Origin of the sequence: Streptomyces sp. NPDC006365 (assembly GCF_042870755.1) — a bacterium.
GTDB classification, from domain to species: Bacteria; Actinomycetota; Actinomycetes; order Streptomycetales; family Streptomycetaceae; genus Streptomyces; species Streptomyces xiangluensis.
In genome coordinates, this window is record NZ_JBIAHS010000014.1 from 168211 (window position 1) to 224124 (window position 55914).

Annotated in this window: 53 protein-coding genes (2 of these 53 cut by a window edge); 18 read left to right on the plus strand and 35 right to left on the minus strand. The window is 69.4% G+C overall.

Translation table 11 applies throughout. The annotated features are described in order from the left end of the window. From ACFYO0_RS31910 to ACFYO0_RS31940, 7 genes are all read right to left on the minus strand, one after another. Positions 1-1048, minus strand: partial view of a WD40 repeat domain-containing protein gene (locus ACFYO0_RS31910; protein WP_388683020.1) — the 5' portion only. 137 nt of this gene lie to the left of the window's left edge; only the first 1048 of its 1185 coding nucleotides appear in the window; the start codon lies at positions 1046-1048; its stop codon lies beyond the left edge, outside the window. Then, positions 1045-1602 carry a SigE family RNA polymerase sigma factor gene (locus tag ACFYO0_RS31915; RefSeq protein WP_388683023.1) on the minus strand — a complete coding sequence of 186 codons (558 nt, stop codon included), beginning with the start codon at positions 1600-1602 and terminating at the stop codon, positions 1045-1047. Before ACFYO0_RS31915 ends, ACFYO0_RS31910 begins: the two co-directional genes overlap by 4 nt. Before the next feature lie 151 nt (positions 1603-1753). Next, positions 1754-2743: a 2,3,4,5-tetrahydropyridine-2,6-dicarboxylate N-succinyltransferase gene (dapD, locus tag ACFYO0_RS31920; protein WP_388683025.1), complete on the minus strand. Its 990-nt coding sequence runs from the start codon at positions 2741-2743 to the stop codon at positions 1754-1756. 105 nt (positions 2744-2848) lie between these two features. Further along, positions 2849-3778 (minus strand): CU044_5270 family protein, encoded by a 930-nt coding sequence (locus ACFYO0_RS31925; RefSeq protein ID WP_388683027.1) that lies wholly within the window; start codon positions 3776-3778, stop codon positions 2849-2851. A gap of 2 nt (positions 3779-3780) precedes the next feature. Then, a complete protein-coding gene (locus tag ACFYO0_RS31930) occupies positions 3781-4374 on the minus strand; it encodes an RNA polymerase sigma factor (protein ID WP_388683030.1) in 594 nt (197 codons plus the stop codon). A 103-nt stretch (positions 4375-4477) separates the two neighbouring features. Continuing rightward, positions 4478-5014, minus strand: a complete 537-nt coding sequence (locus ACFYO0_RS31935; protein ID WP_388683031.1) for a TetR/AcrR family transcriptional regulator — start codon at positions 5012-5014, stop codon at positions 4478-4480. A 31-nt stretch (positions 5015-5045) separates the two neighbouring features. Next, the gene (locus ACFYO0_RS31940; RefSeq protein WP_388683034.1) at positions 5046-5366 is read right to left on the minus strand and encodes a DMT family transporter; all 321 of its coding nucleotides are present in this window, start codon (positions 5364-5366) and stop codon (positions 5046-5048) included. Positions 5367-5603: 237 nt separating this feature from the next. On the opposite strand from ACFYO0_RS31940, the gene ACFYO0_RS31945 reads away from it, so the two are divergent. Next, complete coding sequence (locus tag ACFYO0_RS31945; RefSeq protein WP_388683038.1) at positions 5604-7358, plus strand: hypothetical protein; 1755 nt, start codon at positions 5604-5606, stop codon at positions 7356-7358. A 302-nt stretch (positions 7359-7660) separates the two neighbouring features. Continuing rightward, a complete protein-coding gene (locus ACFYO0_RS31950; RefSeq protein ID WP_388683041.1) occupies positions 7661-8605 on the plus strand; it encodes an AbfB domain-containing protein in 945 nt (314 codons plus the stop codon). Between the two features lie 95 nt (positions 8606-8700). Here the strand turns inward: ACFYO0_RS31950 and ACFYO0_RS31955 are convergent, their stop codons facing one another. From ACFYO0_RS31955 to ACFYO0_RS31990, 8 genes are all read right to left on the minus strand, one after another. Then, positions 8701-9033, minus strand: coding sequence for a metal-sulfur cluster assembly factor (locus ACFYO0_RS31955; protein ID WP_033317897.1), 333 nt, complete (start codon positions 9031-9033; stop codon positions 8701-8703). After that, positions 9030-9497, minus strand: coding sequence for a Fe-S cluster assembly sulfur transfer protein SufU (gene sufU / locus ACFYO0_RS31960; RefSeq protein WP_165340002.1), 468 nt, complete (start codon positions 9495-9497; stop codon positions 9030-9032). The genes ACFYO0_RS31955 and sufU overlap by 4 nt, the downstream gene beginning before the upstream one ends. Positions 9498-9516: 19 nt before the next feature. Beyond that, the gene (locus ACFYO0_RS31965; protein WP_388683044.1) at positions 9517-10773 is read right to left on the minus strand and encodes a cysteine desulfurase; all 1257 of its coding nucleotides are present in this window, start codon (positions 10771-10773) and stop codon (positions 9517-9519) included. After that, the gene (sufC, locus tag ACFYO0_RS31970; protein ID WP_388683045.1) at positions 10770-11534 is read right to left on the minus strand and encodes a Fe-S cluster assembly ATPase SufC; all 765 of its coding nucleotides are present in this window, start codon (positions 11532-11534) and stop codon (positions 10770-10772) included. Before sufC ends, ACFYO0_RS31965 begins: the two co-directional genes overlap by 4 nt. A 7-nt stretch (positions 11535-11541) precedes the next feature. Then, positions 11542-11859, minus strand: a complete 318-nt coding sequence (locus tag ACFYO0_RS31975; protein WP_388683171.1) for a non-heme iron oxygenase ferredoxin subunit — start codon at positions 11857-11859, stop codon at positions 11542-11544. A gap of 5 nt (positions 11860-11864) precedes the next feature. Continuing rightward, a complete protein-coding gene (gene sufD / locus ACFYO0_RS31980) occupies positions 11865-13046 on the minus strand; it encodes a Fe-S cluster assembly protein SufD (RefSeq protein ID WP_388683048.1) in 1182 nt (393 codons plus the stop codon). A gap of 113 nt (positions 13047-13159) precedes the next feature. Next, complete coding sequence (sufB, locus tag ACFYO0_RS31985) at positions 13160-14581, minus strand: Fe-S cluster assembly protein SufB (RefSeq protein WP_388683050.1); 1422 nt, start codon at positions 14579-14581, stop codon at positions 13160-13162. Beyond that, positions 14578-15312, minus strand: coding sequence for a helix-turn-helix transcriptional regulator (locus ACFYO0_RS31990; protein ID WP_388683052.1), 735 nt, complete (start codon positions 15310-15312; stop codon positions 14578-14580). Before ACFYO0_RS31990 ends, sufB begins: the two co-directional genes overlap by 4 nt. A 229-nt stretch (positions 15313-15541) precedes the next feature. On the opposite strand from ACFYO0_RS31990, the gene ACFYO0_RS31995 reads away from it, so the two are divergent. From ACFYO0_RS31995 to ACFYO0_RS32015, 5 genes are read left to right on the plus strand one after another with little or no spacing between them, the layout of a single operon-like run. Then, entirely contained in the window at positions 15542-15958 is a 417-nt protein-coding gene (locus tag ACFYO0_RS31995) for a response regulator (protein ID WP_388683054.1), read from the plus strand. After that, positions 15958-16332, plus strand: a complete 375-nt coding sequence (locus ACFYO0_RS32000) for a response regulator transcription factor (RefSeq protein WP_388683057.1) — start codon at positions 15958-15960, stop codon at positions 16330-16332. The genes ACFYO0_RS31995 and ACFYO0_RS32000 overlap by 1 nt, the downstream gene beginning before the upstream one ends. Further along, positions 16329-17429: a HEAT repeat domain-containing protein gene (locus ACFYO0_RS32005; RefSeq protein ID WP_388683060.1), complete on the plus strand. Its 1101-nt coding sequence runs from the start codon at positions 16329-16331 to the stop codon at positions 17427-17429. The genes ACFYO0_RS32000 and ACFYO0_RS32005 overlap by 4 nt, the downstream gene beginning before the upstream one ends. After that, positions 17426-18919 (plus strand): glycosyltransferase, encoded by a 1494-nt coding sequence (locus ACFYO0_RS32010; protein ID WP_388683062.1) that lies wholly within the window; start codon positions 17426-17428, stop codon positions 18917-18919. The genes ACFYO0_RS32005 and ACFYO0_RS32010 overlap by 4 nt, the downstream gene beginning before the upstream one ends. A 47-nt stretch (positions 18920-18966) precedes the next feature. Continuing rightward, positions 18967-21015, plus strand: a complete 2049-nt coding sequence (locus ACFYO0_RS32015) for an ATP-binding protein (protein WP_388683064.1) — start codon at positions 18967-18969, stop codon at positions 21013-21015. Between the two features lie 24 nt (positions 21016-21039). On the opposite strand, the gene ACFYO0_RS32020 is transcribed toward ACFYO0_RS32015, so the two are convergent. Further along, on the minus strand, positions 21040-21957 hold the full coding sequence (locus tag ACFYO0_RS32020) for a glycoside hydrolase family 16 protein (RefSeq protein ID WP_388683066.1): 918 nt from the start codon (positions 21955-21957) through the stop codon (positions 21040-21042). A 241-nt stretch (positions 21958-22198) separates the two neighbouring features. On the opposite strand from ACFYO0_RS32020, the gene ACFYO0_RS32025 reads away from it, so the two are divergent. Genes ACFYO0_RS32025 through ACFYO0_RS32035 form a run of 3 tightly spaced genes read left to right on the plus strand, consistent with a single transcriptional unit; the run spans position 22199 to position 24953 of the window. After that, entirely contained in the window at positions 22199-23122 is a 924-nt protein-coding gene (locus tag ACFYO0_RS32025) for an ABC transporter ATP-binding protein (protein ID WP_388683069.1), read from the plus strand. 50 nt (positions 23123-23172) lie between these two features. Next, complete coding sequence (locus tag ACFYO0_RS32030; RefSeq protein ID WP_388683173.1) at positions 23173-23889, plus strand: ABC transporter permease; 717 nt, start codon at positions 23173-23175, stop codon at positions 23887-23889. Between the two features lie 53 nt (positions 23890-23942). After that, positions 23943-24953, plus strand: coding sequence for a heme A synthase (locus ACFYO0_RS32035; protein ID WP_388683071.1), 1011 nt, complete (start codon positions 23943-23945; stop codon positions 24951-24953). 52 nt (positions 24954-25005) lie between these two features. On the opposite strand, the gene ACFYO0_RS32040 is transcribed toward ACFYO0_RS32035, so the two are convergent. The 4 genes from ACFYO0_RS32040 to ACFYO0_RS32055 form a co-directional block, all read right to left on the minus strand. Beyond that, a complete protein-coding gene (locus ACFYO0_RS32040) occupies positions 25006-25758 on the minus strand; it encodes a nucleotidyltransferase domain-containing protein (protein WP_388683073.1) in 753 nt (250 codons plus the stop codon). A gap of 29 nt (positions 25759-25787) precedes the next feature. Beyond that, on the minus strand, positions 25788-26894 hold the full coding sequence (locus tag ACFYO0_RS32045; protein ID WP_388683075.1) for an amidohydrolase family protein: 1107 nt from the start codon (positions 26892-26894) through the stop codon (positions 25788-25790). A 104-nt stretch (positions 26895-26998) separates the two neighbouring features. Beyond that, positions 26999-27364 carry a hypothetical protein gene (locus ACFYO0_RS32050; protein ID WP_388683077.1) on the minus strand — a complete coding sequence of 122 codons (366 nt, stop codon included), beginning with the start codon at positions 27362-27364 and terminating at the stop codon, positions 26999-27001. 99 nt (positions 27365-27463) lie between these two features. Then, positions 27464-28417 (minus strand): heme o synthase, encoded by a 954-nt coding sequence (locus tag ACFYO0_RS32055; protein ID WP_388683078.1) that lies wholly within the window; start codon positions 28415-28417, stop codon positions 27464-27466. Between the two features lie 375 nt (positions 28418-28792). On the opposite strand from ACFYO0_RS32055, the gene tkt reads away from it, so the two are divergent. The 5 genes from tkt to pgl are packed head-to-tail and all read left to right on the plus strand — an operon-like array spanning position 28793 to position 35545. After that, complete coding sequence (tkt, locus tag ACFYO0_RS32060; RefSeq protein ID WP_388683080.1) at positions 28793-30880, plus strand: transketolase; 2088 nt, start codon at positions 28793-28795, stop codon at positions 30878-30880. Between the two features lie 34 nt (positions 30881-30914). After that, positions 30915-32033 (plus strand): transaldolase, encoded by a 1119-nt coding sequence (gene tal / locus ACFYO0_RS32065; protein ID WP_388683081.1) that lies wholly within the window; start codon positions 30915-30917, stop codon positions 32031-32033. Between the two features lie 4 nt (positions 32034-32037). Beyond that, entirely contained in the window at positions 32038-33576 is a 1539-nt protein-coding gene (zwf, locus tag ACFYO0_RS32070; protein ID WP_388683083.1) for a glucose-6-phosphate dehydrogenase, read from the plus strand. Continuing rightward, complete coding sequence (gene opcA / locus ACFYO0_RS32075; RefSeq protein ID WP_388683085.1) at positions 33573-34763, plus strand: glucose-6-phosphate dehydrogenase assembly protein OpcA; 1191 nt, start codon at positions 33573-33575, stop codon at positions 34761-34763. Before zwf ends, opcA begins: the two co-directional genes overlap by 4 nt. Beyond that, entirely contained in the window at positions 34760-35545 is a 786-nt protein-coding gene (pgl, locus tag ACFYO0_RS32080; protein ID WP_388683088.1) for a 6-phosphogluconolactonase, read from the plus strand. Before opcA ends, pgl begins: the two co-directional genes overlap by 4 nt. Before the next feature lie 119 nt (positions 35546-35664). On the opposite strand, the gene ACFYO0_RS32085 is transcribed toward pgl, so the two are convergent. The 5 genes from ACFYO0_RS32085 to ACFYO0_RS32105 form a co-directional block, all read right to left on the minus strand. Next, positions 35665-36582: a carbohydrate ABC transporter permease gene (locus ACFYO0_RS32085; RefSeq protein WP_388683090.1), complete on the minus strand. Its 918-nt coding sequence runs from the start codon at positions 36580-36582 to the stop codon at positions 35665-35667. Then, entirely contained in the window at positions 36579-37949 is a 1371-nt protein-coding gene (locus ACFYO0_RS32090) for an ABC transporter permease subunit (RefSeq protein ID WP_388683092.1), read from the minus strand. Before ACFYO0_RS32090 ends, ACFYO0_RS32085 begins: the two co-directional genes overlap by 4 nt. 5 nt (positions 37950-37954) lie before the next feature. Next, a complete protein-coding gene (locus ACFYO0_RS32095) occupies positions 37955-39280 on the minus strand; it encodes an ABC transporter substrate-binding protein (RefSeq protein WP_388683175.1) in 1326 nt (441 codons plus the stop codon). 69 nt (positions 39281-39349) lie between these two features. Next, positions 39350-41017, minus strand: coding sequence for a glycoside hydrolase family 13 protein (locus ACFYO0_RS32100; protein WP_388683094.1), 1668 nt, complete (start codon positions 41015-41017; stop codon positions 39350-39352). Between the two features lie 249 nt (positions 41018-41266). Then, the gene (locus tag ACFYO0_RS32105) at positions 41267-42538 is read right to left on the minus strand and encodes an ABC transporter substrate-binding protein (protein WP_388683095.1); all 1272 of its coding nucleotides are present in this window, start codon (positions 42536-42538) and stop codon (positions 41267-41269) included. A 127-nt stretch (positions 42539-42665) separates the two neighbouring features. Between ACFYO0_RS32105 and ACFYO0_RS32110 the strand changes: the two genes are divergently transcribed. The 3 genes from ACFYO0_RS32110 to ACFYO0_RS32120 all read left to right on the plus strand — a co-directional run bounded on the left by ACFYO0_RS32110 (position 42666) and on the right by ACFYO0_RS32120 (position 46324). Continuing rightward, complete coding sequence (locus ACFYO0_RS32110; RefSeq protein WP_388683097.1) at positions 42666-43181, plus strand: PadR family transcriptional regulator; 516 nt, start codon at positions 42666-42668, stop codon at positions 43179-43181. Continuing rightward, positions 43178-43948 (plus strand): ABC transporter ATP-binding protein, encoded by a 771-nt coding sequence (locus tag ACFYO0_RS32115; protein WP_388683099.1) that lies wholly within the window; start codon positions 43178-43180, stop codon positions 43946-43948. The genes ACFYO0_RS32110 and ACFYO0_RS32115 overlap by 4 nt, the downstream gene beginning before the upstream one ends. A gap of 81 nt (positions 43949-44029) precedes the next feature. Next, a complete protein-coding gene (locus ACFYO0_RS32120; RefSeq protein WP_388683102.1) occupies positions 44030-46324 on the plus strand; it encodes an ABC transporter permease in 2295 nt (764 codons plus the stop codon). A 25-nt stretch (positions 46325-46349) separates the two neighbouring features. Here the strand turns inward: ACFYO0_RS32120 and pgi are convergent, their stop codons facing one another. From pgi to uvrC, 10 genes are all read right to left on the minus strand, one after another. Continuing rightward, on the minus strand, positions 46350-48002 hold the full coding sequence (pgi, locus tag ACFYO0_RS32125; protein WP_388683104.1) for a glucose-6-phosphate isomerase: 1653 nt from the start codon (positions 48000-48002) through the stop codon (positions 46350-46352). Positions 48003-48141: 139 nt separating this feature from the next. Continuing rightward, complete coding sequence (locus ACFYO0_RS32130) at positions 48142-48477, minus strand: RNA polymerase-binding protein RbpA (RefSeq protein WP_388683107.1); 336 nt, start codon at positions 48475-48477, stop codon at positions 48142-48144. A gap of 214 nt (positions 48478-48691) precedes the next feature. Further along, positions 48692-48922 carry a preprotein translocase subunit SecG gene (secG, locus tag ACFYO0_RS32135; RefSeq protein WP_165342601.1) on the minus strand — a complete coding sequence of 77 codons (231 nt, stop codon included), beginning with the start codon at positions 48920-48922 and terminating at the stop codon, positions 48692-48694. Between the two features lie 134 nt (positions 48923-49056). Further along, entirely contained in the window at positions 49057-49812 is a 756-nt protein-coding gene (gene tpiA / locus ACFYO0_RS32140) for a triose-phosphate isomerase (RefSeq protein ID WP_388683178.1), read from the minus strand. Positions 49813-49854: 42 nt separating this feature from the next. Beyond that, a complete protein-coding gene (locus ACFYO0_RS32145; RefSeq protein WP_388683109.1) occupies positions 49855-51066 on the minus strand; it encodes a phosphoglycerate kinase in 1212 nt (403 codons plus the stop codon). 185 nt (positions 51067-51251) lie between these two features. Continuing rightward, positions 51252-52262, minus strand: a complete 1011-nt coding sequence (gene gap, locus ACFYO0_RS32150) for a type I glyceraldehyde-3-phosphate dehydrogenase (RefSeq protein WP_388683111.1) — start codon at positions 52260-52262, stop codon at positions 51252-51254. Positions 52263-52473: 211 nt separating this feature from the next. Beyond that, positions 52474-53463 carry a DNA-binding protein WhiA gene (gene whiA, locus ACFYO0_RS32155; protein WP_165342597.1) on the minus strand — a complete coding sequence of 330 codons (990 nt, stop codon included), beginning with the start codon at positions 53461-53463 and terminating at the stop codon, positions 52474-52476. Further along, positions 53454-54521 carry a uridine diphosphate-N-acetylglucosamine-binding protein YvcK gene (yvcK, locus tag ACFYO0_RS32160; RefSeq protein WP_388683113.1) on the minus strand — a complete coding sequence of 356 codons (1068 nt, stop codon included), beginning with the start codon at positions 54519-54521 and terminating at the stop codon, positions 53454-53456. The genes whiA and yvcK overlap by 10 nt, the downstream gene beginning before the upstream one ends. Further along, positions 54518-55588: an RNase adapter RapZ gene (rapZ, locus tag ACFYO0_RS32165; protein ID WP_388683116.1), complete on the minus strand. Its 1071-nt coding sequence runs from the start codon at positions 55586-55588 to the stop codon at positions 54518-54520. The genes yvcK and rapZ overlap by 4 nt, the downstream gene beginning before the upstream one ends. Continuing rightward, a protein-coding gene (uvrC, locus tag ACFYO0_RS32170) for an excinuclease ABC subunit UvrC (protein WP_388683119.1) crosses the window boundary here: on the minus strand, positions 55585-55914 show its final stretch. The gene runs 1725 nt beyond the window's last position; only the last 330 of its 2055 coding nucleotides appear in the window; its start codon lies beyond the right edge, outside the window — the gene reads right to left on this strand; the stop codon is at positions 55585-55587. Before uvrC ends, rapZ begins: the two co-directional genes overlap by 4 nt.

Here is a 55914-nt window from a genome sequence, read left to right on the forward strand (position 1 = left end):
CGCTGTACCAGACGATGAGCCGCTCGTCGCCGACCCAGGCGAGCGGGTCGTATCCCCGCACCTTGGCGATCCGCTCGCCGGTGTAGGCATCAAGGACGGCGCCGTTGGTCGCGGCCAGTTTGCCGTTCGGGGACACTCCCGCGTCGTTGAACCAGTGCGTGTACTTCTCGTTCGCGGGCTTGTCGACCTGGTTGCCCTCGAAGTCGTAGTACTGCATGTGGGGTGCCCTGGAGAGCCCGGAGTAGACGAGTTTGCCGTCGTGGCTGAAGGCGAAGTCCTGACGGGCGTTGCTTTCGTCGCCCTCCGGGACCTCGCTCCACGATCCCTTGCCGGAGGCCACGTCGATGACGTAGAAGCCGTTCCGCGGCTGGTCCTGCGACTGGTCGTAGTCATTGTTCTTGCCGTCGCCGTCGCTGTCGTAGTCCACCTTGTACCGCAGGTCGGGGTTCGTCTTGTACGTCGTCGCGACGAGCTTGCCCCCGTCTGGCGAGAAGGCGACGCCCGCGACGCCGCGGTCCACCGGGATCCAGCGCTCGACCTCGCCGGTGAGCAGGTTGAGCAGGCCGATCCGCTGGGTGGGCAGGTCCTTCTCCAGGACGGCCGCGGTTCGCATGCCGGGGGCGATGTCGATGAAGGACCACTGGGTGGCCTTCTCGTACTTGCCGGTCTTCTGGTCGAGGAGCCGGTACTCGCGGACGGCGACGGCACGGTCGTCCGTCTGCTTGACGTTCTTCCGGGTGTAGTACGCGGCCAGCGCGACGTCTCCTGCCGCGATCATGTCGCGTGGGGGCGACTGGTCGGGGTGGGCGATGACGTCGCTCTGGTTCATCTCGGTCGCGAGCCGCGCGCCGTCCTTGCCGGAATCCAGCATCGGCAGCGCCACCACGATGGCGACCACGGCGGTGGTGGCCGCGGCGACGGACGCGAGAGCACGGGTACGGCGGCGTCGCCGGGCGGTCAGAACGCGGTCGGCGAACCGCGGGGGGACGGGCACGGCCTCGGTGGCCTGCTCCCGCAGGGAGTCACGCACCAGTTCGTCGACGTTCACGGGCGTACCTCCACGGGCGAGAAGTCGCGGGACGGGTTCTGTTCGGCGTCGGCGAGTCCGAGTGCGGCCAGTTCGGGTGCGAGGGCGCGCAGCCGGGCGAGTGAGCGGTGCGTGGTGGAGCGCACGGTCCCGACGGAGCAGCCGAGGATCCGGGCCACGTCGCCCTCCGGCAGATCCTCGAAGTACCGCAGCACGAGCACGGTCCGCTGCCGCGGGGTCAGCCGTGCCAGCGCCCCGCGCATGACGATGCGCAGCTCGGCGGCGGAGGCGGCGTCACCACCGCCCGTCCCCTCGGGCGGCTCGGCGACCGTCAGCTCCCGTCTTCGCCACTTCAGCCGCCACCTGCTCACCTGCTGCCGGTACAGGATCCGCCGTACGTAGGCTTCCGGCTCGTCGATCCGCTGCCATCGGCCCGCGGCCTTGATCAGCGCGTTCTGCAGCAGATCTTCGGCGGCGTGCCGGTCTCCGCCGCTGAGCAGGACGGCGGTCTTCAGCAACGCCGACGACCGGTTCTCCACGAACTCCCGGAAGCGCTCCTGCCCTTGGGCATCCATCGTCACCGTCTCTTTCCCGGCGGGCCTCCCCCGCTCCCACCTCTACGGACGCGCCCGGCGGCATCCCGCTATGCCCCTGCCGAGAGAAATTCCACAGCAAGCCGAGCGCCCTCCCACGGTGACCGTGGGAGGGCGCTCGGCTGATGCGGAACTAGTTGTGGCTGTGAAGGATGTCGTTCAGCCCGCCCCACGCCGCGTTGTTCGGCCGCGCCTCCACCGTGCCGCTGACCGAGTTGCGGCGGAAGAGGATGTTCGAGGCGCCGGAGAGTTCGCGGGCCTTGACGATCTGGCCGTCGGGCATCGTGACGCGGGTGCCGGCGGTGACGTACAGGCCCGCCTCGACCACGCACTCGTCGCCGAGCGCGATCCCGACGCCCGCCTCGGCGCCGATCAGGCAGCGCTCGCCGATGGTGATGCGGACGTTGCCGCCGCCGGAGAGGGTGCCCATGGTGGAGGCGCCGCCGCCGATGTCCGAACCGTTGCCCACCACGACCCCGGCTGAGATACGGCCCTCGACCATCGACGTGCCGAGCGTGCCCGCGTTGAAGTTCACGAAGCCCTCGTGCATGACCGTGGTGCCCTCGGCGAGGTGGGCGCCGAGCCGGACCCGGTCGGCGTCGGCGATGCGTACGCCCTTCGGCGCCACGTAGTCCGTCATGCGCGGGAACTTGTCGACGGACGTCACGGCCAGGTGGAGGCCCTCGGCGCGGGCGTTCAGCCGGACCTTCTCGAGGTCGTCGACTGCGACCGGGCCGAGCGAGGTCCAGGCGACGTTGGCGAGGTGCGCGAACATGCCGTCCAGGCTCTGGCCGTGCGGCTGCACCAGGCGGCGCGAGAGCAGGTGGAGGCGCAGGTACACGTCGTGCGCGTCGATCGGCTTCTCGTCGAGCGAGGCGATGACCGTGCGGACCGCGACGACATCGACGCCCCGGCGGGTGTCCGGCCCGATCGCCGCGGTCGCGCCGCCGCCGAGCAACTCGGCGGCACGCTCGGCGGACAGCCGCTCCGTACCGGACGGACCGGGCTCGGCTACGAGCTCCGGCGCGGGGAACCAGGTGTCGAGAACGGTGCCGTCGGCGGCGACCGTGGCGAGGCCGGCGGCGACGGCGCCGGTGGTGCGAGAAGCAGTCGTGTCGGTCATGGGGGCAACCTAACCGGCGGGGAGCCATCCGGGCGAACCCGTGGACGGGGCGTCTCAGAGAACGGGCGCCCGGCCCGTGCCGTGGCAGCCGCGGCTGCCACGGGCTCAGCTACGCTGACCGGCCTCATCCACCACCGCCCTGGTCACGATCGAGGTGCCGAAGGCGGGCTTGTCGTGACCGTCGAGCTGGCGCAGGCCGACGATCCGGCGGGTCTCCGGGTCCAGCAGCCATTCGTCCGTCGGCCCGTCCTTGTAGGGGCTTTCGTAGCGCAGGGCGATCACCCTGCGTCCGTCGGCGGTCTTCACCAGGTGGTCAACGACCTTCCCGCCCGGCAGCGTCGCGAGGGCGCGGTAGAGCCCCGCCAACCCGTCGGGCGGCACCAGGTGGGCGTTGAGAAGGCCGCGGATCTCGCCGTAGTCCCGCTGCGTCCTGGTCACGTCCGTCCGGGACTCGTCGTCGTAGGCGTCGCGGACGGCCTCGAGCACCTGCTCGCCGTCGGTCGGGAGGGCGGTCAGGAACCGGTACGCCTCGCGGGGCGAGGGGTTGGGGTTCTCGTGGGTGAGGAGCTTGCCCCGTTCCTCTTGGGCGGCCAGCGTGCCGTCGTACTGGATCCACTCCTCCTCGACGGGCACCATGACCTTCGCGTTCCTGCCCCGCGCCTCCTGCCTGGACTTGGTGTAGATCCACTGCTTGGCCCGGGGCTCCGTGGCCGGCGGCTCCTGCTCCACGACGTCCGCGGCCCGCTCCAGGAACTCGGCCGCGCTCAGCCCCTTCAGGCTCATGCTCGGTGAGGCCGCGGGCTGCACCTTCCGCCCGGAGCCGCTGCCCTCCACCAGAAACGACACCGTGAAGGCGACCGCGGTCACCGCGGCCACGACCGCCGCGATCACGAACACCCGTCGCCGCCTCACGTTCCCGGGCCGCTGCCCGGCCTTCGCGGCCTCGACCAGCCGCCCGCGCCCCGGCGCGAGCCGCCCGCGGTCCGGCACCGGCGCTTCGGCGCGCAGCTCCCGCACCCGCGTCATGTCCTCCATCGCTACGCCACCTCCGCCGCGTCGCTGACGAACGCCGGGTCGGCGCCGAGCGCCGCACGCACCTTGCGCCGGGCCCTGTTGAGCCGGGAGCGGACCGTCCCGACCGGGATGTCCAGGGCCTCGGCGACCTCCTGGTAGGTGAGGTCGGCCCAGGCGACGAGCAGCAGTACATGTCGGTCCGCCGCCGGAAGCGCCGCCAGGGCACCGGCGAGCGGTCCCTGCGCCGCGACCCGGCTCTCCGTCTCCTCGACCCAGGACGCCGCGACCGGGTCGTGCCCGGTCCGCGCCAGCGCCTTGAGCGCCCGCACCTCGGTACGCCGCTGCTTGCCGATGAGGTTGCCCGCGATGCCGTACAGCCAGGGGCGCGCGTTGGTGCGCGTCAGGTCGTAGCGGCCACGGATGCGGAACGCCGTGAGGAAGGTGTCCGCGGTGATGTCGTCGGCCATGCCGTCACCGAGACGCCGGGTCACGTACCTGTGGATGTCGGCCGAGTACCGGTCGTAGAGCCGGGCGAACAGCTCCGGTTGCTCCAGCGACTGGGCGACGACCTCGGCATCGTCCGGCGCCTGCGTCTCCGTTGGCGGTGGACCCGTCACAAGGCCTCCCCCTGCTTCGTCGTCCCGAGCCGATCTTGTCACCCCTCTGTTCCCCGATGGGCGGCAGAAGGTTCACGGCTCATGGGCACCGCACAGAAAGGGCTCAGGGGATCACGCGGGCCATCACCTCCCGGGCGTACTCCTCGTCATACGCCGTCCCCGTAAGCAGCACCTGCAGACAGATGCCGTCCAGCAGTGCGGCCAGGGCGCGGGCGGTGACCGGGTCGGTGCGGTGGGCGATGCGCTCGGCGAGTTCCTGGCACCATTCGGCGGCTACGGGGCGCAGGGCTGGGCGTCGGAGGGCGGCGAGGTAGAGCTCGTACTCGAGCTCCACTCCCGTACGGTCGCCCGCCAGCCACTCGCCCGTCAGGCCGGCGAGTTCGGCGGCCAGGTCGCTCCTCGGGTCCTCCAGGGCACCACGTGCGGCGATCAGCTTGGCGAAGCCCTCGTTCGCCTGGCGGAGCGCGGCGACCATCAGCTCGTCGAGGGTCTTGAAGTGGTACGTGGTGGAGCCCAGCGGAACATCGGCCTCGGCCGCGACGGAGCGATGGCTCAGCCCGGCTATGCCCTTGGCGCCCACGACCCGGATGGCCGCGTCGATGATCCGCCGGCGCCTGTCGGGGTCGTAGCGCCGGACCATCAGTGCACCCCCCTTGTGACATGGCGGCCCATCAGTGCCCACCGCCCAGGTGCAGCACCACGACCCCGACGATGATCAGCGCGATCCCGGCCGCCTTCGCCGCGTTCAGTCCCTCCCCCAGGAACACCATCCCGATCGCCGCGATGGCCGCAGTGCCGACTCCGGCCCAGATCGCGTACGCCGTGCCCACCGACACGGTCTTCAGCGTCTGGGCGAGCAGCACGAAGGAGATGACGTATCCGACCCAGGTCCCCACCGTGGGCCACAGTTTGCTGAAGCCGTCGCTGTACTTCATGGCGGTCGTGGCGGCCACCTCGGCTGCGATGGCGACGATGAGCAGTGCGTATCCCATGCGTACGAGCGTACACATCGATGCGTACGCCTGTACACAAGGGGGGAGGGATCGGGAAAGACGGTTCAGTCGAGGAGCGTCTTCCTGGGTCCCGGTAACGCGGAACTCGTGGCCGGCCCTCGCCACCGGAATCACGACGGCCGGACGACGAACTTGTGCGGATCCGCGCAATGGCCACTGTCGTTTGCGCGCATTCCGTTGTAGAGCCCGCGAGTTACCGCTGGTTACGGTGCGGCCATGAGCAGAGGAGCCGCACATCGCAACAGGCCCTGGACGCGTGCCCTGGCCGCCGGAGCGCTCGCCGTGGCGGCGCTGACCCTGGCACCGTCGGCAGACGGAACACCGGGCCGTACGGAGACCGCCGTGGAGTCCACGTCGCCGGTCACCGAAGTCACTGAGACCGAGGTGTCCGTACGGATCCCGCTGCCGGTCTCGGCCGGCAGTCACCCGGCGCGCTGCGACTGGCTGTCGTACCTGCGCTACCGGTCGTCGGACGGGCCCTCGAAGTCCGCCGACGCCGACAGGATCCTGGTCGCCCAGCCGGGCATTCTGGAGGGCGCGGGCGCCTTCGACAGCGTGGCCCGGAACACGGTGAAGGCGGCAGCCGAGAAGGGTCGGCACATCGAGTTCTGGGCGCTGGACCGGCGCTCCAACTGCCTTGAGGACAACGCCGGGATCGGAACGGGCAATGCGACGAAGGCCGTTGACTATTACTACGGTGGCAAGCAGGTCGACGGGCGTAAGTTCGACGGCTTCCTGACGAGCGGTCAGGCGGGCTGGCTCGCCGAGGTCGGCCTGGAGCAGACCGTGCGCGACCAGTACGACCTCCTGTCCGCCGAACTGCCCGGCCAGAAGCTGCGCAAGGAGAAGGTGCTGTGCGGCGGGCATTCGCTGGGCGGCGTCCTCACCGGCGTCTTCGCCACCTGGGACTTCGACTCGAACCCCGCGACGAAGGCGGACGCGGGCTTCAACCAGTGCGCGGGCTACTTCGCCCTGGACACCACGATCTCCACCTCGCTGGACGACCTGAACGGCACGCCGTCCGGTCCCGGCGGGTCCCTGTTGCCGGGACTGATCCCGGACACGAGCATCGGTTATGCCGCGGTACAGGCCGGGTTGCGCACTGGAATTCTGCCCCGGTTCCTCGCGCTTCCCGCAGTGCTCAATCCCGAGACGATGAACCTGCTCGCGCTGAGCGGTCTGGCCGCCCGTGAAGCGCCCGACGCCGAGTCCGCGCTGCTCGACTCGGTTCCGTCGAACGCCAACGTCGAGACGACGGGCCGCATGCTGTTCTCCAAGAACTCGGAGGTCTTCCTCAAGGGCAGCCCCACCATCCGCGACTTCCGGCTCACCAACGAGGCGGTGCTCGGCGCCTTCATGGACGACCACTCGGCGCCGCTCGCCTTCATCCAGACGAGCGTGGGCTTCTTCGACAGTGCGGGCGGCAATGGCAGCGGCGGTGCCGGGATCGTGGACAAGAACTTCCCCGTCTCGAACAGTGACCCGGCCCAACCAGCCCTCTTCGGTACGGAGTTGAAGGCGATCCCGGACGAGCCGGGCGGCCCCCTCTACACCTGGCGCAACTACGACCGGGTGGGCGCGGCGGACGACCCGGTGTACCGCTCGGCCAGTGGCGCCCCGTTCACGACCGCCGCCAAGGAGGTCACGGACATCGGGGAGTTGGCCCGCAGCCTCTCCGAACAGCCGCTGGACTTCACCGAGGACTACTTCCCGACCAGGCTGGTCACGGACATCCAGCTGATCGACGATCCGCAGCTCGCGGGCAAGTTGGTGCACAAGGAGGGCCTCACCGCGAACCCCAAGGTCACGTTTGTCGCGGGCGACGGAATCCTGGCGGACCACATTCCCCAGGACGAGAACCCCGTGGTCCTGCCGGGCTACCAGCACCTGGACGTGCTCACGGCCGCGCCCGTTCAGAACGACGGAAGCCGGGAGAGGATCGCCGCCGGCCTGTCGGCGTTCGCACGCTGACGCTGCGTCACTCCCCGCATGCTCCCCGCCGGGAGCATGCGGGACGGTGCGGTTCGGTCACCAAGTGAGCGTGATTTGCTTCAGGTTATGAAATTGTTCCCTCCGGTTTGAAACCGCTCTCTGAAAGGCCTGCTCAGAAGGCGCCGGGTCTACTACTGTTTCACCGTCGCGCACCGGAGTCACACGGCCACAGCCGTTCGTTCCGTGTGTCCGCGACCTCCGCTTCCTCTCGTGCTTCCTCTCATGGCGAGGGCACATGACCAATCCGCGTTCGCCTCAAGGCGACGCTGGAGGAACAGCGCATGCCAGACAGCAAGCCCGGACCCGGTCCGGACCAGCCCGCGCCTGAGCCGAAAGGCGCCCAGGGCCGTCCCCCACGTGCCGCTGCCAAAACGGCGGATCCCCAACTCCCCGCGGAACAGCCCCCGAAGGTATGGGAGACCGGCGAAGACCTCGACGGAGGCCGCATACCCGGGACGCGCCGCCTCTACCTGGCCGGCGTACTGGCCGTGGCGGTGCTGGCCTCCACGGTGACCGCGATCGCCATACTCGACAAGACCGAGGGCAAGGGGTCGCAAGAGCCGCAGACCACCTCCGCCGAGCAGCCGGTCGTCCCCGGCTACACCCCCGAAGGCCCCACCACGGAGCCCAGCGGAAAGAGCGGCCTTTCCTCACCGCAGCCTTCCCCCGAGGAGGACGCCGCCTCGGACGGCAAGGACGGTCCCGACTCTTCCGAGGCCCAGCAGCGGGGCTCCGAGCCCCTCCCCGAGCCGTCAAAGCCTCCCGCCTCGAGCAAGGCCCCCGCCAAGCCGCCGGCCTCCTCGCGGAAGTCGGTCCAGGCGGTCAACTACCCCGACCGCTACTGGCACTTCAGCGACGGCACCGGCCGGCTCGACCAGGTGAGTTCCGGCAGCTCCGACGAGACCCGGCGGGACTCCACCTTCAAGCTCGTACCCGGACTCGCCAACCCCGACTGCGTGTCCTTCTCCACCGGCGACGGAAGCTACGTCCGCCATCGCGACTTCCGCCTCCGTACGGACCGTCACGACGGCTCGGAGCTCTTCAAGAAGGACGCGACGTTCTGCCCGCGCCCGTCCTCGTACTCCGGCGCCGTGATGCTGGAAGCGGTCAACTACCCCGGCCGCTTCGTGCGCCACCGCAACTTCCAGCTCCGGCTGGATCCGTACGACCACAGCAATCTGTACCGGGCCGACTCGGCGTTCCGGCTGGTCGACGGCTTGAGCTGAGCCGTCAACGGCGACCGTGAAACGCGGTGCGTGACCTCAACAAACGTGTGGGGGCCCCGGCAGCTGCCGGGGCCCCCACACACGTATATGCGAACTCAGACGTTGAACCCGAGCGCCCGAAGCTGCTCACGCCCGTCGTCCGTGATCTTGTCGGGGCCCCACGGCGGCATCCAGACCCAGTTGATCCGGAGCTCGCTGACGAGGCCGTCCGTGGCGGACTTGGCCTGGTCCTCGATGACGTCCGTCAGCGGACAGGCCGCCGACGTCAGGGTCATGTCGAGCGTCGCGATGTTCGCGTCGTCGATGTGGATGCCGTAGATCAAGCCGAGGTTGACGACGTCGATGCCCAACTCGGGGTCGACCACGTCGTACAGCGCCTCGCGGACCTCTTCCTCCGAGGCCGGCTTCATCTCAATGGTCTCGCTCATGCCGTTTTCCTTTCGGCGTCGGCCTCGCCCAGGGCCTGGGCCGTCGCGTCCTTCCACGCCATCCAGCTCAGCAGGGCGCATTTCACACGGGCGGGGTACTTGGAGACCCCGGCGAACGCCACCGCGTCCTCCAGGACCTCCTCCATCGCGTCGTCCGGCTCGATGCGGCCCTTGGACTGCATCAGCTCCAGGAAGGTCTCCTGGATCTTCTGCGCCTCGGCGAGCTGCTTGCCGACCAGCAGTTCGTTCAGTACGGAGGCGGAGGCCTGGCTGATCGAGCAGCCCTGGCCTTCGTAGCTCACATCCGCGATCTGTGAGCCCTCGTACTTCACGCGCAACGTGATCTCGTCACCGCACGTCGGGTTGACGTGGTGCACCTCGGCGTCGCCATCCCGCAGACCGCGCCCGTGCGGGTGCTTGTAGTGGTCCAGGATGACTTCCTGGTACATCGAATCCAGCTTCATGCGATCGCTCGCCAATCCCTCAGCCGAAGAAGTTCCGTACGTAGTCCAGGCCTTCCACAAGTGCTTCGATCTCACCCGGCGTGGAGTACAGATAGAACGACGCTCGCGTGGTCGCAGGAATTCCGTACCGGAGGCAGACGGGCCGGGCGCAGTGGTGGCCGACCCGGACCGCGATGCCCTGCTCGTCGAGGACCTGGCCCACGTCGTGGGGGTGGATGTCGCCGAGCGTGAAGGAGATCGCCGCGCCGCGCTCCTCGGCCGTGGTGGGGCCGATGATGCGCAGGTCGGGGACCTCCGACAGGCGCTTGACCGCGTACTCGGTCAGCGCGTGCTCGTGGGCCGCGATCTTCTCCATGCCGATGGAGGTCAGGTAGTCGATCGCCGCACCGAGCCCGACCGCCTGCGCGATCGGGGGCGTACCGGCCTCGAACTTGTGGGGCGCCGGTGCGTACGTCGACGAGTGCATCGACACCGTCTCGATCATCTCGCCGCCGCCGAGGAACGGGGGCAGGTCCTCCAGCAGCTCCTGGCGTCCCCACAGGATGCCGACGCCCGTCGGAGCGCACATCTTGTGGCCGGTGAAGGCCACGAAGTCGGCCTGGAGCGCCTGCACGTCCAGCGGCATGTGCGGCGCGGCCTGCGAGGCGTCGATGCAGACGAGAGCACCGACCTCCTGCGCCCGGCGGATTATCGCCTCAACCGGGTTGAAGGTGCCGAGGATGTTCGAGACCAGCACAAAGGAAACGATCTTCGTCTTCTCGGTGATGATCTCGTCGATGTTCGACAGGTCGAGGCGGCCGTCGTCGGTCAGGCCGAACCACTTCAGCTTCGCGCCCGTGCGCTGCGACAGCAGCTGCCACGGAACGATGTTGGAGTGGTGCTCCATCTCCGTGATGACGATCTCGGTCTCGTGGTCGACGCGGTAGGGCTCGTCGGCCCAGCCGAGCATGTTGGCCACGAGGTTGAGCGATTCGGAGGCGTTCTTGGTGAAGATCACCTCGTCGCGGCTGGGCGCGTTGATGAACGTGGCGACCTTGTCCCGCGCGCCCTCGTACAGCGCCGTGGCCTCCTCGGCGAGCACATGCACACCGCGATGGACGTTGGCGTTGTGGCGCTCGTAGTACTCGTTCAGGGCGTCCAGTACCTGGCGCGGTTTCTGCGAGGTCGCCGCGTTGTCGAGGTACACCAGCTTCTTGCCGTCGTGGACCTGTCGGTCCAGAACGGGGAAGTCCTTGCGGATCGCCTCTGTGTCGAGGAGGCCCGGCAGCTGTGTCACGCGGATACTCCACCCTTCGTGTAAGCCTCGTACCCCTCGTTCTCCAGCTTGTCGGCCAGCTCGGGGCCGCCGGACTCGGCGATCCGCCCGCCGGCGAAGACGTGGACGTGGTCGGGCTTGATGTAGCGCAGGATGCGCGTGTAGTGCGTGATGAGCAGCGTGCCCACCTCGCCGGTCTCCCGGACGCGGTTGACGCCCTCGGAGACGACCCGGAGCGCGTCGACGTCGAGGCCGGAGTCGGTCTCGTCGAGGATCGCGATCTTCGGCTTGAGCAGCTCCAGCTGGAGGATCTCGTGGCGCTTCTTCTCACCGCCGGAGAAGCCTTCGTTCACGTTGCGCTCGGCGAAGGAGGGGTCCATGTTCAGGTGCTGCATGGCCTCCTTCACCTCCTTGACCCACGTACGCAGCTTCGGGGCCTCGCCGCGGATGGCGGTGGCGGACGTACGGAGGAAGTTGGAGACCGAGACGCCGGGGACCTCGACCGGGTACTGCATCGCGAGGAAGAGGCCGGCGCGGGCGCGCTCGTCGACGGACATCTCCAGGACGTCCTCGCCGTCGAGGGTGACGGTGCCCTCGGTGATCGTGTACTTGGGGTGACCCGCGAGCGAGTAGGCGAGAGTCGACTTGCCGGAGCCGTTCGGGCCCATGATGGCGTGCGTCTCGCCCTGCTTCACGGTGAGGTCGACGCCCTTGAGGATCTCCTTCGTGGCGTTGTCGGCCTCGACGGTGACGTGCAGGTCTCGGATTTCAAGCGTTGCCATGGGTGCCTCAGGACTCCTGGGTGAGGGAGACGAGCACATCGTCCCCTTCGATCTTTACGGGGTATACGGGAATGGGGCGGGTCGCGGGAAGGGCGTCGGGTTTCCCGGAGCGCAGATCGAAACGCGAGCCGTGCAGCCAGCACTCGATGTGGCAGTCGTCCACCTCGCCCTCCGACAGCGAGACGTTCGCGTGCGAGCAGATGTCGTAGATCGCGAACACCTCGCCCTCGGTCTGCACGACGGAGACCGGCGTGCCGTCGAGTTCCACCCGCTTCGGGGTGTCCTCCTCCAGCTCGCTCAGCCCGCAGGCGCGTACGAACGCGATGGCCATCAGACCGACGCCTCCAGCTCCTCGTCGATCTTCACGAGCAGCCGCTCCTCGATGTCGTCGACACCGATCTGCTGGACCAGCTCGGCGAAGAAGCCGCGGACGACGAGGCGGCGGGCCTCCTCGGCGGGGATACCGCGGGCCATCAGGTAGAAGAGCTGCTCGTCGTCGAAGCGGCCGGTGGCACTGGCGTGGCCCGCGCCGACGATTTCGCCGGTCTCGATCTCGAGATTCGGTACGGAGTCGACCCGTGCACCGTCCGTCAGGACCAGGTTCCGGTTCATCTCGTACGTGTCCGTACCTTCGGCCTTGGCCTCGATCAGGACGTCGCCGATCCACACCGCGTGCGCGTCGTCGCCCTGGAGCGCGCCCTTGTAGGCGACGTTCGACTTGCAGTGCGGGGTGTTGTGGTCGACGAGGAGGCGGTGCTCCTGGTGCTGTCCCGCGTCGGTGAAGTACAGGCCGAAGAGCTCGGCCTCGCCGCCGGTGCCGGCGTACTGGACGCGCGGGTGGAGGCGTACGAGATCGCCGCCGAAGGTGACCACGAACGACTTGAAGGTGGCGTCTCGGCCGATCAGCGCGTTGTGCTGGCCGACGTGCACGGCCTTGTCGTCCCAGTCCTGGACGGAGATGACGGTGAGCTTGGCGCCGTCGCCCAGGATGTAGTCGACGTTGGCGGCGAGCACCGCGTCACCGGTGTGGTCGATGACGACGACGGCCTCGGCGAAGGCGCCGAGCTCGACTACCTGGTGGCCGTAGGCGGTCCCGCCCTCGCCGTGCACGGCGACCCGGATCGGCTCGGTGAGCACCGTCTCCTTGGGGACGGTGATCACGCCGGCCTGCTCGAACGCCGAAAACGCCTGGGCGGCCACGCGGTCCACCGGAGTGCCCGCCTTGCCGATCCGCGCGTCGTCACGACCGACGGTCTCGACGGTCACGCCCTCGGGGGCCTGCACATCGACCTTCACACCGGTGCCGGTGGCGACGGCGGTGCCGTCGTGCAGCCCGCGCAGCCGCTCCAGCGGGGTGAACCGCCACTCCTCCTCGCGGCCGTGCGGGACCGGGAAGTCCGCCACGTCGAAGGACGGGGGCGCGCTCATGCGCGTGGCGACGGTCGACTCGGCGGCGACCGCGATCTGGCCCGCGGTGGTCGACCCCACGGGGATGTTCTGAGCCTCAGCCATGGCTGTCGGTCTGCTCTCTTCCTACGTAATGAGTCTTCGGGCTGCTGGTGGGGGGCGGATCCGCCGCCCCCCTAGACGTCGATACTGGAGTAGACGTCGGTACCGGAGGTCGGTCAGCCGACCGCGCCCTCCATCTGCAGCTCGATCAGCCGGTTGAGCTCAAGCGCGTACTCCATGGGCAGTTCCTTGGCGATCGGCTCCACGAAGCCGCGCACGATCATGGCCATCGCCTCGAACTCGCTCAGACCGCGGCTCATCAGGTAGAAGAGCTGGTCCTCGGAGACCTTGGAGACGGTCGCCTCGTGGCCCATGGACACGTCGTCCTCGCGGACGTCCACGTACGGGTAGGTGTCGGACCGCGAGATCGTGTCGACGAGCAGCGCGTCACACAGCACGTTGGACTTCGAGCCGTGGGCGCCCTCGCCGATCTCCACCAGACCGCGGTACGACGTACGGCCGCCGGCGCGCGCCACCGACTTGGAGACGATGTTGGAGGAGGTGTTCGGCGCCATGTGGACCATCTTGGAGCCGGCGTCCTGGTGCTGCCCCTCGCCCGCGAAGGCGATGGACAGGGTCTCGCCCTTGGCGTGCTCGCCCATCAGGTAGACGGCGGGGTACTTCATCGTGACCTTGGAGCCGATGTTGCCGTCGATCCACTCCATGGTCGCGCCCTCGTACGCCACGGCGCGCTTGGTGACCAGGTTGTAGACGTTGTTCGACCAGTTCTGGATGGTCGTGTAGCGGCAGCGGGCGTTCTTCTTGACGATGATCTCGACGACCGCGCTGTGCAGGGAGTCGCTCTTGTAGATCGGCGCCGTGCAGCCCTCGACGTAGTGCACATAGGCGCCCTCGTCGACGATGATCAGAGTCCGCTCGAACTGGCCCATGTTCTCCGTGTTGATCCGGAAGTAGGCCTGGAGCGGGATCTCCACGTGCACGCCCTTCGGCACGTAGATGAAGGAGCCGCCGGACCACACGGCGGAGTTCAGCGACGCGAACTTGTTGTCACCGACCGGGATGACCGTCCCGAAGTACTCCTTGAAGAGCTCGGGGTGCTCCTTCAGGGCCGTGTCGGTGTCCAGGAAGATGACGCCCTGCTCCTCCAGGTCCTCGCGGATCTGGTGGTAGACGACCTCCGACTCGTACTGGGCCGCGACACCGGCGACGAGGCGCTGCTTCTCCGCCTCCGGGATGCCGAGCTTGTCGTACGTGTTCTTGATGTCCTCGGGCAGGTCCTCCCAGGACTCCGCCTGCTTCTCCGTGGAACGTACGAAGTACTTGATGTTGTCGAAGTCGATGCCCGACAGGTCCGAGCCCCAGTTCGGCATGGGCTTCTTCTCGAACAGGCGCAGGCCCTTGAGGCGGAGCTTGGTCATCCACTCCGGCTCGTTCTTCTTCGCGGAGATGTCGCGTACGACGTCCTCGTTCAGGCCGCGCTTGGCAGAGGCACCGGCTACGTCGGAGTCGGCCCAGCCGTATTCGTACGTACCCAAACCCTCGAGCTCAGGGTGGGCAGTCTCCGTGGGGAGAGTCATGCGGGGTTCCTCCCGGCCGTGCTTGCAGATGCGTTATCGGTGGTCTGGTGGGTTGCCTTGGGGATGAACGTCGTGCAGACGCCGTCGCCATGGGCGATGGTGGCCAGCCGCTGGACATGCGTCCCGAGCAACTGGGAAAAGATCTCGGTCTCCGCCTCGCACAGCTGGGGGAACTGCTCGGCGACATGCGCGACCGGGCAGTGGTGCTGGCAGAGCTGCTCGCCGTTGTGGGGAAGGGGAGCGCTGCGCGCTGTAGCAGCGTACCCGTCCGCACTCAGGGCCTTGGCCAGGGCTTCGGTGCGCTTGTCGGGGGCGGCGGCGTCGATAGCCTTGCGGTAGGCCCCGGCCTGTGCGGCGATCCTGGCGCGGGCGAAGGCGGCGACGGCTTCGTCACCGCCTTCACGCTCGGCGATCCAGCGCAGCGCGTCGGCGGCGAGCTTGTCGTACGACTGGTCGAAGGCGTCCCGGCCGCAGTCCGTCAGCGCGAAGACCTTGGCGGGCCGGCCGCGCGTACGTGCTCCGTAGACACGCTTCTCACGCGGCTCCACCACGTCGTCGGCGACCAGAGCATCCAGATGCCGGCGCACCGCCGCCTGGGTGAGGCCGAGGCGGCCGGCCAGATCGGCCACGGTCGACGGGCCGTGATCCAGGATGGAACGCGCGACCCGGTTGCGCGTGGAGCGCTCACCGGTCGCTAGTTCCTCCTGCGGAGCCTGGCCGACGTTTTTCACAACACCATTGTTGCGTAATTCCCGAGAGCGTGACAACCCGCGTCCGTGCCGCCCGGCGTGCGGTGCATCACTTAGGCATACCTAAGCTGACCTGCGGAGTTGATCTTTGGTCGACCGCCCGAGCCGGCGTACCAGTGGGGGCTATGGGCCCCATGTGGCGAGAGATCCATATTGACCCTAATTTGGAACTGGCTGCCCCACTTGACCGCCCTACTTGATCGGACTGGCGATGGGCTCTCCCCACGGACTCGTACACGTTCTGGTGATCGAGGACGACCGGGACGTCGGTGCCCTGCTGGAGCGGCATCTCAATGGCCTGGGCTGCCGCGTGACCGTCGCGGACACGGGTGAGGAAGGGCTGGAGCGAGCGTTCGCCGAGCCTCCGGACATGGCGATCATCGACGTGCTGCTGCCCGGCATCGACGGACGGGAAGTCATCCGGAGACTACGGGCGGACGAGCGGACGAAGCGGTGCCACCTCGTCGTCACGTCCGTGCTCAGCCCGGAGGACCTGGTCGAGCTCGCGACGGACGAACTGCTGGCCAAGCCGTTCCGGCAGCCCGCGGTGGCTCGGCTCGTCGACTCCTACCGAAGCTCCGTATCGCGGGGGTCCGGATCGCAGGAGTCCGTATCGCAGGAGGAGTAATGGCTCGTGTCCTGATCGCCGACGACGACGCCGACATCCGGGATCTCGTGGCGTTCAAGCTGGTCCAGAGCGGCCACCAGGTCACAGCCGTGGAGGACGGCATGGCCGCACTGCGAGTGGTGCGCGAACAGCCGCTGGATCTCCTGCTCCTCGACATACGGATGCCGGGGATGTCGGGACTGGACGTCTGCCGCGAGGTGCGCGCGGCGGACGAAACCGCGTCGCTGCCCGTCATCCTGATCACCGCCCGGTCCCAGGAGGGAGACGTCGAACTCGGCTTCGCGGCAGGCGCGGACGACTACATCATCAAGCCCTTCAGCCCTCGCGAACTGTCCAGCCGGGTCACCGCGATGCTCACCCGGGTCGATCGTTGATCAGCACCGGCATCGTCAACTGGGCGCTGATGTGTCTGCTGGCCGTGGTGCTGATGCTGAGCCTGCTGACCGCCGCCTTCCGTGGCGCCCGTACGTACCGCAGGCACAGACGTGAACGGATCGCGGCGCCGGTGCGCGGCCTACTGCTGGAACTGCTGTGCGCGGCGGAGGACGAGCAGGACGAGCTGCTGGACCGCCTCGCGCGGATCGAGAAGCGGACCTGGGCCGCGCTCGAGCCGACGGTGGCGGCGATGGTGGGCAAGGTCTCCGGAAGAGCACGTACGGCGCTGGTCCGGCTGTACGAAGTACGGGGAGCCGCCGACGACGCCGTCGCCGACCTAGGGAGCCGCAGCGCGGCCCGGCGAGGGCGTGCGGCGCACGTCCTCGGGCAACTCGCGCACCGCCCGGCGGCCCCGGCACTGTGCCGGCTGCTCGACGACCGCGACCGGGAGGTGCGGCTGGCCGCGGCAAGGACGCTGGGCCGGACCGGGGATCCGGTGGCCGTGCCGCACCTGCTGAGGAGCCTGTGCGGACCGCGGACCGTGCCGCCCAATCTGGTCACCGCGTCCCTCACCTCCCTCGGACTCGATGCGTGGCCCGGCGTCGCAGCGGGGCTTCGGGACCCGGAACCCCTCGTCCGGGCGGTGGCCATCGAGGCGCTCGGGGTGACCGGCGCCATTTCCCGGGCCCCCGAGGTGGCCCGGGCACTGCGCGAGGACACCGACCTCGAGGTACGAATCCGGGCGGCACGCGCGCTGGGCAGGCTGGGCATGCCCGACGGTCTTCCACCGCTGCGGGCGTCCATCAGGCCCGGCCGGCCGGTCGCCCTGCGGATCGTGGCTGCCGGAGCCCTGGGCAACCTGGGTGCCGTCGCCGCGACGGGCCCGCTGACGGAGCTGCTCGACGACCCGGACCCGCATGTGGCGGGCACGGCGGCGCGGGCACTGCTGCGGCTGGGTCCGGCGGGCGAGTCGGCGCTGCGCGAGGCCGCTGACGGCCGCCCCGAGGCGCCGGCCACCGCGCAGGCCAGGGCCGCGCTCGCGGAGGCGGCGGTCGGCCGCTCGCGTCATGACGTCCTTGGGGAGGTGGCCCTGTGAACGCGGTGGGCGTCGAGAAGTGGGACGGGCTGCTCGGCACGGTGCACGGGCTGGTCGCGTTGTGCGACACCGCCGTCATCATCTACTTCCTCGCCATCAACACCGGCTACCTCGTACTGATCTTCTTCGCCCTCGCCGAGCTCGTCAGGAGGCTGCGCCGGGCCCCCTTCGCCGGCTACGAGGACGCGGCCGGCAGCCCGTTCACCCCGCCCATCTCGGTGATCATGCCCGCGTACAACGAAGCGGCCGGCATCACTGAGGCTGTAAGGGCGATGCTGCTGCTGCACTATCCGGTGTTCGAGGTCGTCGTGGTCGACGACGGCTCCACCGACGGATCACTGGACGCCCTCACGGCCGCCTTCGACCTCGCCGAGGTGGAGCATGTCGTGCCCGAGGACGTCCCCATGCGCGGCAGAGTCACCTCGTTGCATCTGCCCACGGGAGGTCCGGTGCCCCTGGTGGTGGCCCGGAAGGAGAACGGCGGCAAGGCCGACGCGCTCAACGTCGGGATCAACCTGGCGCGCTACCCGTTGCTGTGCATGGTGGACGCCGACTGCATCCTCGACTCGCAGTCCCTGCTCGCCGTGGCCAAACCGTTCAGCGACGACCCGCTGCGGGTGGTGGCCACCGGCGGTGTGGTCGGCGTCGCCAATGGCTGCACCGTCGAGGCCGGACGCGTGGTCAAGGCGCACGTCCCCGCTGACCTTCTGGGGCGCGCACAGGTCGTCGAGTATCTGCGCGCCTTCTTCCTCGGCCGTACCGGCTGGTCGAAGGTGGGCGGGCTGCTGATCATCGCCGGGGCCTTCGGCCTGTTCCGGCGGGACGCGGTGGTCGCGGTGGGCGGCATGGACCCGGACTGCATCGGCGAGGACGCCGAACTCGTCGTCCGCCTCCACCGGCATCTGCGCGAGCGGGGCCGCCGGAACAGCGACTACCGGATCATCTTCGTCACCGAACCGATCTCCTGGAGCGAGGCTCCCTCCAAGCTCCGGGTCCTGGGGCGCCAGCGGCGTCGGTGGCAGCGCGGTCTGACGGAGATCCTGCTCAAGCACCGCCACATGATCGGCAACCCGCGCTACGGCCGCATCGGCCTGGTGGCCCTCCCCTTCTACGTGCTCTTCGAACTGCTGGCCCCACTGGTGGAACTCGCCGGTCTCGTGCTCGTGCCGCTGGGTGTGCTGATCGGCGCGGTCGACGCGGACTTCCTGTGGCGCTTCCTGCTCGCCGCCTACGCCTACGCGATGATCGTCAGCCTGGTGTCGGTCGCGGTGGAGGAGTACGCCTGCCACCGCTTCTCACAGTGGCGGGACCTGTGGGGGGCTGCCGTCGGTGTGTTCGTCGAGAACATCGGCTACCGCCAGTTCACGGCGTGGTGGCGGCTGCGGGGCGTCTGGGACGCGCTGCACCGGTCCCCGCAGGAGTGGGGCTCGATGACGCGCAGCGGATTCGGCCCGCCCGAGCGGGCCCGGGAGGGCGGTGACCGGCATTGAGGATCACAACAGGACGGCGCGGCGTCTACGTTGCACGCCGGCTCGCCATGACCTTCGGACTTCTGATCGCTCTGCTCCTGCTCGTCGGAGCGGGCTCACTGACCACCGCCGAGATGGCGGACGAGCTGCACGATGAGGTCGTCGATCAATTGGAGCCGGTGGTACGCGAGAACCAGGACGTGCACGACCGGGCGGCCCATATGCACCGATCCGTGCGCACGTATCTGCTCACCGGCGACAGGACGGAGCAGAGCAGCTATCTCCGGACGCGTGACGAGGCCTTCGCGATCCTTGCCGCGGCCGGGCGGCATGCCACCGACGCAGCCCGGCGGAATCTCGCGGTGCAGGAACGTCAGCTACGTGCCTACACACGCATGGCCGACCACCAGGCGAAGGCCTCACCCGGCGGCCAAGGGGCCACCCGGCTGACCACACAGGCCGCCCGGCCGTTCGCGGCCTTCGAGGCCGCCAACCACCGGCTGGAGGAACAGCTCAACGCTGACATCGAGCGTCAGGAGGACCGGGCCGACGCGATCCTCGACCTCAGCGCTTTGGTCATCGGCATCCTGCTGGCGGCAGGCGGGGCACTGGCCCTCTACGCGGCGATACGCACCACCCGTTCCCTCACCCGGCCGCTGCACGGCACCGCTCGGGCCCTCCACCGGCTGACCTCGGGCGACCACTCGGCGCGGGCGGAGGAGGAGGGACCGGAGGAGATCAGGGCGGTGGCACGGTCGGTGAACGCGCTCGCCGAGGAGAGCGACCGGCTGCGGACGATCGAGCAGGAGCGCGCCCGACTGGGGAAGACCGCACGGGCCGTCGGTGTCCGCATCCGGGAGCACCTCGACATCGAGCAGGTCCTCGACACCGCGTGCGCCGGAATCGGTGAGGGACTGGAAGCCGACCATGCCTTCGTCCTCCTCGCCGAGGAGGACAGCTCCCTCGTCGGCGTGGCACGCGCCTGGAGTGCGGGAAAGGGACTGCTCCCGGCGCAGGAGCAGCCGATTCCGCCCGTCCCCCTCGAGGTGGTACGCGACCACTACCGGCAGGGAACGGCCTGGTGCCACAACGATCTGCCCACCGCGCCGGCCGAGGGATCACCGCTGCCCGGGGCGCCGGGCTCCTTCGGCAAGGGCGGCCTGCCACAGGCCGCCCGGGCGGCGGCCGAGGCGCTGGGCCTGGTGGGCGTGCTCGTCGTCCCGGTCGGCGTCGGTGACGAACCGCTCGGTGTCGTCCTCCTCGCGCGGACCGGGCCGGACCGCCCCTGGGACCCGGTGGAGATCGAAACCGCCGAGTCCATGGCCGCCGGTGCCGGCCGCGCGCTGCACACCGCGCTGCTCTACAAACAGGAGACGCACCTGGTGGAGAAGCTGCGCGCCCTGGACAAGGCCAAGAGCGACTTCCTGTCCACCGTCTCCCACGAGTTGCGCACCCCGCTGACCAGCATCGTGGGGTACATCGAGCTGCTGAAGGACGAGGACACCGGACCGCTCACCGAGCCGCAGCAGCACATGCTGGACGTCGTCGACCGCAACGCCAACCGCCTGCGGGCGCTCATCGAGGACCTGCTGACCCTGTCGCGCATCGAGTCCGGGGTGTTCGGCTCCAGGAAGGGACCGGTCGACCTGTGCCGGCTGGTGGCATCGGCTGCCGACGCCATCCGGCCGGCCGCCGGGGCCGCCTCCGTCACGGTGGAGACGCACCTGCCCTCCCGGCCCCTGGTGCTGGAGGCGGACAGCGACCAGCTCGACCGGGTCCTGATGAACCTGCTGTCCAACGCCGTGAAGTTCACCCCGGAGGGCGGGAAGGTCACCGTACGCGCCGACGCCCACGACAGCGAGGCGGTCCTGAGCGTCAGCGACACCGGCATCGGCATCCCCGCCGCCGAGCAGGAGAGGCTCTTCCAACGGTTCTTCCGTGCCTCGAACGCGACCGACGCGGCCATTCCGGGCACGGGTCTGGGGCTGACGATCGTCCATACGATCGTGGCGAACCACGGAGGCGAGATCGAGGTGAACTCCGAAGAAGGACGCGGCACCACCTTCACCGCCCTGCTGCCGATCGCCGACGCGAACGGGGCGGCCCCCTCGTCCTGAGCCGCCCCGCCCCACGCGAGCGCCTCAGACGGTGTCCTCGAAGGTCACCCCCCGCGTCCGGTAGTCGGCGACGGCGGGCTGCACCTCGGCGGGGCTGAGGATCTGGTCCTGGACGAAGTACACGTAGTCGACCTTCTCCTCGTACGCACGAGTCTTCCGGCTGCTGGTCCCTGTCAGGTTGATCAGCCAGTGGTTGAAGCGGATGCTCATCGTCGACTCGGGCAGGTACGGCTCGATGTGCCTGGCGAAGAGCCGGCCGTCGATGTAGTAGGTGACGGCCTCACTGTCGACCGTGATGACCAGGTCGTGCCACCCGGCGAAACTGGCGCGCTCCTGGGTGGTCACGTGGTCCTCCTGAGGCGGATCCTCCGCGTACGTCTCCCAGGAGGAGGCGAGCAGCGCGCTGCCGGGGATGCCCCATCCGCCGTTCGGCAGGTACTCGAAGTCGAGTTCGCTGTAGGCCGGGTCCATCGAGTAGTTCAGCGGCGAGATGGTGAAGAACGTCTGCACCATGCGGTCGCCGTCCGGTCCGTAGATCGGCACGTCGCTGAAGCGGACCCGCGCGGCGTAGGTGCCGTAGTGGAACTTGCGCTGCTGGTAGATCTCGGTGTGCTGGGTGCTGCTCGCCGTCCCGCTGGTGCCCGACCGCATTGTCATGATCGAGTTGCCGGACTCGGTGCCGAAGGTGAAGTTCTGCGGCAGCCACGTGGCGCCGGGCACGCCAGGCCCGCCCTGGCCGGACCGCAGGGTCCAGCCGCGCTGGGCGATCCGCGGGTCGGTGTAGCCGGTGTAGTCGAAGTCGTCGAACAGCGCCGGGCCGACGACGGGCTGAGCGCTCGCAGGCGACGTGCCGGGAAGGACGACGAGGGCTGTGCAGAGCAGCCCGAAGGCGAGGAGGCCGGCGGCGGCTCTCAGCCGGGAGCACAAGGTGCTTCTGATCATGCGTCAACTGCCTTTCTGCGGGAGGGAGAAGGCGTCCACCTCCCGCCCTGGGCGGACCATGACAACTGAAGCACCGCCAAAAGTTCGTTATCCGACGATTGCGACCGATTCACCCGAACAGCCCAAAACGCGCGGTGGCAGGAGAGCTGTGTCACTCGAAGCGGAAGGGCCCGGAGGGGGATCGCAGGGGATCGCCAACCCGCCCGTCCTGGGCATTGAGCGCATACCTAGACTCGGGGCCATGCAAAGCGACCCCGTCGTCCAGGTCCAGGCCCTGGTGAAGCGGTACCGCACGAAGACCGCGGTGGATGGCCTCGACCTGGTGGCCGGGGCGGGAATCACCGCCGTACTGGGTCCCAACGGGGCGGGCAAGACGACCACGGTCGAGACCTGCGAGGGGTACCGGAAGCCGGACTCGGGGACGGTACGCGTACTGGGGCTCGATCCGGTGCGCGAGGCCACGGCTCTGCGTCCCCGGATCGGCGTGATGCTCCAGTCCGGCGGCGTCTACTCGGGCGCCCGCGCCGACGAGATGCTCCGCCACATGGCCAAGCTGCACGCGCATCCGCTGGACGTGGACGCGCTGATCGAGCGCCTGGGCCTCGGCAGTTGCGGCCGCACGACGTACCGGCGGCTGTCCGGCGGCCAGCAGCAGCGGCTCGCGCTCGCGATGGCTGTCGTCGGCCGGCCCGAACTGGTCTTCCTGGACGAGCCGACCGCCGGCCTCGATCCGCAGGCGCGCCGGGCCACTTGGGACCTCGTACGCGATCTGCGTGCGGACGGCGTCTCGGTCATCCTGACCACGCACTACATGGACGAGGCCGAGCAGCTCGCCGACGATGTGGCGATCATCGACGCGGGCCGGGTCATCGCCCAGGGCTCCCCCGAGGAACTGTGCCGCGGCGGCGCCGAGAACACGCTCCGCTTCAGCGGCCGTCCCGGCCTCGACATAGGTTCCCTGCTCAAGGCGCTCCCGCCGGACTGCACGGCGGCCGAGCTGACACCGGGCGCGTACCGGGTGGGCGGCAAGGTCGACCCGCAACTGCTCGCGACCGTCACGTCCTGGTGCGCCCAGCACGGGGTGATGCCGGAGAAGATCTCGGTGGAACGGCACACCCTGGAGGACGTGTTTTTGGAAATGACCGGCAAGGAGCTGCGTTCGTGACCACCGCCGGCACGTACACCCCGAAGCCGGGGGCGGCGCCACTGACCCGCATGATCGCGGCGCAGGCGGCCCTCGAGACGAAGATGCTGCTGCGCAACGGCGAGCAGTTGCTGCTGACGGTCGTCATCCCCACGCTGCTGCTCGTGCTGTTCAGCTCGGTCGACGTCGTCGACACGGGCGAGGGCGAGGCGGTCGACTTCCTGGCGCCCGGCATCCTGGCGCTCGCGGTGATGTCGACGGCGTTCACGGGCCAGGCCATCGCCACGGGCTTCGAGCGGCGGTACGGCGTCCTGAAGCGGCTCGCCACCTCACCGCTCCCCCGCTGGGGGCTTATGGCGGCGAAGACGCTCTCCGTGCTGGTCACGGAGATCCTCCAGGTGATCCTGGTGACAGTGATCGCCTTCTCCCTCGGCTGGTCGCCACACGGCAACCCCCTCGCCGTCCTGCTTCTGCTCGTCCTCGGCACGGCCGCCTTCTCGGGTCTCGGCCTGCTGATGGCGGGCACGCTGAAGGCGGAGGCGACGCTGGCCGCCGCCAACCTGGTGTTCCTGCTGCTGCTCGTGGGCGGCGGGGTCGTCGTCCCGCTCGACAGGTTCCCGGACACGGCCCAGTCCCTGCTCGGCCTGCTGCCGATCTCGGCCCTCTCGGACGGGTTGAGGGACGTGCTCCAGCACGGCGCCGGGATGCCGTGGGGGAACCTCGGCATCCTGACCGTGTGGGGAGTCGTCGGTCTCACGGCCGCCGCCCGTTTCTTCCGCTGGGAGTAGGGCGGAGTGCACGTCTCCCCCCTCGTGAAGGCGTGCACAAGCGGCCGCCTACCATGGTGCGCGTGCCGAATCTGACCCGCGCCGTTGCCGTCGAGGCCGTGCGCAACCCCCTCGCCTTCATCGCCGAACGCTGGACCCCGATGCCCCGGACGGTTCAGCGAGCGGCCCTCGCCGCGCTCGTCATGGCGGTGGTCATCGTGGTCACCGGCGGTGCCGTACGTCTGACCGGCTCGGGGCTCGGCTGCCCGACCTGGCCCAAGTGCACCGACGACTCGCTGACCAACACGAGCGAGATGGGCATCCACGGCGTCATCGAGTTCGGCAACCGGATGCTGACGTACGTACTGAGCGCCGCGGTCGGCTGGGCGATCATCGCGGCGCGCTCCGCGAAGCCGTACCGGCGTGGCCTCACCCGCCTCGGCTGGGCGCAGTTCTGGGTCGTCATGGGCAACGCGGTGCTCGGCGGCATCGTCGTCCTGGTCGGCCTCAACCCGTACACGGTCGCCGCCCACTTCCTGCTCTCCTCCGCACTGATCGCCGTCGCCACCGTCATGTGGCAGCGCACCCGGGAGGGCGACTCCGCGCCGCGTCCGCTGGTCGGCAAGTCGGTGCAGCAGCTCGTATGGGCCCTGGTCGCCGTCACAGCCCTACTCATCGCGGTGGGCACGGTGGTCACGGGTGCGGGCCCGCACGCCGGTGACTCGAGGGAGGTCGAGCGGATCCCGCTGGACTGGGAGAACATCACCAGGCTGCATGCCGTCCTGGCCTGGATCGTGGTGACGATGGCCTTCACCCTGTGGTTCGTCCTGCGAGCCGTCGACGCCCCCAAGGATCCGCTCCACCGCACCCGTGACCTCTTCCTGGTGCTCCTCGGGCAGGGTGCCATCGGGTACGTCCAGTACTTCACCGACCTTCCGGAGGTTCTGGTCGGCCTCCACATGCTCGGCTCCTGCCTGGTGTGGATCGCCACGCTGAGGGTGCTGCTGTCGCTGCGGGAGCGGCATGAGGCCGTGGAGGTTCCGGGGCCGGGGCAGTCGACGGAACGGGTCGCCACGCGCGCGTAGGTACGAAACGTGCCTGACGCGCGCGTGCGTCACGCGTAGGTCCGTACGTGCGTCATGCGTAGGCCCGTACGAGGCTGTCGATCGCCGGCCCGAGGTAGGCCCTGGTCAGCTCGGCCCTGCGTGCGGTCCACTCCTCACTCGGCACCGCACCGGGGCCCTCGTACCGCCGCCGTCTGACGTCCTCGACCACCTCGACGGGCGCACCGAGTGCGGGCAGCAGCTCCAGTGCCTCTCGCTTGGTGATCAGCCGCCCGTCCTTCAGGGTGACTGCGGCACGGGCGTGCGTGACGAGCCCGTAGTCCACCCAGATGTCCTGCGTCCAGTTGCTCGCCCGGTCGACCTCCCGCCGCAAGAAGTCCCGCTGGTCGCGCACGACGAACTCGGCGAGCTCATGGTCCGGCACAGGTGGCAGCAGGCCCGTGGGCGGCTCGCCGTGCAGGACCAGCCCGAAGCTGTGCAGCTCGCGCCGTGTAACCGGCGTGACGGGGAACTTGCCCAGGTGCTCGTGTCTCCAGATGAGGTGCCGTCGCTCCGCGCCTGCCGCAGTCCCGGGTGTCAGATAGGCGCAGTGCAACTTGCCTACGAGCGCCTCGTCGCGCATACGGGCGTGCAGCCGCGCCACCTGCCAGACCGTTCTCGCCGTGATCGGATCGTCCAGGATCGCGATCAGGTCCAGGTCGCTGCGGCCCTCCTGGTAATCGCCACCGCCGAGTGAGCCGTGCGCCCATACGGCGACGGGGGCCAGATCGCGCAGTTCGGTGAGGAAGCGGTCGAGGAGCCGGTCGGTCGCGTCGCTGCGTGTCATGCCCCCAGTCTGCGCACGGTGCGGGCGGCTCACTCCAGCCCGTACACCCGCCGCGCGTTTTCCGCCGCGATCAGCCCGGCCACCCGCTGCGCGTCGGACAGCGACCACGCCCCCTCGGCCACCCAGGTACCGAGGACCCGGGCCAGCGACTCGCGGAAGAGGCGGGCGCCGACCACATGGAGTTCGGGCAGGCCGTGGGCGCCGGAGGAGAAGAGGAGCTTGCCGAAGGGGGCGAGTTCGAGGATCTCGGAGAGTACGGCGGAGGCGCGGGCGCCCGTACGGACGAGGGAGGCGCCCAGGTCGGCGTACACATGCGGGAAGACCCCGGTCAGATGCGCCGCGTGCCGGTGGTACGGGTAGCCGTGCAGCAGGACCAGGTCGGTGCCGAGGCCGGCCGTGGCGCGGGCGAAGTCGGTGAGCAGGACGGGGTCGGTGCGGTCGATGCGCAGGTCCCCTTCGCCGAGTCCCGCGTGCAGTTGGAGCGGGCGGCCCGACGCGACGGCGACCCACAGGAGGTGCCGAAGCAGCACCGGGTCGGACAGGGTGCCGCCGACGCGGCGTCCGGCGAGCCAGCGGCCCGCCGCACCCCGGACCTCCCCCGGGCCCGGCGGCTCGGGCGCCAGCGCCAGACCGTGCCGTGCGCCCGCCACCGACGTGAACGCCACGGCGTTCGCCGCCGCCGCGTGCACCGACTCGGCGAGGTTGGCAAGAAACGACTCGACGGTTCCGGACGTGTCGGCGACCTGTTCGGCGAGCAGTTCCAGGCGGACGATCTCGTGGGCGTCGGCGCCGCCGGCCGAGGCCATCTCGCCGGGTCCTGTCAGATCGCCCGGCAGCCCGGTGTCGACCAGATAGGTCGTGATCCCGCTGCCCCGCAACAGCCTGCGCCCCGACTCCAGTACGCCCAGCTCACGGCGTCGCGCGAGATAGCGGGCGGGCGGACAGTGCGGTTCCAGACCGAGCAGGGGCGGGCACCAGCGGCGTACGGCGAACCCGGTCTGGGTGTCGAAGAAGGTCGTGCCCGCGGCCGGCCTGCCCTCACCCCGGGCGAGGTGGGCCTCGAAGGTGCCCAGGCCCAGCTCTGTCCGCAGCACGCCATGGCAGTACTGGTCCACCAGCGACGGCGTTTCGATCATCGGGACTCCCCCGCGAGTGGGCCCTGCCTTTACAGGTCCTAACGGGTGAGCCGGGGGTCAGGTGCTGGTTACGGTCGCGGAAGTACGAAAACCGCCGGTTGCCGTCAGTCGTTACGGGGGCCGCCCAGCTGGATCCCCGCCATCCGCGTCCACTCGTAGCGCCCCGTCTTCACCTTCGCCGCGAAGTCGCCGTCGAAGGACTCGTGGACGGTGATGCCGGACTTCTGGACCGCCTGCTCGGCCATCGCGTGGGTCGGGGCCACGAGGTCGCCCCACTCGCCGTCCTCGCCGACGAGGACGATGCGGGCGCCGCGCTGTCCCAGGTAAGCGATCTGTCCCTCGGCGCCGCCGTGCGCCTTGGCGAAGGACGAGATCTGCTTGGTGAGGCGCGCCACACGACGCTCCGACCTGGCGGCCTTCTTGCGGTCCGCGGCCTCGTCGGCCTGCTGGGTGTCTGCCGTATCTGCCATGGTCAGGATGCTACCGACGGGTAGATCAAACGGCGACGGGCGGGGTGCGTGGCCTTGACCACGCCCCCGCCCGTCGCCGTACGAGCCGGGCGAAAGCGGCTATCGCAGGAAGGGGTCCACCGCCACTGCCACGAACAGCAGCGAGACGTACGTGATGGACCAGTGGAAGAGGCGCATCTCCTTGAGCTTCGCGCCCACGGCCCCGTCCTTGGCGCGGGCCTGCAGCCCGTGCGCCTCCCAGAGCCAGAAGCCGCCGGTCACCAGGGCGACGGCCGTGTAGAACCAGCCGGTGTAGCCCAGCGGCGTCAGCAGGAGAGAGACGGCGACCATCGCCCAGCTGTAGAGGACGATCTGCCGTGCGACGACCTTGTTGGAGGCGATGACCGGAAGCATCGGCACGCCCACGCGCGCGTAGTCGTCCCGCACCCTCATCGACAGCGGCCAGTAGTGCGGCGGCGTCCAGAAGAACATGACGAGGAAGAGGATGACCGGGGCCCAGGACAGGGAGTTGGTGACGGAGGACCAGCCGATGAGGACGGGCAGACAGCCCGCGATGCCGCCCCAGACGATGTTCTGCGATGTACGCCTCTTGAGGATCATCGTGTAGACGACGACGTAGAAGAGGAGGGCCCCCAGCGAGAGCCAGGCGGACAGCCAGTTGACGGTCAGGCCGAACAGCAGGGTCGAGGCGATGGCGAGCGTGATGCCGAAGACCAGGCACTCGCGGGGGCTGACCATGCCGGTGACCAGTGGGCGCTGCGAGGTGCGCGCCATGAGGGCGTCGATGTCACGGTCGATGTACATGTTCAGCGCGTTGGCGCCGCCCGCGGACAGGTAACCGCCGACGCAGGTGAGGAGGACGAGCTGGAGGTCGGGCACGCCCTGCTGGGCGAGGAACATCACCGGCACGGTGGTGATCAGCAGCAGCTCGATGATCCGCGGCTTGGTGAGAGCAATGAACGCCTTGATGCGGGCCCCGAACGGCCGGTGCTTCGTGCTCTGACTCGTCCCGAGCACACCCGCAGGACGGGATTCAACGGCCGTCACGTACACCCCTACAGAGACATCCCAGCGAGCCCCGAGTGTGAACTCCGGGTAAAGGCCCGCGCGTACCACGCCACTGTAGACGTTGCCCAGACCCCGCTCTTCGCGGGGGTCGGGTCGTGTTGGAGAGGGCCCCAGGAAGGCTTCGGCATCCCTTGATTCGGCTTGATTGAGCGCTCGGAACATCGGCTGCGTATTCACGTTCATTCCCCGCCGGACCGTGGAACGCGCCGGTCAGGGGGCAGTGCCGGAACACTCACGGCACTGTGGAATGACTCGAATAAATGCGTGTTCTTACGGGGGTAGGCTCGACAACGGCCGGTGGGCGCGCATGTGCACCGGCATTCGACATGTGGAACATGTGGAGAGGAGCCCTGACTCAGGGTGAGCACCAAGCCGACCACCACAGACCTCGAGTGGACCGAATTGGACCAGCGAGCCGTCGACACGGCCCGCATCCTGGCCGCCGATGCCGTACAGAAGGTCGGCAACGGCCATCCGGGTACGGCGATGAGCCTGGCACCCGCCGCATACACCCTCTTCCAGAAGGTGATGCGGCATGACCCGGCAGACCCGGACTGGACGGGACGGGACCGTTTCGTCCTCTCCGCCGGCCATTCCTCCCTGACCCTCTACACCCAGCTGTACCTCGCCGGGTTCGGCCTGGAGCTGGACGACCTGAAGGCCTTCAGGACGTGGGGGTCGAAGACCCCGGGCCATCCCGAGTACGGGCACACGGCGGGCGTGGAGACGACGACGGGCCCGCTCGGCCAGGGCGTCGCCAACGCGGTGGGCATGGCGATGGCCGCCCGCTACGAGCGCGGTCTGTTCGACCCGGAGGCCGCCCCCGGCACCTCCCCGTTCGACCACTACATCTACGCCATCGCGGGTGACGGCTGCCTCCAGGAGGGCATCTCCGCCGAGGCCTCGTCCTTGGCCGGCCACCAGAAGCTGGGCAACCTGGTCCTGCTGTGGGACGACAACCACATCTCGATCGAGGGCGACACCGAGGCGGCGGTCTCCGAGGACACGGCTCTGCGGTACGAGGCGTACGGCTGGCATGTGCAGCGCGTGCAGCCGAAGGAGAACGGCGACCTCGACCCGGCCGCGCTGTACGAGGCGATCCAGAAGGCCAAGGCCGTCACCGACAAGCCGTCGTTCATCGCGATGCGCTCGATCATCGCCTGGCCGGCCCCGAACGCGCAGAACACCGAGGCCGCGCACGGCTCGGCGCTCGGCGACGACGAGGTCGCCGCCACCAAGCGCGTCCTCGGCTTCGACCCGGAGAAGTCCTTCGAGGTCGCCGACGAGGTCATCACGCACACCCGCGCACTGGGCGACCGCGGCCGTGAGGCCCGCGCCGAGTGGGAGAAGTCACTCGCCGCCTGGCGCACGGCCAACCCGCAGCGCGCCGCCGAGTTCGACCGTGTCAACGCGGGTGAGCTGCCCGAGGGCTGGGAGTCGCATCTGCCCGTCTTCGAGCCGGGCAAGGGCGTGGCCACGCGTGCCGCCTCCGGCAAGGTGCTCCAGGCGCTCGGCGCGGTCATCCCCGAACTGTGGGGCGGCTCCGCCGACTTGGCGGGCTCCAACAACACCACGATCGACAAGACGAGTTCGTTCCTTCCGCAGGGCAACCCGCTCACCGAGGCCGATCCGTACGGCCGCACGATCCACTTCGGCATCCGCGAGCACGCCATGGCCGCGGAGATGAACGGCATCGCGCTGCACGGCAACACCCGCATCTACGGCGGTACGTTCCTGGTGTTCTCCGACTACATGCGCAACGCGGTGCGCCTGTCGGCCCTGATGCACCTGCCGGTGACGTACGTATGGACGCACGACTCCATCGGTCTCGGCGAGGACGGCCCTACGCACCAGCCGGTCGAGCACCTGGCCTCGCTGCGCGCGATCCCGGGCCTGAACATCGTCCGTCCCGCGGACGCGAACGAGACCGCGATCGCCTGGCGCGAGATCCTCAAGCGCTGCACCAAGGAGTTCGGCAAGGGCGCTCCGCACGGTCTCGCGCTGACCCGTCAGGGCGTGCCGACGTACGAGCCCAACGAGGGAGCGGCGAAGGGCGGTTACGTGCTCTTCGACGCAGAGGGTGGCGAGCCGCAGGTCGTGCTGATCGCGACCGGTTCCGAGGTGCATGTCGCCGTCGAGGCGCGCGAGCAGCTCCAGGCCGCCGGGGTGCCGACGCGGGTGGTGTCCATGCCGTCCGTGGAGTGGTTCGAGGAGCAGGACCAGGGGTACCGGGACAGCGTCCTGCCGCCGTCCGTCACGGCGCGTGTCGCGGTCGAGGCCGGGGTCGGTCTGACCTGGCACAAGTACGTGGGGGACGCCGGTCGCATCGTTTCCCTGGAGCACTTCGGTGCTTCGGCCGACGGCAAGGTCCTCTTCCGCGAGTTCGGCTTCACTGCCGAGAACGTCGCATCCGCCGCCCGGGAATCGATCGCCGCAGCCCAGCGCTGACGCTGACATACGACACGTAGGAGATGCATTTTCCATGACAGACGCACTGAAGCGCCTCTCCGAAGAAGGCGTCGCGATCTGGCTGGACGACCTGTCGCGCAAGCGGATCACGTCCGGCAACCTCGCCGAGCTGATCGACCAGCAGCACGTCGTGGGCGTCACGACCAATCCGTCGATCTTCCAGAAGGCGATCTCGAGCGGTGACGGGTACGAGCAGCAGGTCGCCGACCTCGCCGCCCGTGAGGTCACCGTCGAGGAGGCCATCCGCATGATCACGACGGCGGACGTCCGCGACGCCGCCGACATCCTGCGCCCGGTCTTCGACGCCACCGGCGGCCAGGACGGCCGGGTCTCGATCGAGGTCGACCCGCGTCTCGCGCACAACACGCGGGCGACGGTCGCCGAGGCCAAGCAGCTCGCCTGGCTGGTGGACCGCCCGAACACGCTCATCAAGATCCCGGCCACCCGGGGCGGCCTCCCGGCGATCACCGAGACGATCGGCAACGGCATCAGCGTGAACGTCACGCTGATCTTCTCGCTGGAGCGCTACCGCGAGGTCATGGACGCCTACCTGAGCGGTCTGGAGAAGGCCAAGGCCAAGGGCCTGGACCTGTCCAAGATCCACTCCGTGGCGTCCTTCTTCGTGTCGCGCGTGGACACCGAGATCGACAAGCGGATCGACGCCATGGGCACCGACGAGGCCAAGGCCGCCCGCGGCAAGGCGGGCGTCGCCAACGCGCGGCTCGCCTACCAGGCGTACGAGGAGGTCTTCTCCTCGGACCGCTGGGCGGCCCTCGACAAGGCGCAGGCCAACAAGCAGCGTCCACTGTGGGCCTCGACCGGCGTCAAGGACAAGGCGTACAAGGACACCCTGTACGTCGACGACCTGGTCGCGCCGAACACGGTGAACACGATGCCGGAGGCCACCCTCTTCGCCACCGAGGAGCACGGCGAGATCACCGGCAACACCATCGCGGGTACGTACGAGCAGGCCCGCGCCGACCTCGACGCGCTCGAGAAGATCGGCATCTCGTACGACGAGGTGGTCCAGCTGCTGGAGGACGAGGGCGTCGAGAAGTTCGAGGCGTCCTGGAACGACCTGCTCAAGTCGACCGAGGCGGAGCTCAAGCGCCTCGCCCCCTCGGAGGGCTGAGATCTTGACTCCTTCTCCCGACACCGGGGCGAATCCGCTTCGTGACGCCGCAGACCGACGGCTCCCGCGTATCGCGGGGCCGTCGGGCCTCGTCATCTTCGGCGTCACGGGCGATTTGTCCCGTAAGAAGCTGATGCCCGCTGTCTACGACCTCGCCAACCGCGGCCTGCTGCCGCCGGGTTTCTCGCTCGTCGGCTTCGCCCGCCGCGAGTGGGCGGACGAGGACTTCGCGCAGGAAGTCCACGACGCGGTCAAGGAGCACGCCCGTACCCCCTTCCGTGAGGAGGTGTGGCAGCAGCTCATCCAGGGCATGCGGTTCGTCCAGGGCACCTTCGACGACGACGACGCCTTCGAGAACCTGAAGGCGACCATAGAGGACCTCGACAAAGCGCAGGGCACGGGCGGCAACTTCGCCTTCTATCTGTCCGTACCGCCGAAGTTCTTCCCCAAGGTCGTGCAGCAGCTCAAGAAGCACGGCCTGGCCGACCAGAAGGACGGCTCCTGGCGCCGCGCGGTCATCGAGAAGCCGTTCGGCCACGACCTGAAGTCGGCCGAGGAGCTCAACCGGATCGTGCACGAGGTCTTCTCCCCTGACCAGGTCTTCCGTATCGACCACTATCTGGGCAAGGAGACCGTTCAGAACATCCTGGCGCTGCGCTTCGCCAACCAGATGTTCGAGCCGATCTGGACCCGTTCGTTCGTCGACCACGTCCAGATCACGATGGCCGAGGACATCGGCATCGGTGGCCGCGCCGGCTACTACGACGGAATCGGCGCCGCCCGCGACGTCATCCAGAACCATCTGCTCCAGCTGCTCGCGCTGACCGCGATGGAGGAGCCCGCCTCCTTCGACGCGGACGCGCTGGCCGCCGAGAAGACGAAGGTGCTGGGTGCGGTGAAGCTGCCCAAGGACCTCGGCCGCAACACCGTGTTCGCACAGTACGCAGCGGGCTGGCAGGGCGGCGAGAAGGTCATCGGCTACCTCGAAGAGGACGGCATCGACCCCAAGTCGAAGACCGACACCTACGCGGCCGTCAAGCTGGAGGTGGACAACCGGCGTTGGGCAGGCGTCCCCTTCTATCTGCGCACGGGCAAGCGCCTGGGCCGCCGTGTCACGGAGATCGCGGTCGTCTTCCAGCGCGCCCCGCACTCCCCCTTCGACCACACGGCGACGGAGGAGCTGGGCCAGAACGCGCTGGTCATCCGCGTCCAGCCGGACGAGGGCGTCACGGTCCGCTTCGGCTCCAAGGTGCCCGGCACCTCCATGGAGGTCCGGGACGTGTCGATGGACTTCGCGTACGGCGAGTCCTTCACGGAGTCCAGTCCGGAGGCGTACGAGCGGCTGATCCTCGACGTGCTCCTCGGCGACGCGAACCTCTTCCCGCGCACCGAAGAGGTCGAGCTGTCCTGGGAGATCCTCGACCCGATCGAGGAGTACTGGGACAAGCACGGCAAGCCCGCGCAGTACCCGTCGGGCACCTGGGGCCCGGCCGAGGCGGACGAAATGCTTCAGCGAGATGGACGGAGCTGGCGCCGGCCATGAAAATCGACCTCACGGACACCACAGCCAGCAAGATCAACAAGGCGCTGGTGCAGGGCCGCCGGGCCATCGGCACCCCCGCCGTCGGCATGGTCCTCACCCTCGTCATCGTCACCGACGAGGAGAACGCCTACGACGCGCTGAAGGCCGCCAGCGAGGCGTCCCGCGAACACCCCTCGCGCACCCTCGTGGTCATCAAGCGCATCTCCCGCTCCCCCCGCGACCGCACTACCTCGCGGCTCGACGCCGAGGTACGGGTCGGCGCGGACGCGGGCACCGGCGAGACGGTGATACTGCGGCTGTACGGCGAGGTGGTCGACCACGCTCAGTCGGTGGTCCTGCCCCTGCTGCTGCCGGACGCGCCGGTCGTCGTCTGGTGGCCGGTGAACGCGCCGCTCGACCCCGCCCAGGACCCACTGGGCGCCCTGGCGCAGCGCCGCGTCACCGACACATACGCCGCCGAGCAGCCCGTACGGGAACTCGGTGCCCGCGCCGACGCCTACACCCCCGGCGACACGGACCTGTCGTGGACCCGCATCACGCCCTGGCGTTCGATGCTGGCCGCGGCCCTGGACCAGGTCACCTGCGAGGTCACCTCGGTCGAGGTGGAGGGCGAGGAGTTCAACCCGAGCTGCGAGTTGCTCGCCATGTGGCTCGCGGACCGGCTCGATGTCCCGGTCAAGCGCTCGCTGTCCTCTGGACCGGGTCTCACCTCCGTCCGGATGGCCACCAGCTCCGGACCGATCGTCCTGGACCGCGCCGACGGTTCCCTGGCGACGCTTTCCATCCAGGGCCAGCCCGACCGGGCGGTGGCACTGAACCGCCGCGACACGGCCGAGCTGATAGCTGAGGAACTGCGGCGGCTGGACCCCGACGACACATATGCCTCGGCGCTGCGGTTCGGCGTGGAACGGCTCGGCAGCGGGGGCTTCAAGTCCGGTTCGCTCGCCGGCGGTTCCGCGGGCGGATGGGCTGAGGGCTCCGGGGACAGTGCCTCCGGGACGGCTGCTGCGGCGGCGGGGTCCCGAGCGGCGGCCTTCCGGGCCGGGGTCTCCGGAGCGGGGACTTCTGACGCCGGGGCTTCCGCTGCAGAGGCACCGGCTGAGGCGTCCGCCGATGAGCCGGCGAAGGAGGCCGACAAGGCTCCGGCCACCCCTGCCGACTTGGCCAAGAGGGTGGCGTCCAAGTGAGCACCGCGCCGCAGCTCGTCGTCCACCACGACAAGGAACTGATGGCCCAGGCCGCAGCGGCCCGGCTCATCACGAAGATCGTGGACGCCCAGGCCTCCCGGGGCTACGCCTCGGTGGTGCTCACCGGCGGGCGTAACGGCAACGGCCTCCTCGCGGCGCTGAGTTCGGCACCCGCGCGGGATGCCATCGACTGGGGCCGCCTGGACCTGTGGTGGGGTGACGAGCGGTTCCTGCCCGAGGGCGACCCGGACCGCAATGTCACCCAGGCCCGCGAGGCGCTCCTCGACTCCGTACCGCTGGATCCGCACCGCGTGCATGCCATGCCCGCGTCGGACGGCCCGTACGGCAAGGACGCCGACGCGGCGGCGGAGGCGTACGCCGGCGAGCTGGCCAAGGCCTCAGGCCCGGAGAACCATGGCACCGTCCCCACCTTCGACGTCCTGATGCTGGGCGTCGGCCCGGACACGCACGTGGCGTCGCTCTTCCCGGAGCTGCCCGCCGTACGGGAAACCGAGCGCATGGTGGTCGGCGTACACGGCGCGCCCAAGCCCCCGCCGACCCGTATCACGCTGACCCTGCCCGCGATCCGGGCGGCTCGCGAGGTGTGGCTCCTGGCCGCGGGCGAGGACAAAGCGACGGCAGCGGCCATCGCGCTCTCGGGAGCGGGCGAGATCCAGGCCCCGGCAGCGGGCGCCTACGGGCGTGCCCGCACCCTTTGGCTCCTGGACACCGCGGCGGCCTCGCAGCTGCCGAGGGCCCTTTACCCGCCGGCTTCGCCCTGACCGACTGAGCGGATACGACGGCGCCCCGCCACCAGGAGCAACCTGGTGACGGGGCGTACGTGTGTCAGACGGGGCGTGCGTGTGTCAGGGGCACGACGCAGCCGTATGACGGTCGCCGTTCATTTGACCGACCCCGCCATCACCCCCTGCACGAAGTGCCGCTGAAAGGCGAAGAAAACCACCACGGGCACGACGAGGGACAGAAACGCCCCCGGCGCCAGCACATCGATGTTGCTCCCGAACTGCCGTATCTGCGACTGGAGTGCCACGGTGAGCGGCTGCGAGGACGTGCCGGCGAACAACAGCGCCACCAGCATGTCGTTCCACACCCACAGGAACTGGAAGATCGCCAGACTGGCGAGGGCCGGTCGGCCCACCGGCAGCACGAGCCGGGTGAAGATCCGCCACTCACTGCCGCCGTCCATGCGGGCCGCCTCCAACATCTCCCGCGGTATCTCGGCGAAGTAGTTGCGCAGCAGGAAGACGGCGAACGGCAGTCCATAGGCGACATGAAAGAGCACGACGCCGGGAATCGTGCCGAACAGCCCGAGCTGGCCGAAGAGTTTGGCCACCGGCAGCAGTCCGATCTGCACCGGCACCACCAGCAGCGCCACCACGAGCAGGAACAGTGGCTCGCGGCCGGGGAAGTCCAGCCAGGCGAAGGCGTATCCGGCGAGCGCCGCGATCACGACGACCAGCACGGTGGTCGGCACCGAGATCAGTACGGTGTTCCAGAAGGCCTGCGTCATGCCGGAGTTGCCGAGCAGCGCGGAGTAGTTCTCGAAGGACAGCTGCCCGGGGCTGGTCAGCGAGGTCCACCAGCCTCCGCTCGCGTTTTCCTGAGCGGAGCGGAGCGAGGAGAGGAAGAGCCCGGCGAGCGGCGTGAGCCAGACCAGGCCGACGACCACGAGAAACGCCTGGATCAGACTGCTGCCGAGCCAGCGCCCGAGCCGGTCCCTGGACCGCCGCGGCGCGGGTGCGGCGAGGGGCGTCGGCCCCTTCGCCACGGTCCGGCGGTCGGTTGCGGTGACGGTCATGACTGGCTCCTGCGGAAACGGCGGACGTTGAAGACCATGGCGGGGATCACCAGCAGCAGGAGCAGCACACCGAGCGCGCTGCCCAGGCCCTGGTTGTTGCCGCCGCCGAAGGACACCAGCCACATCTGCGTGGCCAGTACGGTGGCGTCCTCCTGCACGGGCCCGGGCGCGATGATGTAGACGAGGTCGAAGACCTTCATCACGTTGATCACCAGGGTCACGAAGACCACGGTCAGTACGGGCGCGAGCAGCGGCACGGTGATCCGCCGGAACACCTGCCATTCATTGGCGCCGTCCATCCGGGCCGCCTCCAGAGTGTCGCGCGGCAGCGTGGCGAGCCCGGCGCCGATCAGCACCATGGCGAAACCGGTCCAGATCCACAGATACGCGCCGATGATGGCCGGGGTGACCAGGGCCGGGCCGAGCCAGGAGACGCCTTCGTAGGGCGGGGCGAAGTTCTCCGCCGGCAGCCGCACCGTGTACGAGCCCGGGTCGAGACCTTGGAAGCGGAAGGAACCGTCGGCCCCGGTCGTGGCGGTGGCCACGGTCTTCCCGTCGCGCACCGCCTCGACCCGCACCTTCGGCAGCCCGCTCTCCGCCTTGTCGACCTTGCCCTGCACCCCGCCTCCGCCGGGCGTGAAGTCCAGATAGACGACACCGCGCAGCTCGTCTCCGGCTGCTTTCTGCGCGGCCGCCGCGTATGCGGGCTTCGCGTTGGCGGCCAGCTCCTTGGGCGGTACGCCGACCAGTCCGAGGCCGACCGTCCGGCCGGGGGACGCCGCGGCGGACAGGCGGTACGAGCCGTCCGGGCTCTTGGTCAAACCCTGGCCGTCCCGGGCTCGGGCGGTCGGGTACGAGGAGGTGCCCTTGAAGGCGTCGTGCACCCCGACCACGGCGGCGTTCAGCACGCCCTTGTCGGGGTCCTCGTCGTACGCGAGCCGGAAGATGATGCCCGCGGCCAGGAAGGAGACCGCCATGGGCATGAACAGCAGGAGCTTGAACGCCGTGGCCCAGCGGATCTTCTCGACCAGGACGGCGAGGATCAGCCCGAGCCCGGTGAGCAGCATTGGGGCGACGACCACCCACACGGTGGTGTTGCGGATGGCCTTGAGCGTCGCCGGATCGCGGAACATCTCGGCGTAGTTCTCACCGCCGACGAACCGGGTGCCGGAGGCGTCGAAGAAGCTCCGGCCGACCGAGAACAGCACAGGGTAGACGACGAGGGCGCCGAGCAGGACCAGCGCGGGCAGGACGAAGGCCACGGCGATGATCCGGGTACGCCGCCGGGCACGGCGCCTGCCGTCGGCAGACCCGGACGGCCGGGGATTCGGGGCCGTGCCGGGTGCGGTGGTGACAGCGGTGGTCATGGCCGTCAGTCCTCGTACGCCTTGGCGGCCGCGCCCTCGAGCCGGCCCGCCGTGGCCTTCGGGTCGGACGGGTCGCGCAGGAAGTCCTGGAGGAGCTTCCACTCGCCCGTGCCCTTGGTGCCGCCGAAGGCCGCCGGGGCCTGGTCGGACATGTCGAAGCGGACCGAATCTCCGGCGTCGACCAGGGACTTGGCGGTCTCACGCGTGACGTCGTCACCGTAGGAGGCGAGGTCGAGCTTCTTGTTCGGGGACAGGAAGCCGCCCGCCTCGGCCCAGACGGCGGCCGCCTCGGGGCTCGCCAGATAGTCCAGGAACGCTGTGGCGGCCTTCTGGTTCTTGCCGTCCTTCAGGGCGACGGCGGCGTCGCCGCCGCTGACCACGGGTGCCTCGCCGCCGTCGACCGACGGGAAGGGGAAGAAGTCGGCGTCCTGGCCGATCTTCTTGCCGAACTGGTCCTTGGCGACACCGGCGACGAAGTCGCCCTCGTAGACCATGCCGGCCTTCGGCTCGGGGCCGAAGACCTTCTCGACGGAACCCGGGAAGTCGGTGTTCAGCGCCTCCTTCTGGCCGCCCGCGATCAGTTCCTTGTCCTTGAAGAGCTTGCCGAGGGTGGTGAGCGCCTTCACCACGGTCGGGTCCGTCCACTTGATCTCATGGGCGGCGAGTTGGTCGTACTTCTCGGGTCCGGCCTGGGAGAGGTAGATGTTCTCGAACCAGTCGGTGAGGGTCCAGCCGTCCTGGCCGGCGACGGAGAAGGCGGCCAGGCCCGAATCGGAGACCGTCTGCCCCGCCTTCAGCATCTCGTCGTACGTCTTCGGGGCCTTGACTCCGGCCTGGTCGAGGGCGTCGGGGCTGTACCAGACCGTCGACTTGTGCGCGGCCTTGAAGTACAGGCCGTACAGGGAGCCGTCGACGCTGCCGTAGTCCTTCCACACGCTGGCGTAGTTGGCGTCCACGGCCTGCTCGGTCTTCTTCGACAGCGGCTTGAGCCAACCCTGCTCGGCGAACTGCTGGAGCACACCGACCTGGGGCACCATCACCACGTCGAAGGCGTCGCCGCCCTCGATCTTGCTGCCGACGACGGTGGAGACGTTGTCACCGGTGGAGACGAACTGGGCCTTGGCGCCGGTCTTCTCGGCGAAGGCGTCGAGGACCTTCTGGAAGTTCTTCTGCTCGGTACCGGACCAGACGCCGGCCACGGTGAGCGTCTGGCCGTTCAGCGGTTTGTCGCCGTCGCCCGCGGCGGTGACCGGTCCGCCGCCACAGGCGGTCGCGCCGAACGCCAGGGCCAGGGCCGTGCAGCTCGCCAGTGTCGTACGTCGTCGCATCATCATTGATGTCCCTTTCGAACGGGATAGGAGTTGACGGTGGATCAGGTGGGAGGAGGAGAAGAAGAGGGCTCAGGGGTTGGTGCAGTCGCTGATCCACCAGGCGGCGGTCGAGCCGGGCAGCACTCCGGCCGGGCAGGGTCCGCTGGACAGCAGGGGGGCGCCGCCGACCGGTGCGGGCACGGGTGCGGTACCGAAGTTGACGGCGCAGACGAGTCCGTCGCCGCGGACGAAAGCAAGCACGTCGGGCGGGCTTTGAAGCCAGCGGAGGTTGCCCTCGCCGAGCTGGGGCAGACTGCCACGCAGCTGAAGGCCGTCGCGGTAGAGGTGCCAGAACGAACGGGTGTCGGCCAGCGCCCGGTCGGTGGCGTGCTCGGCGAACCAGTCGGGCTGCGGCAGCCAGGGCTTGGCACCCTCGGTACCCGAGGTGAAACCGAACGGTGAGGCGTGCCCCGACCAGGGCAGCGGCACCCGGCAGCCATCGCGTATCCGGGCCCGGCTTCCGGTCCTGTGGAAGATCGGGTCGGTCAGCACGTGGTCGGGCAGGTCGACGACCTCGGGCAGACCCAGTTCCTCGCCCTGGTAGATGTACGCGGCCCCGGGCAGCGCCAGCATCAGCAGCGCGGCGGCCCGGGCGCGGGCGGTGCCGAGTCCGCTGCCTTCCGTACCGGACTCTCCGTAGCGGGTGACGGTGCGGACCTGGTCGTGGTTGTTGAGGACCCAGGTGATGGTGGATCCGGTGCCGGCGATGTCCTGCATGGCCTCGGAGATGACCTTGTGGAAGGCATCGGCGTTCCACGGCGCGCCGAGCAGGTCGAAGAAGAAGGCCTGGTGGAGCTCGTCGGGCCGTACGTACTGGGCGTGTTCGCGTGCGGTCGGCACGGAGACCTCGCCGACCAGCAGCCGCTCCCGGCCGTCGCGCGCGGTGTACTCCTCGCACACCGACCGCCAGTTCCGCCATACGTCGTGCACCTCGGGCTGGTTCCAGGCCAGCGGGTTGACCGAGTCACGGGTCCGGGCGTCGGCCGCCGGGTCCGGCGAGTCGGGCAGGTCCCGGTGCTTGAAGAGCCCGGCGGCCACGTCGATGCGGAAGCCGTCGACGCCCCGGTCCAGCCAGAACCGCAGCACCTGATCGAAGTGGGCGCCGACCTGGGGGTTGCGCCAGTTCAGGTCGGGCTGTTCGGGCGTGAACATGTGCAGGTACCACTGGCCCGGTGTGCCGCCCGGCTCGGTGACGCGTGACCACGCGGGGCCGCCGAACATCGAGTGCCAGTTGTTGGGCGGCTCGTCACCGCCCGGCCCGCGGCCGTCAGCGAAGTGGAATCGGGCGCGCGCTTCGCTTCCGGGCTCGGCGGCGAGCGCCTCGCGGAACCAGGAGTGCTCGCTGGAACAGTGGTTGGGGACGATGTCGAGCAGCACCCTGATGCCGAGCCGCCGCGCGTCCGTCATCAGCAGGTCGAACTCGGCGAGGTCCCCGAAGACCGGGTCCACGTCGCGGTAGTCGGCGACGTCGTACCCGTGGTCGTGCTGCGGAGACGGGTAGAAGGGGCTCAGCCAGATGCCGTCGACGCCCAGCTTCTTCAGATACGGCAGTCCCGCCCGGACCCCGGCGAGATCGCCGATGCCGTCCCCGGTGCTGTCCAGAAAACTGCGGACGTACACCTGGTAGATCACTGCGTCGCGCCACCAGCGGTGCGCGGGAGGGCGCGCAAGGCCGTCGCCGGCCGGGGCTGTGAGCATCACCCGTTGACCTGTCTCTGAATGTCATGCCTGGAGGGGTGTGACGGCCGAGAGGCAGCCGTCGTTATGCATGCATGTTATGTAGGCATGAAGAGGAGATGTCAACGAGTAGGCAGAAAGCCATGGGGAGTTAGCGAAGTATGTCCCGGTTTTTGTGCCCTCAGCGGACCCTTCGAGTCGACATCGATACCTAACATGTAACTAGGTCTGAAGCGCCGAGCAAGGCAGGAGCGGGCGACGGGCGAGGATTCAGCCGCGTCGCGCGATGGCCGCCAGCTCCCGGGCGAGCCGCCGCACCGCCGCCTCGGGGGTCTGCTGCTGGGTCATCGCATCGTGCACGACGGCCTGCACGGCCAAGCTCACCTGGTCATAACGTGGGCTCTTGGGCCGCGGCGCCGCCGCGAGCACGCTCGCCCGCAGCGTCGGCAGATACGGGAACTCCCGGATCAGCTCGGGATCCTGGTACAGAGCGGCCCGTACGGGCGGCAGCGCCCCCTCTGTGAGGACCTGCCGCTGCACCCGCTCACTCGTGAGATACGCGAGGAGAGCGGCCGCCGAATCGGGGTGGCGCGCCTGTGCGCTGACCGCGAGGTTCGAACCACCGAGCACGCTCGTGCCCGGCCCGTCCGGTCCGGGCAGCGAGACGGCGCCGACCTTCCCGGCGACCGCGGAGCCCTTGCCGGACGCGCTCACGTACGCGTAGGGCCAGTTGCGCAGGAAGAGCAGACGGCCGTCCTGGAAGGCCTGCTTGGACTCCTCCTCCTTGTAGGTCAGCCCCTTCTCCGGGATCCAGCCGTCGCGCACTCCCCGGGCGAGGAATCCGATGCCCCGGCGGGCCGCGGCCGAGTTCACGGTGACGCGCTCCCCCTCGTCGCCGAGGATCGTGCCGCCCGCCGAGTAGACCGCTTCGGCGGCGTTGACGGTGAGCCCTTCGTAGGGCAGGAACTGGCCCGCGTAGCCGTCGAGTCCGTACTTCGGCGCGATGGACTTCGCCTGGTGCTCCAGCTCCGCCCAGGTGCGGGGCGGCTCGACGCCCTCCTTGCCCAAAACGTCCTTGCGGTAGAGCAGCAGTCCGGCATTGGTGACGTACGGGACGGCGTACAGCTTTCCCTCGTACGTCGCCGCGTCCACCACCGGCGGCAGGAAGCTCCGCAGCGGGAAGCGGTCCCGCTGCAACGGGGAGATCCAGCCGGCCGCCGCGAACTCCGAGGTCCAGGCGACATCGATGTTGAGCACGTCGAAGCGGCTGCCGCCCGAGCGCAGATCGGTGGTCATCTGGGCATGGGTCTCGTCGGCGGAATCGGGGAGCTCCACGAGGGTGACCCGCTCGTCGGGATGCGTGCGGTTCCAGCGCTCGAGCAGCGGTCCGAGATAGCCGGTGAGGTCCCCCGCGGTCGCCAGCGTGAGCGGACCGCGTCCGCCGCCCCGCGCCCCGTCGGCCTGGGTACCGGACGCGACGTATCCGGAAAGGATCACCGCGGCGACCAGGAAGCCCCTACCGGCGGCGTGTATCCACCGCATAGGTTCCTCCCTGTACCAACGGCACCGGGCTTCGTCGTCCGGCGTCAGCCGCCATGTATACCCGTTAGGCATGGGCGATACTAGGGCCTGCGACACATGACCAGGGACGGGGAGGAGGAGAGCACGAGTGCGTCTGCCTCTCCTGGCTCTCCTGGCGCGCGGCCCGGCCCACGGCTACGAGCTCAGGCAGGACCTTGAGCAACTGCTGGGTGCCGCGTACCCTCAGCCGAACGTCGGCCAGATCTATGTGACACTCGGCCGGCTGGAGAAGTCGGGGCTGATCGAGGGCGAGGAAGTCGAGCAGTCGAGCCGGCCCAACAAGAAGATCTACCACCTCACCGATGCCGGACGGGAAGCGCTGCACGCCTGGTTCGAGGAGACGGCGGACGAGCCGCGGGTACGGGACGAGTTCTTCATGAAGCTCGCCCTCGCCCCGCAGACCGGCCTCGCCGACCGGATCGCCCTCATCAACAAGCAGCGGCGCCAGTACCTGAACACCATGCGTAGTCTGTCGAAGCTCGCCGCGGCCGAGGACCGGGACAACCGCGTCGCCCAGCTGCTGATCGAGGGCGCCATGCTGCATCTGCAGGCCGACCTCGACTGGCTGGAACGGTGCCAGGAGGAGCTGGAGGAGCCGGAATGACCGCCCACCTCGACACCGCGGCCACCGCCGCTCCCCTGCTGCGCGCCGAGGGCCTGGCCAAGACACACCACGGCGAGGGCGCCCCGGCCCATGCGGTACGCGGTGTGGATCTTTCCGTGCGGCGCGGCGAGTTCGTCGCCGTCACCGGCCCGTCCGGCGCCGGGAAGTCGACCCTGCTGCATCTGCTCGGCGGACTCCAGCGGCCGGACAGCGGGAGTGTCTGGCTGGACGGGGAGTGCACCGACGCCTACAGCGAGGCACGGTGGGCGGTGGAGCGCCGGCGGAGCATCGGCATCGTCTTCCAGTTCTTCAACCTGGTCTCCAATCTGTCGGTGGCCGACAACGTCGAGCTGCCCGCGCTGCTCGCCGGGGTCTCGCCGAAGCAGGCGCGCGCCGAGCGCGAGAAGCTGCTGGCCGAGCTGGGCCTGGAGGGCAAGGAGCGGAGCATGCCCGGCGAGCTGTCCGGTGGCGAGCAGCAGCGGGTCGCCCTGGCGCGGGCGCTGGTCAACCACCCCGGGCTGCTGCTGGCGGACGAACCGGCGGGCAGCCTGGACAGCAAAGGCACTCGTGAGGTGATGCGGCTGCTGTCCCGCTTCCACCAGCGCGGCCAGACGATCCTGCTGGTCACGCATGATGCGCGGCTCGCGAGCGCCGCGGACCGGGTGATCAGCTTCTTCGACGGCCGGATTGCCGACGACGCCGAGCTGGACGGCACGCCGCCACCGCGCGGCACCGGCGCGTCCGGTGTGCTCGAGCTGAAGGGCTGACCCGTGCTCCGTCTCCTGAGCTCCGCATCGCTCGACCCGCACAGGGACCGTTCCGTCGTGCTCGTGAAGGGCTGAGGCGAGGTGCGGGCCACCCTGCGCTGGGCAGGCGCCGATCTGCGGGCGCATCGCGGCGAGGCGCTGTTCATCGTGCTCGCCACCGCCGGGATCGTCGCCTCCCTGCTGCTCGCCGCGGCCCTGTTCGGGTACGCCACCAACCCCTGGCAGCGCGTCTTCACGCAGTCCAAGGGCGCGCACGTGTGGATTCACACCGGCGCGTCCGCCGATGCCGGCCGCCTCGCGTCGCTGGACGGCGTCACCTCCGTGTCGGGCCCGTACCGCACCGCGACCGCCACCGTCGAGTCGCGCGGCACCAAGGCCTCCGTGGAACTGCGCGGTGCCGCCGCCCAACGGCCCACGACCGGGCGCCCGCTCCTCGCCTCCGGCCGGTGGCTGGATCCCGGCACACCCGACGGCGTCGTCCTGGAGAGCAGCCTGGCCCGGGCGCTGTGGGCCGAGCCCGGCGACACCCTCGTCCTGCCCGGCACCTCCCGGACCCTGACCGTGCTGGGCGTCGCCGACAGCGCCGAGCCCCGCTACCGTCCCGGCGAGCGGGCCGGCGTCGTGTGGGCGCCGCCGTCCGTCGTTCCCCGCGCGGACGGCCGCACCGGGCAGGTCATCGGGCTGCGCCTCGCCGACCCCGACGACACGGACTACGCGGTCCAGCGCGCCGTCACCACACTCGGCGCGGGCTCGGTCACCCAGGTCTCCAACTGGAAGCTGACACGCGCCGAGGCACAGGGCGACAACCGGCTGCTCGGCCAGGTACTCGGCCTCTTCGGACTGGGAGCCCTGGTCGCCGCCGCACTGGCCGTGTACGGCGCGATCGGCACCCGGATCCGCGGCCATCTGCGGAACATCTCCGTACTGAAGGCCATCGGCTTCACACCTGGTCAGGTGGTGCGCATCTTCCTGGTCCAGCATGTGGCGTTCGCGTTCATCGGCGCGGTGGCGGCCGCGGTGCTCATACAGGCGGCGGGACGCCTGGTCCCCGGTCGCCTGGGTGATGCCGTCGGCGTGTGGCAGGGACTGCCCGGGCAGACCGCGGCCCTGTTCGGAGTTCCAGTGGCGGCCGTGCTGTTCATCGCCGTCACGACGGGGCTCGCGGCCTGGCGGGCCGGGCGGGTCCCACCGGTGCCGGTGTTGCGGGCCGCGGCACCCTTGGGCGGCCCGCTGTCGCGCGTGGCTCGGGGAGCCCTCGGGCTGCGACTGCCGCCGGCGCTGATGCTCGGCATGCACAAGGCGTTCTCACGGCGGCCGCGCTCGCTGGCCACCACCGCCCGGCTCGCGCTGCCGCTGCTGCTCATCGTCGTCGCGCTGAGCGCCTGGACCACCATCGACCGTTTCCACAGCAAGCCGGAACAACTCGGTCTCGCCGCCGCGCTCACGGCACGCGCCGACGAGGACCTCAGCGATCAGCGGGCGCGGGACCTGCTGGCCGAGAACCGGCAGATCACGGCGGTTCATCCGGGTGTCGAGGTGGCGGCACTGGTGCCGGGCCAGACCGGCACGATCGCGCTGCGCGGGCTCGGCACCGCCCAGGATCCGTATCCGTTCTCGCTGGCGGAGGGGCGCGCGGCGCGCGGGCGCGACGAGGCGGTCGCCGGGCAGGGGCTGCTCGATCTGCTGAACGTACGGCTCGGCGACTGGGTGCGGATGACGGTGGGCGGACGGCCCCAGATCCTGCACATCGTCGGACGCAGCATCGAACCCGAGAACGGCGGCCGGGTCATCTCCACCTCGCTGGACACGCTCCGAGAGAACGATCCCAAACTCCAACCGACGCTCTACCAGCTGCAGTTGAGGCCCGGTGCGAACCCCCGCACGATCGGCGCCGAGCTGACCGAGGCCTCGCGGGGGCGGCTGGACGTCCACGCGGTGACCAACCCGGCCGACGGGCTGTCGCCGCTCCGCGGGGTGGTGGCCGGGTTGATCGCCGTGCTGGCCCTGATCGGGCTCATCGAACTGCTGACGGCGATCGGCGGCACCGTGCGCGAGAGCGAGCGGGACCTGCTTGCCCTCAAGGCGATCGGGCTGTCCCCGCGCCAGATCGCGCTCGTCTCCGTGACGGCCACCGGTTGCACCGCCCTGGCAGCCGTGTTCGCCGGTACGGCGCTCGGCGTGCCCCTCGCGCACTGGCTGATCGATGCCCAGGGCCGGTCGAGCGGGATCGGCGCCGGAATCGCCCGTGCGCCGTCCCCCGTTCTGCTGCTGCTGTTCGGTACGGCCGCTGTTCTGGGTGCCGCCACACTCGCGGCCCTGCCCGCCGCACGCGCCGGCCGCCGCCGGCTCGCGGATACGCTCAGCGCCGTCGCCTGACCGTCGGGGGACCTGCTGCACGAGATCAACGTCCGCGCATCTCCCGGTACTTGGCGACCAGCGCCGTCGTCGACTCGTCAAGGCCCGAGACTTCCGCGCCCTCGGTCAGCGCCGGCTCGACACGCTTGGCGAGCACCTTGCCGAGCTCGACGCCCCACTGGTCGAAGGAGTCGATGTTCCAGACAGCGCCCTGGACGAACACCTTGTGCTCGTAGAGCGCGATCAACTGGCCGAGCACCGACGGAGTGAGCTCGCGCGCGAGGATCGTGGTCGTCGGATGGTTGCCCTGGAACGTCTTGTGCGGCACCAGCTCCTCGGGCACACCCTCCGCACGCACCTCGTCCGGCGTCTTCCCGAAGGCCAGCGCCTGCGTCTGCGCGAAGAAGTTGGCCATCAGCAGATCGTGCTGGCCGACAAGCCCCGGCAGCAGATCCGCGACCGGCTCGGCGAACCCGATGAAGTCGGCCGGGATCAGCTTCGTGCCCTGGTGGATGAGTTGGTAGTACGCATGCTGCCCGTTGGTCCCCGGTGTGCCCCACACGACGGGCCCGGTCTGCCACTCCACAGCTTCGCCGTCGCGCCCCACGGACTTGCCGTTGGACTCCATGTCCAACTGCTGCAAGTACGCCGTGAACTTGGACAGATAGTGCGAGTACGGCAGCACCGCGTGCGACTGCGCGTCATGGAAGTTGCCGTACCAGATGCCCAACAGGCCGAGCAGCAGTGGCACGTTGGACTCGGCGGGCGCGGTACGGAAGTGCTCGTCGACCAGCCGGAAACCGTCCAGCATCTCGCGGAACCGGTCGGGACCGATCGCGATCATCAGCGAAAGGCCGATCGCCGAGTCGTACGAGTACCTGCCGCCGACCCAGTCCCAGAACTCGAACATGTTGGCCGTGTCGATACCGAAGTCCGACACTTTCTCGGCGTTCGTCGACAAAGCCACAAAGTGCCTGGCGACGGCATCCTGGTCCGCCCTCAGCCCGGTCAGCAGCCAGTCGCGCGCCGAAGTCGCGTTGGTGATCGTCTCGATGGTGGTGAAGGTCTTCGAGGCGATGATGAACAGCGTCTCGGCCGGGTCCAGGTCCCGTACCGCCTCGTGCAGATCGGCCCCGTCCACGTTCGACACGAAGCGGACGGTCAGCTCTCGGTCGGTGAAGGACCGCAGCACTTCGTATGCCATCGCCGGACCGAGATCCGAGCCGCCGATGCCGATGTTGACCACATTGCGGATGCGCTTGCCGGTGTGCCCCGTCCACGCGCCCGAGCGGACGCGGTCGGAGAAGCCGGCCATCTTGTCGAGCACGGCGTGCACACTCGGTACGACGTTCTCGCCGTCGACCTCGATGACCGCGTCGCGTGTCGCGCGCAGCGCGGTGTGCAGCACGGCGCGGTTCTCGGTCGTATTGATCTTCTCGCCGCGGAACATGGCGTCCCGCAGCCCGTACACATCGGCCGCGGCGACCAGTTCACGCAGCAGCCGCAGTGTCTCGTCGGTGACCAGATGCTTGGAGTAGTCGACGTGCAGATCGCCGACCTGAAGTGTGTATCCGGCGCCGCGCCCCGGGTCCGCGGCGAACAGCTCACGCAGCCGCACCTCGCCGAGTTCCTCGCGGTGCTTGGCCAGAGCGGTCCACTCGGGCTTCTGGTTGAGCCGGGTACGGCTATCTGCGTTCATCTCGGACTTCAGCCTTCTTTCGTACCTGTCCTGCTGCGTACGTTGCCCCGCTGCCGGTCCCAACCTAATTGATCAGGGCTTGACGCCACGCAACAGCTCCGGCCGCGCACCCGTGGGTGCCCGGCCGGTTCCTCAAGTCCTAGATTTCGCCCCGCAGTTTGGCGAGCGCCTCGGCGAGGATCGCCTCGCCGTCCTCGTCGCTGCGCCGCTCCCGTACGTACGCCAGGTGCGTTTTGTACGGTTCGGTGCGCGGCGGGTCCGGCGGATTGTCCCGGTCCTGTCCGGCCGGAAAGCCGCAGCGCGGGCAGTCCCAGGTTTCGGGTACCTGCGCGTCGCTGGCGAAGCTCGGCTGCGTCTCGTGTCCGTTGGAGCACCAGAAGGAGACGCGCAGCCGTGGCGCGGACTCGCCGCGCTCGGCCTCGCCCATCGGCCCCGCCCCGACCCGGCTTCCTCGGATCGCGTTGCCACTTGCCACGGTTGTAACTCCCTGCGTAATGGTGCCGCGAAGCGAGTCGGCGTGATGCTTCGCTGCGAGCGCCTCAGTGTACGTAAGGGCCAACGCGCGTCCAGTGACTGGAGTTACACCCCACCCAAAGACGCAAGCCCCATGATAGGCCGCGCTCGCGAGCGCGTACCGGACATGGGGCTTTATGCGAAAGATGCGCTGTCGTACCGCCGTCAGCCGCTGGTCAGTTGGTGACCTTCATCAGGATGCCGAGCACGACAATGCACGCGGCCCACAACAGACCGACCACGACGGTGATGCGGTCGAGGTTTCGCTCGGCGACCGAGGAGCCGCCGACGGACGACTGCATGCCGCCACCGAACATGTCGGAGAGGCCGCCGCCCTTCCCCTTGTGCATCAGCACCAGCAGCATCAGCAACAGGCTGAAGACGATCAGGGCGATCGAGAACCCCATAACCACGGCTGGACCAACTTCCTCGGACTTGTACGGACGACGGGGGCCGGAGCTCCATAAGCGAAGCCTCCCGGCCCCCGCAAGGGTACGACGTATCGCCGCCGGCGCCTACTTACTGGTCACCGGACAGGTACTTACTGGTCGCGGAACCGGACGATCTTGACGAACTCGTCGGCGTCCAGCGAGGCGCCGCCGACCAGAGCGCCGTCGATGTCGGGCTTCGCCATGATTTCGGCGACGTTCCCGGCCTTCACCGAGCCGCCGTACTGGATGCGGATGTGGTCGGCCGTCTCCTGGGAGTACAACTCGGCGAGCTTGCCGCGGATGGCCGCGCAGACCTCCTGGGCGTCGTCGGCGCCGCAGACCTTGCCGGTGCCGATGGCCCACACGGGCTCGTACGCGATCACGATGGTCAGGGCGTGCTCGGCCGGTACGCCCTTCAGGCCGCCCTCGACCTGGGCCAGCGTGTGAGTGACGTGGTTGCCCGCCTCGCGGACCTCCAGCTCCTCACCGACACACAGGATCGGCGTGAGACCGTGCTTGAAGGCGGCCTTGACCTTGGCGTTGCAGAGTTCGTCGGTCTCGTTGTGGTACTGCCGGCGCTCGGAGTGGCCGACCGCCACGTAGGCGCACTTCAGCTTGGCCAGCATCGGGGCGGAGATCTCGCCGGTGTAGGCGCCGGAGTCGTGCGCCGAGACATCCTGGGCGCCGTACTTGATCTTGAGCTTGTCGCCGTCGACCAGGGTCTGCACGGAGCGCAGGTCGGTGAAGGGTGCCAGGACGGCGACCTCGACGGCCTCGTAGTCCTTGTCGGCCAGGGCGAAGGCGAGCTTCTGGACGTGGGCGATGGCCTCGAGGTGGTTGAGGTTCATCTTCCAGTTGCCCGCCATCAGCGGCGTGCGCCCAGAGAAGTTAGATGCAGCCATCAGGGGTCAGTCCTCCAGTGCGGCGAGGCCGGGGAGCGTCTTGCCCTCGAGGTATTCGAGGGAGGCGCCGCCACCGGTCGAAATGTGGCCGAATGCCGTCTCGTCGAAGCCCAGGATGCGAACGGCCGCGGCGGAGTCGCCACCGCCGACGACCGTGAAGGCCGGGAAGTCGAGAAGGGCCTGGGCGACCGACTTGGTGCCCTCGGCGTAGTCGGGGTGCTCGAAGACGCCCATGGGACCGTTCCAGAAGACGGTGGCGGCGTCGGCGAGCTTCGAGGCGTACAGCTTGCGGGACTCCGGACCGATGTCCAGGCCCATCTGGTCGGCCGGGATGGCGTCCGCGGCGACGGTGGTGGGATTGGCCGGGGCCTTGGTCTTCAGGTCCGGGAACTCGGACCCGACCAGTGCGTCGACGGGCAGGACCAGCTCGACACCAGACTTCTCGGCGCGCTCGATGTACTCGATGACGGCCGGGATCTGGTCCTCCTGAAGGAGAGAGCTGCCGATCTCGTACCCCTTGGCCTTGAGGAAGGTGTACGCCATGCCCCCGCCGATCAGCAGCCGGTCGGCCTTGCCGAGCAACTGGTCGATGACGGCGAGCTTGTCGGAGACCTTGGCGCCGCCGAGCGCGACGACATAGGGGCGCTTGACGTCCTCGGTGAGCTTCTTCAGGACACCGACTTCGGTGGCGATGAGGTAGCCGGCGTAGTGCGGCAGGCGCGCCGGGAGGTCGTACACGGAGGCGTGCTTACGGTGCACCGCGCCGAAACCATCGCCCACGTAGACATCGGCCAGGGCCGCGAGCTGGTCCGCGAACTCGCCCCGCTCGGTGTCGTCCTTCGACGTCTCACCGGCGTTGAAGCGCAGGTTCTCGATGATCGCGACCTGGCCGGGCTGCAGGCCGTTCACTGTGTCGTGGGCGGCGGGGCCGACGGTGTCCTGGGCGAACGCGACAGGCGCGCCGAGGAGTTCACCGAGCCGCTCGGCGGCGGGCAGCAGCGAGAACGCCGGGTCCGGGGCACCTTTGGGGCGGCCCAGATGCGAGGCGACGACCACCTTGGCACCCGCCTCCGCGAGGGCCTTGACGGTGGGCAGGACGGCGCGGATACGCCCGTCGTCGGTGATGCGGCCGTCGGCCAGCGGCACGTTCAGGTCAGCGCGGACGAAGACCCGCTTGCCGTCCACGCCTCCGGAGAGAAGTTCGTCGATCGTCTTCATTGAGTGGCTCCTGGGTGGGACTCTGATGTTTTCCCGCGAAGAGATCAGCCATCAGTTGAGGAACCACGATGGCGATCAACCAGGTCCGCGAGAGCGGCGGCGGTTTAGCCGCAAAAGGCAGCCCGGGCAGCGCGGCGTCGCGCTGCCCGGGCCCTGTGCTCACATCAACGTGCTTGCTCTGGGACTCAGAGCTGGCCGCCGACGAAGACCGTGAGGTCCACGAGGCGGTTGGAGTAGCCCCACTCGTTGTCGTACCAGCCGAGGATCTTCACCGACTTGCCCTCCTGGACCATGGTCAGGGAGGCGTCGAAGGTGCAGGAGGCCGGGTCGCCGACGATGTCCGAGGACACGATCTCGTCCTCGGTGTAGAACAGGAAGCCCTTGAGCTCGCCGTCGTCGGCGGCCTTCTTGAACGCGGCGTTGACCTCGTCCTTGGTGACCTCGCGCTGGACCTCCACGACCAGGTCGGTGGCCGAGCCCGTCGGGACCGGGACGCGCATCGCGATGCCGTCGAGCTTGCCCTTGAGCTGCGGAAGGACCAGCGCGGTGGCCTTGGCGGCACCGGTGGTCGTCGGAATGATGTTCTCGGCGGCGGCACGGGCGCGGCGCAGGTCCTTGTGCGGGAAGTCCAGGATGCGCTGGTCGTTCGTGTACGCGTGCACCGTCGTCATCAGGCCCTTGACGATGCCGAAGTTCTCGTCGAGAACCTTGGCCATCGGGGCCACACAGTTGGTGGTGCAGGAAGCGTTCGAGATGACGTGGTGGTTGGCCGCGTCGTACTTGTCCTGGTTGACGCCCATCACGATGGTGATGTCCTCGTCCTTGGCCGGAGCCGAGATGAGGACCTTCTTGGCGCCACCGGCGATGTGCTTCTCGGCGTCGGCCTTCTTCGTGAAGATGCCGGTCGACTCGATGACGATGTCGACGCCCAGCTCGCCCCAGGGGATGTCGGCGGGGTTGCGCTCGGAGAGGACCTTGATCGTCTTCCCGTCGACGGTGATGGTGTCCTCGGTGTGGGACACCTCGGCCTTCAGGCGGCCCAGGATGGTGTCGTACTTCAGCAGGTGAGCGGTGGTCGCGGTGTCACCCAGGTCGTTGACAGCCACGATCTCGATGTCTGCACCCTGCTCCAGCAGCGCGCGGAAGTAGTTACGACCGATGCGGCCAAAGCCGTTGATGCCTACGCGGATCGTCACGAACCGATCTCCTCGTTGGTACGCCGGCTCAGATGCCGGCGAGTTGTATGGGATGTCCCCGACCGCCTACGACCCTACCTCCCTGAGGCCCCCAGAGTGACATCCGAGGGCCCATACACGGCACTGCCGTCCGTACCCACCAGTAGGGGTACGGACCGCCCGGGCATCGAGGCCCGTAGGGGGCGTAGGGAGTCGCGTCGGGGCCGTGCGGTCAGCCCACCAGATTGTCGGCCAGTTCCTCGGAGAGGGTGGACTCCGTCCCCGGGATGCCCAGGTCCTGGGCCCGCTTGTCGGCCATGGCGAGCAGTCTGCGGATACGGCCCGCGACGGCGTCCTTGGTCAGCGGCGGGTCGGCGAGCGCGCCCAGCTCCTCCAGGGAGGCCTGCTTGTGCTCCATGCGCAGCCGTCCGGCGGCGGCAAGGTGCTCGGGGACCTCGTCACCGAGGATCTCCAGGGCGCGCTGCACACGGGCTCCGGCGGCGACGGCGGCGCGGGCGGAGCGACGCAGGTTGGCGTCGTCGAAGTTGGCGAGACGGTTCGCCGTGGCGCGGACCTCGCGGCGCATCCGGCGTTCCTCCCAGGCCAGCACGGCCTCGTGGGCGCCGAGGCGGGTCAGCAGCGCGCTGATCGCGTCACCGTCACGGACGACCACCTTGTCCACGCCGCGCGCCTCACGGGCCTTACTGGCGATCTGGAGCCGCCGGGCCGCGCCGACCAGCGCGAGCGCCGCCTCGGGCCCCGGGCAGGTCACCTCCAGGGAGGACGAGCGGCCCGGCTCGGTCAGCGAGCCGTGCGCGAGGAACGCCCCGCGCCAGGCCGCCTCGGCGTCACAGGTGGCGCCCGAGACCACTTGCGGGGGCAGCCCGCGGATCGGCCGGCCCCGGCCGTCGACCAGCCCCGTCTGACGGGCCAGCTGGTCGCCGCCGGCAACCACACGGACGACATAGCGGGAGCCGCGGCGCAGGCCCCCGGGAGCCATCACGATCAGCTCGGAGCTGTGGCCGAAGATTTCCAGGACGTCCCGCTTGAGGCGGCGCGCCGCCATCGCGGTGTCCAGCTCCGCCTCGATCACGATGCGGCCACTCACCAGGTGGAGGCCGCCGGCGAACCGCAGAAGGGAGGAGACCTCCGCCTTTCTGCAGCAGGTCCGGGTGACGGGGAGCCGGGAGATCTCATCCTTCACCGCTGCCGTCATCGCCATGGGCCGATCCTTCCATGCATCCGAAAAATACGGTCGTACGCGGCGGCCAACAGCTCCGGATCGTGCCTCGGAGATCCGTCGGTCCGGGCCACCGGCGCCAGCTCGACCGCGGCCCCGAACCGCTGGGCGGCTTCGGTGAGTAAATCGCGGTCGGGCACGGCGGCCTCGTCGGCCAGTACCACGTCCAGGGCGAGTTTAGGGGCGTGTCGTCCCAAAACCTCCAAATGACGCTGCGGGGAGAAGCCCTCGGTTTCTCCCGGCTGCGGGGCGAGGTTCAAGGAGAGCACCCGGCGCGCCTTCGTCTCCGTGAGTGCGTCGAGCAGATCGGGCACGAGGAGATGCGGGATCACCGAGGAGAACCAGGAGCCGGGGCCGAGGACCACCCAGTCCGCGTCGAGGACCGCCGCGACGGCCTCGGGGACGGCGGGCGGGTCGTGCGGCACGAGGTGGACGGACTGCACCTCGCCAGTGGTCAGGGCGACGGTGGCCTGGCCGCGTACCGTCTCGATGTCCTCGGGCCGCTCCGGATTGTGGCCCTTGACGAGGGCCTGGAGCTCCAGGGGCACGGCGGACATGGGCAGCACGCGCCCCTGCGCGCCCAGGAGCTTGCCGACCAGGTCCAGGGCCTGGACGTGGTCGCCCAGCTGCTCCCAGAGGGCGACGATCAGCAGATTGCCGACCGCGTGCTCGTGCAGTTCGCCCTGGGACTGGAAGCGGTGCTGGATGACGCGGGCCCAGGTCTGGCCCCAGTCGTCGTCGCCGCACAGCGCGGCGAGAGCCTTGCGCAGATCGCCGGGCGGGAGCACGCCCAGCTCGTCGCGGAGACGGCCGCTCGAGCCGCCGTCGTCGGCGACCGTGACGACCGCGGTGAGGTCGCCGGTGATGCGACGCAGGGCGGCGAGCGAGGCGGACAGTCCCATGCCGCCGCCGAGCGCGACGACCTTGGGCTGCGTGCCGCGGCGGCGCGGCTTGCCGCCGCGCGCCTCGGCGGGCTTGCCGCCCTGGCCTTCGGTGCCGACCCGGCGCAGCCTGCTCAGTCGCAGCGTACGACCCGTCATTCGCGGCCCATGTCCCGGTGGACGACGACCGTCTCCACTCCCTCGGACACCAGACGGGCGGCGAGCTTCTCCGACATCGCGACGGAGCGGTGCTTGCCTCCGGTGCAGCCGACCGCGATGGTCACATAGCGCTTGCCCTCGCGGCGGTAGCCGGCCTGGACGAGGCGGAGCAGCTCGGCGTACCGGTCGAGGAACTCCTTGGCGCCTGGCTGGTTGAAGACGTATGCCGCGACCTCTTCGTTGAGGCCGGTGTACTGGCGCAGCTCCGGGACCCAGTGCGGGTTGGGCAGGAACCGCATGTCCACGACCAGGTCGGCGTCGACCGGGAGGCCGTACTTGAAGCCGAAGGACATGACGGTGGCCCGCAGCTCGGGCTCCTCCTCTCCGGCGAACTGGGCGTCCATCTTGGCGCGCAGCTCGTGCACGTTCAGGCTGGAGGTGTCGATCACCAGGTCGGCGTCGCCTCGCAGTTCGCGGAGCAGCTCGCGCTCGGCGGCGATGCCGTCGACGATGCGGCCGTCGCCCTGGAGGGGGTGCGGGCGGCGCACGGACTCGAAACGGCGCACCAGGGCGTTGTCGGAGGACTCCAGGAAGACGATCCGCCGCGTGACGCTCTTGGACTCCAGGTCGGCGAGGGACTCACGGAGGTTGTCGAAGAAGCGGCGCCCCCGTACGTCGACGACGACCGCGATCCTGGCGACATTGCCCTGGGAGCGGGCGCCGAGCTCCACCATGGTGGGGATCAGCGCGGGCGGGAGGTTGTCGACCACGAACCAGCCGAGATCCTCCAGACACTTGGCGGCGGTCGACCGGCCCGCGCCGGACATACCGGAGATGATCACCAGCTCGGGGATGGCCGCATCGGGGACCCCTGCTGCTTCGATACCCGTACTCACTTGTGCTCCGTCTTGCCGGCCCGCTTCGGGCGCTTGCTCGCCCGCTTGCTTGCTCGCTTCGAGCGGCGAGTGAGCATCCCTCGCCGCCTTCGGCGGTTTCTCGTGTTCCGCCGTGCGCCCGGCTTCCTGTTCGGCTGTGCGCCCGGTGCCTTGCCCATCCTGCTCGCTCATGGTTCCTGCCCCCGTCGCTCGTTCGAGGCGCCCGCGGATACGGGCTCCTGAGCGGAACCCTCCGTCGTGTCGGGTACTGCGTCCGCCTCGTATTCCTCGTCTTCCATGATCTCTCCAGTCGCCGTGTTCACGGCGGGTGCGGCCGGGGTCGCCTCGGCGAGGGCCACGGCGATCACCTCGGCCGTCTTGCGGCCTATACCGGGGACCTCACAGATCTGCTCGATGGTCGCGGATCGCAGCTTCTTCACCGAGCCGAAGTGCTTGACCAGCGCCTGTTTGCGCGTCTCACCGAGGCCCGGCACATCGTCCAGCGGGCTCGCCCTGAA

What these genes read in the sequence shown, in the direction of transcription:
- ACFYO0_RS31915 (WP_388683023.1), bottom strand. Translation starts at nt 1,602, where the DNA reads ATGGATGCCCAAGGGCAGGAGCGCTTCCGGGAGTTCGTGGAGAACCGG.
- dapD (WP_388683025.1), bottom strand. Translation starts at nt 2,743, where the DNA reads ATGACCGACACGACTGCTTCTCGCACCACCGGCGCCGTCGCCGCCGGC.
- ACFYO0_RS31925 (WP_388683027.1), bottom strand. Translation starts at nt 3,778, where the DNA reads ATGGAGGACATGACGCGGGTGCGGGAGCTGCGCGCCGAAGCGCCGGTG.
- ACFYO0_RS31935 (WP_388683031.1), bottom strand. Translation starts at nt 5,014, where the DNA reads ATGGTCCGGCGCTACGACCCCGACAGGCGCCGGCGGATCATCGACGCG.
- ACFYO0_RS31940 (WP_388683034.1), bottom strand. Translation starts at nt 5,366, where the DNA reads ATGGGATACGCACTGCTCATCGTCGCCATCGCAGCCGAGGTGGCCGCC.
- ACFYO0_RS31945 (WP_388683038.1), top strand. Translation starts at nt 5,604, where the DNA reads ATGAGCAGAGGAGCCGCACATCGCAACAGGCCCTGGACGCGTGCCCTG.
- ACFYO0_RS31950 (WP_388683041.1), top strand. Translation starts at nt 7,661, where the DNA reads ATGCCAGACAGCAAGCCCGGACCCGGTCCGGACCAGCCCGCGCCTGAG.
- ACFYO0_RS31955 (WP_033317897.1), bottom strand. Translation starts at nt 9,033, where the DNA reads ATGAGCGAGACCATTGAGATGAAGCCGGCCTCGGAGGAAGAGGTCCGC.
- sufU (WP_165340002.1), bottom strand. Translation starts at nt 9,497, where the DNA reads ATGAAGCTGGATTCGATGTACCAGGAAGTCATCCTGGACCACTACAAG.
- sufC (WP_388683045.1), bottom strand. Translation starts at nt 11,534, where the DNA reads ATGGCAACGCTTGAAATCCGAGACCTGCACGTCACCGTCGAGGCCGAC.
- sufD (WP_388683048.1), bottom strand. Translation starts at nt 13,046, where the DNA reads ATGGCTGAGGCTCAGAACATCCCCGTGGGGTCGACCACCGCGGGCCAG.
- sufB (WP_388683050.1), bottom strand. Translation starts at nt 14,581, where the DNA reads ATGACTCTCCCCACGGAGACTGCCCACCCTGAGCTCGAGGGTTTGGGT.
- ACFYO0_RS31995 (WP_388683054.1), top strand. Translation starts at nt 15,542, where the DNA reads ATGGGCTCTCCCCACGGACTCGTACACGTTCTGGTGATCGAGGACGAC.
- ACFYO0_RS32000 (WP_388683057.1), top strand. Translation starts at nt 15,958, where the DNA reads ATGGCTCGTGTCCTGATCGCCGACGACGACGCCGACATCCGGGATCTC.
- ACFYO0_RS32015 (WP_388683064.1), top strand. Translation starts at nt 18,967, where the DNA reads ATGACCTTCGGACTTCTGATCGCTCTGCTCCTGCTCGTCGGAGCGGGC.
- ACFYO0_RS32020 (WP_388683066.1), bottom strand. Translation starts at nt 21,957, where the DNA reads ATGATCAGAAGCACCTTGTGCTCCCGGCTGAGAGCCGCCGCCGGCCTC.
- ACFYO0_RS32025 (WP_388683069.1), top strand. Translation starts at nt 22,199, where the DNA reads ATGCAAAGCGACCCCGTCGTCCAGGTCCAGGCCCTGGTGAAGCGGTAC.
- ACFYO0_RS32030 (WP_388683173.1), top strand. Translation starts at nt 23,173, where the DNA reads ATGATCGCGGCGCAGGCGGCCCTCGAGACGAAGATGCTGCTGCGCAAC.
- ACFYO0_RS32035 (WP_388683071.1), top strand. Translation starts at nt 23,943, where the DNA reads ATGGTGCGCGTGCCGAATCTGACCCGCGCCGTTGCCGTCGAGGCCGTG.
- ACFYO0_RS32040 (WP_388683073.1), bottom strand. Translation starts at nt 25,758, where the DNA reads ATGACACGCAGCGACGCGACCGACCGGCTCCTCGACCGCTTCCTCACC.
- ACFYO0_RS32045 (WP_388683075.1), bottom strand. Translation starts at nt 26,894, where the DNA reads ATGATCGAAACGCCGTCGCTGGTGGACCAGTACTGCCATGGCGTGCTG.
- ACFYO0_RS32050 (WP_388683077.1), bottom strand. Translation starts at nt 27,364, where the DNA reads ATGGCAGATACGGCAGACACCCAGCAGGCCGACGAGGCCGCGGACCGC.
- tal (WP_388683081.1), top strand. Translation starts at nt 30,915, where the DNA reads ATGACAGACGCACTGAAGCGCCTCTCCGAAGAAGGCGTCGCGATCTGG.
- opcA (WP_388683085.1), top strand. Translation starts at nt 33,573, where the DNA reads ATGAAAATCGACCTCACGGACACCACAGCCAGCAAGATCAACAAGGCG.
- ACFYO0_RS32085 (WP_388683090.1), bottom strand. Translation starts at nt 36,582, where the DNA reads ATGACCGTCACCGCAACCGACCGCCGGACCGTGGCGAAGGGGCCGACG.
- ACFYO0_RS32090 (WP_388683092.1), bottom strand. Translation starts at nt 37,949, where the DNA reads ATGACCACCGCTGTCACCACCGCACCCGGCACGGCCCCGAATCCCCGG.
- ACFYO0_RS32095 (WP_388683175.1), bottom strand. Translation starts at nt 39,280, where the DNA reads ATGATGCGACGACGTACGACACTGGCGAGCTGCACGGCCCTGGCCCTG.
- ACFYO0_RS32100 (WP_388683094.1), bottom strand. Translation starts at nt 41,017, where the DNA reads ATGCTCACAGCCCCGGCCGGCGACGGCCTTGCGCGCCCTCCCGCGCAC.
- ACFYO0_RS32105 (WP_388683095.1), bottom strand. Translation starts at nt 42,538, where the DNA reads ATGCGGTGGATACACGCCGCCGGTAGGGGCTTCCTGGTCGCCGCGGTG.
- ACFYO0_RS32115 (WP_388683099.1), top strand. Translation starts at nt 43,178, where the DNA reads ATGACCGCCCACCTCGACACCGCGGCCACCGCCGCTCCCCTGCTGCGC.
- pgi (WP_388683104.1), bottom strand. Translation starts at nt 48,002, where the DNA reads ATGAACGCAGATAGCCGTACCCGGCTCAACCAGAAGCCCGAGTGGACC.
- secG (WP_165342601.1), bottom strand. Translation starts at nt 48,922, where the DNA reads ATGGGGTTCTCGATCGCCCTGATCGTCTTCAGCCTGTTGCTGATGCTG.
- tpiA (WP_388683178.1), bottom strand. Translation starts at nt 49,812, where the DNA reads ATGGCGGGCAACTGGAAGATGAACCTCAACCACCTCGAGGCCATCGCC.
- ACFYO0_RS32145 (WP_388683109.1), bottom strand. Translation starts at nt 51,066, where the DNA reads ATGAAGACGATCGACGAACTTCTCTCCGGAGGCGTGGACGGCAAGCGG.
- whiA (WP_165342597.1), bottom strand. Translation starts at nt 53,463, where the DNA reads ATGGCGATGACGGCAGCGGTGAAGGATGAGATCTCCCGGCTCCCCGTC.
- yvcK (WP_388683113.1), bottom strand. Translation starts at nt 54,521, where the DNA reads ATGACGGGTCGTACGCTGCGACTGAGCAGGCTGCGCCGGGTCGGCACC.
- rapZ (WP_388683116.1), bottom strand. Translation starts at nt 55,588, where the DNA reads ATGAGCGAGCAGGATGGGCAAGGCACCGGGCGCACAGCCGAACAGGAA.